Here is a 54,954-nt window from a genome sequence, read left to right as displayed (position 1 = left end):
CGACGCTTCAGCCTCATTGTCGCCCACATTTCGCGTAGTCTCACAACTCTGACCCACGACCTGTTCTCCGAGAACTCGGATGTCAGCCGCGGCAACAAGGGGTGACGATACGACATGACGAATGTGGCTCTAGCCGAAGACCTGGCGCCGATCCGTGCATGTACCGTGTGCCGGGACATCCGGAACTTCGACCTTCTGATCGAGGACATGGAAACCACGTTCGGGGAATCATGGGGCGACTTGTCCTATGCCGACGCGACCATCTTCCTGGCACAGCCCGATGCACGATCGCTCGAGGTGCTCGTACTTGCCATCGACCCGGACGACGAACCCGAGGTGGATGCCATCGGGACGACGATCCGCACGGCCATCGCCCACGACGTCAAGGTGATCCTGATCGCCGAGGAGGTCTCCCCCCTCGTCCTGCACCAGCTTCTGAAGCTCGGCGCGACCGAGTTCGTCCCGTACCCCCTACCCGACGGCGCGTTGGCCGACGCCATAGCGCGTACGCGGTCCGCCCCCGCTCTCGAACCGATCACCGCCGCAAGCGAGATCGTCCGCGCCAAACCGGGCAAGGGCGACCGCAACGGCGTCGTCCTGCCGGTCCATGGTCTGGCCGGTGGCGTCGGCGCGTCGACCTTCGCCGTCAACCTGGCAAACGAGCTCAGCCTGCTGAGTGGGAAGCAGAAGCTGCGCGTCTGCATCCTGGATTTCGACCTGCAGTTCGGCGCGGTCGCGAGCTATCTCGACCTGCCGCAACGCGAGGCAGTGGTCGAGTTGCTGTCGGACACCGAAGCGATGGATGCCGACCAGCTGTTCCAGGCCATGGTGTCCCATGACGACCGGCTGCATGTCCTGACGTCTCCGGCCGAGTTGGTCCCCCTAGACCTCATCCTGCCCGAAGACGTGGAGCGCATCCTCGATCTCGCCTGCGCCCAGTTCGACTACGTGATCGTCGACATGCCGAGCACGGTTGTGCAGTGGACCGAAACCGTGCTGGCCCGCGCCCATGTCTATTTCGCGCTGCTGGAACGCGACATGCGCTCTGCTCAGAACACCCTGCGCCTCATCCGTGCGCTCAAGGCGGAAGAGCTGCCCTCCGAGAAGCTCCGCTTCGTCATGAACCGCGCACCCAAGTTCACTGACCTTGCCGGCCGCACTCGGATGAAGAAGCTGGCCGAAAGTCTGGGCGTGTCGATCGACGTGCAACTGCCCGATGGTGGCAAGGCCGTGACCGAAACGAACGATAGCGGCCTGCCGCTTGCCGCCGCCGCTCGGAAGAACCCCCTGCGGAAGGAGATCGCCAAGATCGCCGCATCGGCGCATGAGCTGAACCGCAACGTGGCCGAAAGCTGAGGATCAGATGTTCTCGCGTTACAAGAAGCCCGATCCCAAACCGATCGTCCCGCCAAGCGCTCCCGCCCCCGCGAGGGCCGAGCAGCCTAGACCGATGGAGCCAGCCCGCAGGCAAAGCACCGTCGCCGCGACGCCCCCCGCGGTTGACAAGGAGAAGCGTCGCAAGGAAAAACTCGGCGACATCAAGGTGAAGCTCCACCGCGAGCTTCTGGACAACCTGAACCTCGCCGCCCTCGAACAGGCGGCCGAACAGGACCTCAAGGCCGAGATCACGGCCATCGCCTCCGAAGCCCTGGCCGAAATGGGCGTCGTGCTGAACCGCGAGGAACGCAACACCCTCAACCAGGAGCTCTATGACGAGGTGAAGGGCCTCGGCCCGCTGGAAGCGCTTCTGAAGGATGACAGCGTCAACGACATCCTGGTGAACGGCCCGCACCGCATCTTCGTCGAACGCGCGGGCAAGCTGCAACTCACGGACATCACCTTCAAGGACGAGCGCCACCTTCTTCGCATCATCGACAAGATCGTCTCGGCCGTTGGTCGCCGGGTCGATGAATCGAACCCCTATGTCGACGCCCGCCTCGCCGATGGATCGCGCTTCAACGCCATGGTGCCGCCGATCGCGGTCGATGGCAGCCTCGTCTCGATCCGAAAGTTCAAGAAAGAGAAGCTGGGCATCCGCGACCTCGTGGATTTCGGCGCCTTCTCGGAAGAGATGGCGCTGTATCTCGAGGCCGCCGTCTCGACCCGGCTGAACGTGATCGTCTCGGGCGGCACGGGATCGGGCAAGACGACGACGCTGAACGCGCTGAGCTCGTTCATCGACAACTCCGAGCGCATCCTGACGATCGAGGATACCGCGGAACTCCAGCTACAGCAGACCCATGTCGGCCGGATGGAGAGCCGCCCCGCCAACGTCGAAGGCAAGGGCGCTGTCAGCCAGAGGGATTGCTTGAAGAACGCGCTGCGGATGCGTCCCGACCGCATCATCGTGGGCGAGACCCGCGGTGAAGAGGTCATCGACATGCTGCAGGCGATGAACACCGGCCATGACGGCTCGATGACGACGATCCACGCCAACTCGTCCCGCGACGCCGTATCGCGCCTTGAGAACATGATCGCGATGGCGGGGATCGAGATGCCGCTGAAGGCCGTGCGCTCGCAGATCGCAAGCGCCGTCCACCTGATCGTGCAGGCCACCCGCCTGCAGGACGGATCCCGCCGGATGGTCTCGATCACCGAAGTCACGGGGATGGAGGGCGACGTGATCTCGATGCAGGAAGTCTTCCGCTTCCAGCGGACCGGGCTGACGCCGGACAACAAGATCCTCGGTCACTTCACCGGGACCGGCGTGCGCTCGCACTTCGCCGAGCGGTTCCGCATGTGGGGTTTCGACCTGTCGCCCGAAATCTACGACGTCGTGAAAGGGTGAACGGATGCAGATCCCCGTCGAACTGATCGTCTACGGCGTCATCTTCGTGGCCGTCCTGCTGCTCGTCGAAGGCATCTACCTGACAGCCTTCGGCAAGTCGATCTCGCTCAACAGCCGGGTGAACCGCCGGATCGAGATGCTCGAGAAGGGCAAGGGGCGCGAACAGGTGCTCGACCAGCTCCGCAAGGAGATGACCCAGCACATGAACGGCCAGAAGCTGCCGATCTATGCGCTGCTGGCCACGAAGGCACAGAAGGCCAACATCGCCTTCACGCCGACACAGCTGATGATGATCATGGCGGTGCTGTCGATGGTCGCCTACGTGGCGCTGACCCTCGGGACCGGGGCGGATACGCCGATCAGGATCGTCTGCGCGGTCGCCATCGGCGTCGGCGGCGTCGTCGTCTGGGTCAACAACAAGGCCAAGAAGCGCATGGCGATGATCGAAGAGCAGCTTCCCGATGCGGTCGAGCTCATGGTGCGGTCGCTCCGGGTCGGGCATCCGTTCTCGTCGGCCCTCGGCGCCGTCGCGAAGGAGGTTCCCGATCCGCTGGGATCGGAGATGGGCGTGATCGCGGACGAGGCCGCCTATGGTCGCGACACCGGCGAGGCGCTGAAGGCGATGGCCGAGCGGCTGGACATGCAGGACCTGCGGTTCCTCGCCGTCGCCGTGACTATCCAGCAGCAATCGGGCGGCAATCTGGCCGAGGTGCTGGACGGCCTGGCCAAGGTGATCCGCTCGCGGTTCAAGTTGTTCCGCCGCGTGAAGGCCATCACCGCCGAGGCGAAATGGTCCGGCATGTTCCTGTCCGGCTTCCCGGTGGTCGCGATCATGGTCATCATGATGATCAAACCCGACTATTTCGACGACGTGAAGCAGACGGCATATTTCGTCCCCGCCTGCCTCGTCGTCGCAGGGTTCCTCGTGGTGAACCTGTTCGTCATGCGCTCGCTCGTGAACATCAAGGTCTGAGGCCCCCATGGATGCGATCACCACCCTTCTCACCGACCTGTTCGGCCCGCTGGGGCCCCTGATCGTTCCCGGATTTCTCGCCTTCGTCCTCCTGGCCCTCGGCGGCGTCCTCATGGTCAGCAGGCGCCCGGACCCGATGGACAAGTTCGCCCGCAGGGCGAAAGAGGCGCGCGCGCGCCCCGAAGGCCAGAGCCTCCGGCGCGATGGTGGAAAGGTGGACAAGCTCGAGCGCTATTCGACCTTCCTCGAGCCGCAGGACGCCGAGGAATTCTCGGCCATCAAGCTCAAGCTCGTGCGCGCCGGCTACCGTGGCCAGAAAGCGGTCCGCGTGTACCATTTCGCTCAGTTCTTCCTCGGGATCACGTTCCTTGCCCTTGGCCTTGCCTACACCCTGCTCGTCTCGGCAGATGGCGAGATGAGCATGAATTCCATGATCCTCTACACGCTCCTTCCGGGTGGGGCGGGGTACATGCTTCCGAAATACTGGGTTACCAAGCGCCTTCAGCAACGCCAGGAAGAGATCACCAACGGCTTCCCCGACTCGCTGGACATGATGCTGGTCTGCGTCGAGGCCGGGCAATCGATGGACCAGTCCATCGGGCGGGTCGCGCGCGAGATCCGGGCGGGATATCCCGCCCTGGCCGACGAGTACGAAACCGTCACGCAGGAGATCCGGGCGGGCAAGGACAAGGCGCAGGTTCTGAAGGACATGGGCGAGCGTGCGGGCGTGACCGACGTGTCGAACTTCGTGACCGTCCTGATCCAGTCGGCGGCCTTCGGTACTTCGATTGCCGAAGCCTTGCGGGTCTACGCGGCCGAGATGCGGGACAAGCGCGTGATGCGCGCCGAGGAGAAGGCGAACACCTTGCCTACGAAGATGACGCTGGCCACGATGATGCTGACGGTCCCGCCGCTGCTGATCATGCTGCTCGGCCCGTCGGTCTACAATATCATCGAGACTTTCGCCAAATTCGAGTGATGACCCGCCTCGCCCCCCTCCTCGTCGCTTTCGCGCTAGCCGCCTGTGGGGGCATGCCCGGAATGGACGGTGGCGCGGAAGCGGTGGACGAACTGACCGTCGGCAACCGTCTGATGAAGGCCGGTGAGTTCGAGCTCGCGCGCAAGGCCTATCTGCGCGAGGCGGCCGAAAGCGGCATGACGCCCGAGGTGCTGACCGCTCTCGGAACCTCGTCGCTTCGGATGGGCCGGCTGGGTCAGGCAGAGGATCTGTTCCGGCGCGCGATCGAGGCCGATCCCACCTTCGTTCCCGCCCTCAACAACCTTGGCGTCGTCCTGATGGAGACCGGTCGCGTGGCCGAGGCAGAGCTTCAGTTCAGGGCCGCCTTTGCCGCCGACAGTGGCCAAAGTGACGACATCCGCGCCAATCTCACTCGTGCGCTGTCCAAATTGGGGACCGATGCTTACACTGAACCCGAAAAAGAGAGCTTCGCCCTCGAAAGGCGCGGGAACGGCAGCTACCGGCTTGTCTCGCCCGGCTGAGGAAACGGAGTCGTTTTCGAGCAGCAAGGACGCACCCATGCGCCACACCCTCATACTCGCGCTCTGCCTCGGCGGAGTCATGACGCTGTCGGCCTGCGGCGGTAGGTCGGGCAACGCGGATGTCGATCGCGCCCTGAAGGACCTGAACGTCGTCGACTCGGCAAATCTGAACCAGGTCATGCTGGCGTCGTCGGATCCTCGCGAGGCGGTCCAGTATTTCCGCAAGGCCGTCGCCGACAATCCCGACCGGATCGACCTGCAACGCGGGCTCGCCCAAGCCTTGATCCGCGCCAAGCAGCCGGGACAGGCCGCCAGCGTCTGGGCCCGTGTGGCCGAAAGTCGCGGGGCCGAACCCGATGACCGTCTGGCGCTTGCGGACGCGCTGATACGCTCGGACGACTGGGCCTCGGCCTCGGCGCAACTCGCGCGTGTCCCGGACAGTCACCGAACGTTCCAGCGCTACCGGCTCGAGGCGATGATCGCCGACAGCCGGGGAGACTGGACCGCGGCGGACAGCCTCTATCAGACGGCCGTTGGCCTGACGACGCAGCCGGCCGGCACGCTGAACAACTGGGGCTTCTCCAAGCTTAGCCGGGGGCAGCCGACCGAGGCTGAGAGCCTGTTCGCCGAGGCGCTCAGCTACGAGCCCGGCCTGTTCACGGCCAAGAACAACCTCGCCCTGGCCCGCGGGTCCCAGCGCAACTACGAGCTGCCGGTCGTTCAGATGTCGCAAGTCGAACGTGCGCAGCTTCTGCACACCCTCGCGTTGTCCGCGATCAAGCAGGGCGACGTCTCGGTTGGCGAGGGTCTTCTGCGCGACGCGATCGACACCCATCCGCAACATTTCGACGCCGCGCAGGTGGCGCTCGACGCGCTCGGCTCCAACGTGACGAACTGATGCCGCTGCCGGTCGATTTCGCCCTGCCTGACCGCGCGGCAGCGATCTTCTTCATCCTCACGCTTCCGGCCTGCGGCTGGGTGGCGCTGTCGGACCTGCGCCACATGAAGATCCGGAATGCTGCTGTCCTGACGCTGGCGGCAATCTTCCTCGTCATCGGTCCGCTCGTCCTGCCGCTCGACCTGTACTTGTGGCAGATCGTGCAGGGGCTCGTCATGCTGGCGGTCGGGTTTGCCCTGAACCTGGCCCGCGCGATGGGGGCGGGCGACGCCAAGTTCCTTGCGGCCGCGGCTCCCTTCGTCCTCCTTCCGGACGCCTATGCTGTTCTGGTTCTGCTGTCGGTGATGTTGCTCATGGCGGTCGCGCTGCACCGTAGCGCCCGGCGCATCCCGCAGGTGACGCGCCTCGCGCCCCGTTGGAAAAGCTGGGGCGCACGGAAGTTCCCGATGGGCCTTGGGCTCGGGCCGACCCTGTCGCTGTATTTGGCGGTAGCTGCCTTCGGCTGATCGCCATTCGGCCACATTCCGGGCACAGGCATTGCGCAACATCCGCTTGGAAGACACGGGGGATGATCCGATGAACATTCCGACGCCGCCTCCGGTAGAGCCGCCTGCGCCGCGCACGCTCGACGCCGTCGGCCTGCCGATCGTCATGATGCGCGACATCCTTCTCAAGACGGTATTCCGCACAAACGCCGCAACCACGAGCGAGATCGCCCGCACAATCGCCCTGCCGCTGGGCACCACGCAGGCCCTCATCGACCTGGTGCGCGAGCAGAACCTGTTGGAAGCGCTCGGCACGCTCCGCGCCACCTCGACCGGCGAGATGGAGTTCCAGCTGTCCGACACGGGCAAGGCGCGCGCCCTCGATGCCCTCGGCCAGTCCGAGTATTTCGGCGCGATGCCCGTCCCCATGGCCACCTATGCCGAGCAGGTGGAACGACAGTCCATCCGCAACATCACGATGACGCGCGAGCGGCTGACCCAGGCGATGGGTCACCTCGTCCTGCCGCCGACGCTTCTCGACCAGCTTGGCCCGGCAGTCGGTTCCGGCCGGTCGATCCTGATGTACGGCCCTCCCGGCAACGGCAAATCCTCGATCTCGAACGGAATTCGCGACGCCCTAGGCGATTCGATCTACGTCCCCCGGGCGATCGAATACGCGGGGCAGGTCATCACCGTGTACGATCCGATCGTCCATACCAGCGTCGAGCAGGACATCCACGCCGACACCTCGCTCCGACTGCGCAAGCGGCATGACGCGCGCTATGTCCTGTGCACGCGGCCGACCGTCATCACCGGGGGCGAATTGAAGCTCGACATGCTGAACCTCGTCTACAACCCGGTCGCGCGGACCTACCAGGCGCCGTTGCAGCTGAAATCCACCGGGGGCGTCTTCATCGTCGACGATCTCGGCCGTCAGGAAGAGCCGCCGCAGGCCCTCATCAACCGGTGGATCGTGCCGCTCGAGGAATCGAAGGACATCCTGTCCCTGCAATCGGGCGAGAAGTTCGAGGTCCCGTTCGACACGCTCGTGATCTTCTCGACGAACTTTCACCCGAACAAGATCTTCGACAAGGCCGCGCTGCGCCGGATCTTCTACAAGATCAAGGTCGACGGGCCCAGCCAGCAGGACTTCCTGAGGATCTTCGCCATGGTCGCCAAGAAGAAGGGGATGCCGCTGGACGAGCCGTCGCTCGTTCACCTCGTGCGAAACCGCTTCCCCGAGATCGGCAACGCATATGCAAATTACATGCCGGTCTTCCTGATCGACCAGATCCTTTCGATCTGCGCGTTCGAGGGGATTCCAAACCAGATGACGCCCGCACTGATCGACCGCGCCTGGGCCAACCTCTTCGTCGAGGACGGCGAGGTCGAACACTAGCGCCGGAACGTGTCCAGCGCATCGCCGACCGGGACATCCCCGTCGGTTAGCTCGACAGCTTCCCATCGGAGCCACGGCCGCTCGAGCACGGCCGCGATGGCGGCTGCCACGTCGCCGCGGGCGACGTCACCATAGGGCGCCACGCGCGCCGCCGTGACGGCTCCGTCGCCGTCCTCGCTGATCAATGTGCCCGGCCGCAGGATCACCCAGTCGAGGCCGGAGCGCGCGACCGCAACATCGGCGCGTTTCTTGCAGGCCATGTAGTGCTCGAACGTGTCCGAGACCTGACGGGCCCGTCCCGCCTCGGGGAATACCGAGACCACCACCAGGCGCCCCACCCCCTCGGCCTGCATTGCCTGCACCATAACCTCGGGTGCGTCGCCATCGATCCTGGAGGCCTGCGCCTCGCCAGCACCGCCGGCCCCGGCTGAGAACACCACCGCGTCCATCCCCCGGACCGCCGCCCGGTAGTCCGCGACCTGCATCTCCATCAGGTCGCCCGCATGGGGCGTCGCGCCCTGCCGCTGCAGCGCCTTGGCCTGCTCGGGGTGGCGGTGCAGCCCGTGCACCTCGTGGCCGCTCTCGACCAGCATGGGCACGAGGCGCGATCCGACGCCGCCCGTCGCACCGATCACGAGAACCTTCATGGGCCAATCCTCCTCTGTCGCATGGCGAATGGTCGGGCACGCCCCTAGGTTCCGGATCATGAGCGCCCTGCCCCCCCGATTCCACGACTGGTTCGCCACCCGCGGCTGGACCGTGCACCCCCACCAGCAGGACATGCTGGATCGCGCCGACGAGCCATCGCTGCTGCTGATCGCGCCGACCGGCGGGGGCAAGACGCTCGCTGGCTTCCTGCCCAGCCTCGTGGATCTGGCCGATGGCGAGCGCACGGGGCTGCATACGCTCTACGTTTCGCCGCTGAAGGCGCTCGCCACCGACATAAGGCGCAACCTGACCCGCCCGGTCGAGGATATGCGCCTGCCCATCCGGATCGAGGACCGCACCGGCGACACCAGCTACACCCAGAAACGCCGCCAGCGCGCCGACCCGCCGCATATCCTGCTGACCACGCCCGAGAGCCTCGCCCTGCTGCTGTCCTACGAGGACGCGCCGAAGATCTTCGCGGGCCTGCGTCGCGTGGTGGTGGACGAGATCCACGCCCTCGCCGAGTCGAAGCGCGGCGATCAGCTGATGCTGGCCCTGTCCCGCCTGCAGGCCCTGGTCCCCGATCTGAAGCGCGTCGGCCTTTCGGCCACGGTCGAGGATCCGGCCGCCATCGCCAGCTTCCTCGCCCGCCATCCCGATCCCTGCCCGATCCTTTACGCCGATCCCGGCCCCGACCCCGACATCGCGATGCTGGAGACCGAGACCCCCGCCCCTTGGGCCGGCGGCGGCGGGCGCTACGCCATGCCCGAGGTGCTTGAGCAGGTGCGCCGCCACCGCACCACGCTGATCTTCCACAACACCCGCGCCCAGGCCGAGTTGTTCTTCCACGACCTCTGGCTGCAGAACGAGGACGCGCTGCCCATCGGCATCCACCATGGCTCTCTCTCGCGCGAGCAGCGCACGAAGACCGAGGCCGCCATGGTGAACGGAGACCTGCGCGCCATCGTCTGCACCGGCTCTCTGGACCTCGGGATCGACTGGGGCAACGTCGACCTCGTGATCCAGATCGGCGCGCCGAAGAACGTCAAGCGGCTGGTCCAGCGGATTGGCCGGGCGAACCACCGCTACAACGCGCCTTCCAAGGCGCTGCTGGTCCCCGCGAACCGGTTCGAGATCGTGGAATGTGTGGCCGCGCTCGAGGCCGTGAAGGCCCGCGACCTCGACGGCGACCCGCGCGGACCGGGTCCCCGCGACGTGCTCTGCCAGCACATCCTGATCCGCGCCGCCTCGGGTTCATTCACGGACATCGACCTCTTCCGCGAGGTAAAGACGGCCGGGGCATACGCCAGTCTCACGCGCGCGGATTTCGACCGTTGCCTCGATTTTGTCGCCACGGGCGGCTACGCCCTGCGCAGCTACGACCAGTGGCAGCGGCTGGTCGAACGCGACGGGCTCTGGCAGCTCCGCGACCCCCGTGGGGCGCTGCGGATCAGGCAGAATATCGGCACGATCATGGACAGCGACCTCTTGAAGGTGCGTCTGCGCGGCCGCCGCGGCACAGGCGGCACACCCCTGGGTGAGGTCGAGGAAGGCTTCGCGGCCACCCTCACGCCCGGCGACACGTTCCTGATGGGGGGCGAGGTGGTGCGCTACGAGGGCCTGCGTGAGATGACGGTCGAGGTCTCGCGCCGTCCCGAAAAGCCGCCCAGGATCGCGACCTTCATGGGCACCAAATTCGCCACCTCCACCCAGCTCAGCCACCGCATCCTGCGCATGTTCGCCCAGGACGACTGGCCCGAACTGCCACCAAGCACGCGCGACTGGCTCCACCTGCAACGCGAGCGCTCTCGCCTGCCCGAGGCCGACCGCCTGCTGGTTGAAAGCTTCCCCTTCTTCGGCCGCGCCTACACCTGCGTCTACGGCTTCGCCGGGCGCAACGCGATGCAGACGCTCGGCCTTTTAGTCACCGCCCGCATGGAGGCCGCCGGCCTGCACCCCCTTGGTTTCGTCTCGACCGACTACGCCACGTTGATCTGGGGCCTCGACCGCGTAACCGACCCCGCCCCCCTGTTCGACAGCGACGACTTGCGCGCCGCGTTCGAAACCTGGCTCGGCGGCAACGCCGTGATGAAGCGGACCTTCAAGCAGTCGGCCGTCATCGCCGGGCTGATCGACCGCCAACTCCAGGGGCAGCGCAAGAGCGGCAAGCAAGCGGCGTTCTCCTCCGACATCCTCTACGATACGCTGCGCCGCTACGACCCCGAGCACCTGCTGCTCGACATCACGCGCGAAGAGGCGCTGAAGGGACTCGTCGATTTCGGTCGGATCGAAGAGATGCTGGCCCGCACCGCCAGCCGCATCGACCATGTGACGACCGATCGCCCCACGCCACTGGCCGCGCCGCTGTTCCTCGAGGCCGGCCGGGTTCCGGTCGAGGGCGCGGGGACCGAGCGCCTTCTGGCCGAGGAAGCCGCCCGCCTGATGGAGGGCGCGGGCCTCCAGATCACGCGGGAGGACGAGCGGCGCTGGCGCGTCCCGTTCTGACCCTTGCTCCGGTTCCGGCGACCGGTTATCCGCTCGGTCCGCCTTGCGACGGGGATCGGGATGCCTATAGAACGCAACATGAACTTCTGCGATTTCCAGCTATCCGGCGAAACGCTGCGTATCCTGTCGACGGGCGCCCTCTGGTGGCCGGCAGAGGCGACGCTGGTCGTCTCGGACCTGCACCTGTGCAAGTCCGAACGTGTCGCCCGCCGCTCCGGCCAGATGCTTCCCCCCTACGAGACGCGCGATACGCTCGCCCGGCTCGACTCGGACGTGCTGGCGACGAAGCCCGCGCGCGTGATCTGCCTTGGCGACAGCTTCGACGACGACGCGGCCCGCGAGGGGCTGGGCGATGCCGAAACGCTGTGGATTTCGCGAATGCAGGCCGGGCGCGAATGGGTCTGGATCGCGGGCAACCACGATCCGGCGCCCGTCGATCTGGGCGGAACCGCCAAATCCGAGCTTCTGGCCGGCCCCCTCACGTTCCGCCACATCGCGACCCCTGAACAGGGCGAGATCAGCGGGCATTATCATCCGAAGGCGCGCCTTGCGCTTGGCGGCAAGATGGTCTCGCGCCCCTGCTGCCTGCATGACGGGCGTCACGCGATCTTGCCGGCCTATGGGACCTATACCGGCGGCTTAGATTGGACGTCGCCGGCGCTGGCGTCGCTCTTGGCGCCGGGGGCGTGCGCGATCCTCACCGGCCGCCAGCCTTGCGCCGTCCCCGTTCCGCAGCGGGCGCGTGCATGATCCGGAAATGAGAAACGCCGCGCTGCAGGTGCAGGCGGCGTTGCTTCTGACTGCGACTGGCGCGTGGGTTATCAGATAAGGACCAAGGCGGCCAAGGCGATTCCCGTCAGCAGGCCGGCGTGGATGGCAACGATTGCACTCGTCATGTCAAGACTCCATTGCGTTTGACTGCTCAATGAAGCGGAGTCTCGCCCGGTTCCCTCACCAATCCGTTATCGCGAACAGGAAGGGCGGAATTCGTGGAAGAGCGCGTATCCTGCACCGGCCTTGCAAAAGTAAAGGGCCGCTTGCGCGGCCCTTCGATATTCAGGTCGGTTCAGGCTCCAGCCCGCTATCGGGCTTGGGCCGGGTTTTCGTCTTCGGGATCGACGCGATGGACGAGGTGTTGCCCTGGTCCGGCGTGTCGTCGTCATCACCACGGTTCAGAGGCTCACCGTTGATCACCTTCTGGATCTCCGGACCGGTCAGCGTCTCGTATTCCAGCAGTCCCTGCGCCAGACGCTCCCACCCGTCGCGCTGCTCCGTCAGGATGCGCTTGGCGGTCTCGTAGCCTTCGTCGATGATTTCCTTGACCTTGTCGTCGATCAGCTTCTGCGTATCGGCCGAATGGTTCGTCCCGCCCGAATAACCGCCGAGGTAGGACTGCTGCTCGTTCGCGTAGTCGACGTAGCCGAGCTCTTCCGTGAAGCCGAACTGCGTGACCATGGCGCGGGCGATCTTCGACACCTGTTGGATGTCTGAGGATGCGCCGCTGGTGACGTTGTCGCGACCGAATTTCAACTCTTCGGCGACCCGGCCCCCCATCGCCATGGCGATCTTGGACTTGTACTTCGTCAGCGTCACCGAAAGCTGGTCACGCTCGGGCAGCGACAGGACAAGGCCAAGGGCGCGGCCGCGCGGAATGATCGTCGCCTTGTGGACGGGATCGTGCTGCGGGACGTTGAGGCCGACGATGGCGTGGCCCGCCTCGTGGTAGGCCGTCAGCATCTTCTCGTCCTCGGTCATGACCATGGATCGGCGCTCGGCGCCCATCATGACCTTGTCCTTGGCGTTCTCGAAGTCTTCCATGGTGACGAAGCGACGGCCCACGCGCGCGGCCATCAGCGCCGCCTCGTTCACGAGGTTGGCCAGATCCGCACCCGAGAAACCGGGCGTGCCGCGGGCTATGATGCGCAAGTCCACGTTGGGACCGAGCGGCACCTTGCGCGAGTGCACGCCAAGGATCTTGTCGCGCCCCTTGATGTCGGGGTTCGGCACCTGGACCTGGCGGTCGAAGCGGCCGGGACGCAGAAGCGCGGGGTCGAGCACGTCGGGGCGGTTGGTCGCCGCGACGATGATGATGCCCTCGTTCGCCTCGAAACCGTCCATCTCGACCAGAAGCTGGTTCAGCGTCTGCTCGCGCTCGTCATTGCCGCCGCCATAACCCACGCCACGCGAGCGACCAACCGCGTCGATCTCGTCGATGAAGACGATGCAGGGCGCGTTCTTCTTGGCCTGCTCGAACATGTCGCGCACGCGGCTGGCACCGACGCCCACGAACATCTCGACGAAATCCGACCCCGAGATGGTGAAGAACGGAACGCCGGCCTCACCCGCGACGGCGCGGGCCAGCAGCGTCTTACCGGTGCCCGGAGGACCTACCAGCAGTGCACCCTTGGGGATCTTGCCGCCGAGGCGCGAGAATTTCTGCGGGTTGCGCAGGAATTCGACGATCTCTTCCAAGTCTTCCTTTGCCTCGTCGATGCCAGCGACGTCGTCGAAGGTGACGCGGCCATGCTTCTCGGTCAGCAGCTTGGCCTTCGACTTGCCGAAGCCCATGGCCCCGCCTTTGCCACCGCCCTGCATCCGGTTCATGAAGTAAATCCAGACGCCGATCAGCAACAGGAACGGCAGGAAGGTCATCAGGATCGTCGTGAAACCCGACTGCTCCTGAGGCTTGGCGTTTACGGTGACGTCGTTGGCGATCAGCCGATCCGTCAGCTCGCCGCCCTGGTCGGGGCGAACCGTCGAATAATCCTGCCCGTCCGCACCGCGGAAGAGGACGCGTTCGCCGTCGAGCGTCACGCTGTTGACCGCGCCGCTATCGACCTGCTCGACGAACTCGGAATAGCTCACCGACCGGGCGTTCAGAGAGGACTGGCCACCGGAAAAAAGATTGAACAGGGCCAAGACCAACAGGAAAAGAACGACCCAGAAAGCGATGTTACGCGCGTTGCCCAAGAATACCTCCTGAGGTGGGACTTGCAGGGCCGCCGGATCCGGCACCCTAGGCTGAGGCACTAAATAGACATTGCGCCCAGTGATTCAATTGCCTCGTGAGAGTGAGGCCATTTGGTCGCGGAATACCGCTACGTCAACCACCCAACCATTGCCGAGCCCCGCCTCGGGTGCGGCGACCAGCTCGGTGCCGGCCCAGACCCCCGGCGTGGACAGCAGGGCAGCCCGCGGACGCCCCGTCGCGCGCCAGTCCGGACAGGCCGCAAGCCCCTCGGACCCGAGCGCCCTCACGGTCAACCCCGCCGCGTGCGGACCGTCGAGGCGCCAGCGTCCGTCCCAGAGAGCCGTGGTCGCTGTCACAACGCCTTGGACGGCGGAGAATTCGCGGGTCAGAAGCGCCCCCTCGGGCTGGGGAAGCAGGTGCACTCCGGCCAGAGTCGCCGGACGCCCCGCCCGGGCAGCCGTCATGACACGCGCCAGATCGGCACGGCGCGGTGGATACGGCAGCCGACCCATCCATCGGAATGCCGCCGCGTGAAGCCGCCTGACCAGCTCTTGCGGGGCGTCGAAGGCGGCGGCCGAGACCAGCAGATCCCCGCGCACCTGCCGCACCGTCCGGTTGACGAGCTCCAGGAGGCCCGCGTCCAGCGCCGCTCGCGCCTCGCCCATCTGCGCCGCGACATCTGACAAGCAACCGGCGTCGATCCCCAGGGGCCCCAGCGCGGCCAGCGCCTGCCGGGCGCGGGTGCGCTCGAACGCGCGGTCGTCATTGGTGGGGTCGTCGATCCATGCGATGCCCCTATCCCGCAGGAAGTCCCTCAGACCGGCACGGGATTGGTCCAGTAGTGGCCGGAGGAAGGTCACGCCGCCGTGCCGGAACGCGGGTTCCATGGCCGATAGCCCGTCCACCCCGGCCCGTCGCGACAGGCGCATCAGGAAGGTCTCGGCCACGTCATCCTGCGTATGCCCCAGAAGGACTGCCGACAGACCTTGCGCTTCGGCCCAGGCGGCGAGTGCGTTCAGCCGGCCCTGCCGCGCCATCGCCGGCAGGTTCCCCGCCCCGTCCCAGCGCCAAGCCAGCGTCTCGTGCCCTACCCCTCGTGCCGCGCAGAACCGGGCGACCTCTGCCGCTTCGGCCGCGCTTTCGGGGCGCAGTCCGTGGTCGACCGTGGCGACCCGCAAATCAGCCCCGGCCTCGATCGAGGCAACCAGCAACGCCATGCTGTCGCCGCCCCCGGACACCGCAACCCCGACGAGGCCGGGGGTGCTGTCCAGCGCGGCCGCAACCGCGCTGGCGGGTGTCACGAACAGGCGAGCCGAGACCTGGCGGCCGTCGCCTCCGCCGCTGCCGTGCTTCCGGGGAAACGCTCGGGCACTTCGCCAAGGGTCGCGCAGGCATCGGCCCGCTGCCCCAGCTCGTCGAGCTTCAGCCCCAGTTGCAGCAGCGCCTCGGCCGCGCGCGCGCCTTCCGGCTGGCCCGAGAACGACTCGAGATACGCCCGCGCCGCGCCGGCGTTGTCGCCCAGCTCGCTCAGCGCGCGACCACGCAGGAAGTGCGCCTCACCGGTCAGCGGGCCGCCCGTGTAGTTCTGGGTAAAGGTCTCAAACTGGTCTGCGGCGCTGCGAAAGCTACCGGAGTCGAGGGCCTCCTTCGCCCGGTCGAACGCCGCCTGTTCACCGATGGCCATCTGCGCGCCGTCCGTCACCGGCTCGGCCGGTGCGGGCGTGGCGGGGGCGTCGCCGCCAAGGGGCGGGGTCTCGCCAAGGGACGCGAAATCGCAGCCCTCCTCGATCTCGCAGAGCCGGAAGCGCAGGTCGCCGATCCGGTTGGTGCCATCGGACACCACCCGGTCGATCCGGTTCTCGATCTCTTCGGTGCGGCCGGTCAGGCGCCGCAGTTCAGCCTCCATCGCGTCGATCCGTTCGAGCGCGCCGGTCCCCTCGAGGTTGAGGTTGGGCGCCCCCGTGGTGGACAGCTCGCGCTTGAGGGATTGGACCTCGGTGAACAGTACCGAGATCTGCTGCTTGAGGTCGGCAAGCGTCTGAGCGTCCTGCGCCATGGCGGCGCCGGGGATCAGAGCGGCCGAGAGGATCAGCGCACGCAGCATGGGATCAGCTCGTCAGCCCGCCGGCCGCGATCACGGTCACGGCGCGGCGGTTCTTGGCGTAGCAATCCTCGGACGAGCACACCTCGAGCGGCCGCTCCTTGCCGTAGGTCACGGTGCGCAGGCGGTTGGCCGAGATGCCCTGGCTGACCAGGAACGCCCGCGCGGATTCGGCGCGGCGCGCGCCGAGGGCGAGGTTGTATTCACGCGTGCCCTGCTCGTCGGCGTGGCCTTCGATGATGGCGGTGTAGGACGGGTTCTGCGTCAGCCAGCGGGCCTGGCCGATCAGCGTCTGGCGGGCGCTGTCGGACAGGGTCGAGGTGTCGACGGCGAACAGGACGCGGTCGCCGACGGTCTCGTTGAAATAGGCCGGCGAGGACGGGTCAAGCGCCCCTTGCGTCACGCCGCCCGCACCCGGAAGACCGGCCCCGGCGCCACCATCGACGCCCATGCCGGCACCGCCCGCGAAGCGGTCGGGGTTCGAACACGCGGCCAATCCGACCATGCACAGAACCAGTCCCAGCTTTCCCATCATACGCATCAATGCGCTCCCTCGTTATGTTTCATGTTCCCTAGCACCGTTTTGCAGCGCTGTTAACGGCTCAGGGCAACAGCGGCGACCACGCCGGGTCCGACGCGCCCGCCGGCGTCTCGATCCGGCGCAGGTTCCGCCCCGACACGTCCACGGAATAGAGCGCCGAGGCACCCCCCGCACCGGACGTCTCGCGCGTGAACATCAGCACCCGGCCATTGGGCGCCCAGGTCGGGCCCTCGTCGAGGAAGCTCGCCGTCAGCAGGCGCTCTTCGCTGCCATCGGTGCGCATCACGCCGATATGGAACCGGCCCTCGTTCTGCTTGGTGAAGGCGATCAGGTCGCCGCGCGGGGACCAGACGGGCGTGCCGTAGCGGCCCGCGCCAAAGCTGATCCGCTGCGCCTCGCCACCATTCGCCGGCATGATGTAAAGCTGCGGGGTGCCCGAGCGGTCGCTTTCAAAGACGATCTGGCTGCCATCGGGGCTGAACGAGGGCGCCGTCTCGATCGAGGGGGCGTTCGTCAGCCGCTCAGGCGCGCCGCCGGGGCGCACGCGGTAGAGGTCCGTGTTCCCCCCGGTCGAGGCCGAGAAGATCACCGTGCTGCCGTCCGGCGCATAGCGGGGCGAAAAGGTCATCGACTCCGCCGGAACCTGCAGCGCCGATCGGCTGACCGACCCCACGTTCATCTCGTAGATCTGCGGGAAGCCGCTTTCGTAGCTGGTGTAGAGCACCCGGTCGCCCTGCGGCGAGAAGCGCGGCGCGAGCACCAGCGAGCCGCCGTCGGTCAGGTACTGCACGTTCGCGCCGTCGTAATCCATGACGGCAAGACGCTTCTGGCGGTCGTCCTTCGGCCCCTGCTCGGACACGAAGACCACGCGGCTGTCGAAATAGCCCGACTCGCCCGTGATTCGGCTGTAGACCGCGTCGGCCACCCGGTGCGCCAGGCGGCGCCAATTGCTTTCGTTGCCCTGAAGCTGAAGCCCCTCGCCCAGCGGCGCCTCGGAGAAGACGTCGAACAGCCGGAACTTCACCGACAGCGACCCATCCGCGCCGGTGCTGACGGCACCGGTGATCAGCGCCTGCGCGTTGATCGCCTGCCAGTTCGCATAGGTGACCGACGGCGTGAACTCGGTCAGCTGGCTGACGAAAGCGTCTTGCGAGATCCGGCGGAACAGCCCCGTGCCCGTCAGGTCGTCGGCGATGACCTGCGTGATGCGGTCGGCCCATTGCTGCGCCTCGGGCGTTTCGGCGATGAAGGTCGGGATCGCGAAGGGCAGCGGTTCGACCACCCCCTCGGTGATCTCGATCCTCAGCGGTCCGTCCTGCGCCTGTGCGCCATGTGCCACGGGCAGGATCGCCAGCGCCGCCGCGAAAAGCGTCGTCATCAGTTTCATGGGTATGTTCCCCCTCGTCTGTCCGTTCCGGTCCGGCATCCCTGCCTCACCTGACCCGCATCTCGGCGGGATTGAAAGTCACTTCGACTTGTTGCCATTGAGCATATTTCTCGGGCGGCAGATCGTATCCGCTGCCCTCGACGGCGCAGCGCAGGATCGCGCGGCGCCCCGAATCGTAGGCCGCCCGCTGCGCCATCTCGGATCCCCCGGTCGCGGAAAGCTGCGTGATCGAGCTCGAGACCGGCATCCCGTCCGGCGTCATGTCGAAGCGGATCGTCACGTTCACATCCGCCGCCTCCGAGCCGACATCCACGTTCCAGCACCGGCGTATCGCCAGGATGAAGTTCTGCCGCTCGCCTTCCGTGATCGGCGGGCCCGCGGGCATCCCCGGCGCGGCGCCTTCCTCGACCATCTGCTCCAGCCCGGCGATCGTCTCTTCGACGGCCGTCTGCACGTTGTCCGAGTTCGCCTCGACCACCTGCCCCTCGGTCTGGGGGGCAGGCTCGGGCTCTACCGGTTCCGGTTCTGGCTCGGGCTCGACCGCGACGACCTGCTCGGGCCGGCCGCGCGGGCGGGCGGTCTGCGACGGGGCGGCGTCGGCAAGCGTGGTCGACGGGTCCTCGGCCTCGGTCACGATCTCGGTCGTGGTTTCCTCGGGCGCGGCGGGGGCCTCTTCCTCGACGGGCTCGAGCTGGGGCTCCGGCTCGGGGGCCGTCGCCTCCTGCTGCTCGGGTGCGGTCTCGGCCTCCAGCGGCGGCGCGGGCGTCACCTCGTCGGCCACGCGCGGCGCGGCCTGCGGCGTGTCGGTGTCGTCCTGCGGCACGTCGGGCCGCTCGGGGCGCGGGGCGGGATCCAGATCGGGGGCCGGTATGGGCTCCACCACCGGCTCGGGCTGCGGTTCGGGTTCGGGCGCTGGTTCGGGCTCGGGCTCGGGCTCCGGTTCGGGCACCGCTTCGGCGGCGGGTTCGGCCACGCGCGGCTCTTCGGGCGGAGACTCTTCCTCGGGCGCCGCAGGGTCCACCGCCGCCGTGGGCTCTTCGGCCGACTCCATCGGTACCGGCTCGGGCTCTTCGACAGTTTCGGGCCGGGTCAGCACCGCGAATTCCTCTTCGCTCAGCACGGTCACTTCCGTCGACTCCACGGGCGGCAGCGGCTCGGACTCGAACCACCCCCCGAAAAGGAGAAAGAGGATCAGCGCACCATGCGCACTCCCGGATATGATGAGCGGCGTGTCCATGCCCCTGACGGGCCCCCTCGCCTACTGGTCCGACCCGTCGAGCCGCGGCCCGCCCGCATCCGTCACAAGGCCGATCTGGTTGAACCCACCCGAGTTCAGCGCCCCCATCACCTCGGCCACGCGGGAATACGGGATGCCACCATCCGCACGCAGGAACACCTTGCGGCTTTCGCGCTCGGCCGCGATGGAGCGCAGTTGGCCGATGAGGTTCCCGCTCTCGGTTTCGTTGTCCATCAGCAGGACCTGCCCCTCGGCGGTCAGCGTGATCGTCAGCGGCTCTTCCTGCTCGGTCGGCAGCGCCTCGGCCGATGTCTCGGGCAGTTCGATCGGCACGCCCACCGTCAGCAGCGGGGCCGAAACCATGAAGATGATCAGAAGCACCAGCATGACGTCCACGAAGGGCGTCACGTTGATTTCCGACATCGGCCGCACGCGGCTGCGACGCCGCCGTCGGCTGCCGCCCGCCTCCTTCGAGATGACGCCGGCGCCCATGTCAGCTATCCAGTTGCCGGGAAAGGATGGTCGAGAATTCGTCCGCGAAAGCCTCGTAGTCGCCCACGATCCGGCCCTGATCGGCCGACAGCTTGTTGTAGAAGATCACCGCGGGAATGGCCGCAAGAAGGCCGAGGCCGGTGGCCAGCAGCGCCTCGGCGATGCCGGGTGCCACGACGGCAAGGTTGGTGTTCTGCTGCTCGGCGATGTCGATGAAGGCGGTCATGATGCCCCAGACGGTGCCGAAGAGGCCGATGAACGGCGCGACCGAGCCGATGGTCGCCAGGATCGGCAACCCGCGCTCCAGATCGTCGGCCTCGCGCGCGATGGTGACGTCCATCGACCGCTCGATCCGCGCCTGCGCGCCGGGGATCATCCGCCCGTCGTTTCTGTGCGACCGCTGCCATTCGGCCATGCCGGCGGCAAAGACGCTGGCGGCGCGGCCCGACGGTTCGGGGCCGAGCTTGCGGTAGAGGTCGTCAAGCGGCTCGCCCGACCAGAACGCCGCATCGAAGCTCGACGCTTCTGAGCGGACGTTGCGAAAGGTCAGCATCTTGCGGATCGCGATCGCCCAGGACCAGACGCTGGCCGCGATCAGCATCAGCATGACCAGCTTCACCAGCAAAGAGGCGCGGGCGAACAATCCCAGCATGGAAAAATCCAGCTCTGACGCGGCCGCGAGTGCTTCCGTTTCCATATGTCCTGCTCTTTTACCTGCCATCCGGATCCGTTTTCGGACCTCGTTGCGCTCTTACCTACAGCGTCCGCGCGGAAAAAGCCACATATTGCGCACGATGGGGTGAGGCGGGAGGATGCACCGCCCTTCGGCGAGAACTTGCCGCAGCCGCACGGGCATCTGAGGCCGGCCGCGGGCTGGCATGGGGACGCCAGCGGGCCTATCTGCCCCCGAGGCAGGACCAGGGGGACGGGCATGATCGGAGAGGCCATCGACGGCGTTACCACGCGGGCGGAAGCCCTGACGCGGGGGCTGGCCGAGCGCTTTCAGGGCAACACGATCCGCCTCGGTGTCACCGGGCTCAGCCGCGCGGGCAAGACGGTGTTCATCACCTCGCTCGTGGCGAACCTGCTGAACCGGGGGCGGATGCCGGGGCTGACCGGCGTGTCGACCGGCGCGATCAGGGCGGCCTACCTGCAGCCGCAGCCCGACGACACCCTGCCCCGCTTCGACTACGAGACGCATCTCGACGCCATGACCGGCACCGATCCCCGCTGGCCCGAAAGCACCCGCGCCACCAGCGAGCTGCGCCTGTCGCTCAAGGTGCAGCCCGGCGGCTTGCTGGGCGGGGTGCGGGGTCCGCGCACCCTGCATCTCGACATCGTGGACTACCCCGGCGAGTGGCTTCTCGACCTCGGCCTGCTCGAGAAGAGCTTCGCCGAATGGTCCGAGGGTGCGCTTGCCCGCGCCGCCCAGCGCGGCGCGGGGGCCGAGTTCCTCTCGACCCTTGCGGACGTCGACCCCGCTGCCACCTTCACCGACCACGACGCGGCGCGCCTGGCCGAGCTCTGGCGCGGCTACCTGACCGAGGCGAAGGAGGCCGGCTTCTCGGACTGCTCGCCCGGCCGCTTCCTTCTGCCGGGCGAAATGGCGGGCTCCCCCGCCCTGACCTTCGCGCCGCTGCCCCCGTCCGAGGCCCCCAAAGGCTCGATGGCCAAGGAGTTCGAGCGTCGGTTCGAGGCCTACAAGCGCGAGGTGGTCAAGCCGTTCTTCCGCGCCCATTTCTCTCGGATCGACCGGCAGGTGGTGCTGGTCGATGCGCTCGGCGCGATCCATGCGGGGCCGCAGGCGGTGGACGATCTGCGCGTCGCGATGGCCGACATCCTGACCGCCTTCCGCCCCGGCCGAAACGCCTTCCTGTCCGAGATCTTCCGCGGCAAGCGGGTGGAGAAGATCCTGTTCGCCGCCACCAAGGCCGACCACCTGCACCACTCTCAGCACGGCCGCCTGACCCGGATCATGGAGGCGCTGACCGACGACGCCCGCCGCCGCGCGGACTATGCCGGCGCACGCACGGCCTCGATGGCGCTGGCCAGTTTGCGCACGACGACCGAGGACACCGTTCCGCACGAGGGCGAGACCCTCGACGTGGTGCGCGGCCGGCTGGCGGACGGCCGCCGCGCCGCCTTCTGGCCGGGTGAGCTGCCAGAGGATCCGCAGGCCCTCCTGTCGCAGGGGCGGCGGGGCGAGGCGGCGTGGCTCGACGGAGATTATGCCGTGATGAATTTCGTCCCGCAGACCGGCAAGATGAAGCCGGGCGAGGGGCCGCCCCATATCCGGCTGGACCGGGCGGCAGAGTTCCTGATCGGCGATCGGCTATGAGCCGGCGGAAAGCGAGGGTTACATGGCACGCCGCCCCATCCTGATAGAAGACGAGACGGCGGAGCACGCCGGACCGCACGAGGCACCGCCCGTCCCCGACGACCTGCCCACGACGGGCGAGGCCCCCTCGGGCCAGGCGATGCGCACCATGGCCGCCCTTGCCTCGCGACCGCGATCCGCCCTCGGCGCATGGTTCTGGCGGATGCTCGGCGCGACGCTGATCTTCATGCTGTCGGTCGCCACCTGGGCCGCCATCGACGCGATGCTGGCAAGGTCGGTCATCCTCGGCTGGGTCGCCACGGTGCTGGTGGGCGGGCTGATCCTCACCTCGCTCGGCCTCGCCGCGCGCGAGTTGCGCGCGCTTGCCCGGCTCAAGCGCGTCGGCTCGATCCAGCTCGAGGCCGCCGAGGCCGCGCGGTCGAACGACCTCAAGACCGCGCGCGACGTCGCCCGCCGCCTCGTCGCCCTCTACGCGCACCGCCCCGAACTCGACTGGCACCGCACCCGCTTCGAAGAGCGCGCCCCCGACCTGTTCGACGCCGACGCGCTTCTGGGCCTTGCCGAACACGAGCTGCTCGGCCCCCTCGACATGGCCGCGCGGATCGAAGTCGAGGGCGCGGCCCGCCAGGTCGCCGCCGTCACCGCCGTGGTGCCGCTGGCGCTGGCCGACGTCGCCGCCGCCTTCGTGTCGAACCTGCGCATGATCCGCCGCATTGCCGAAATCTACGGCGGCCGCGCCGGAACGCTCGGCGCGTGGCGCCTGACCCGCGCCGTCTTCACGCACCTCGTGGCCACCGGCGCCGTGGCCGTGGGCGACGACCTGATCGGATCGGTCGCGGGTGGCTCGGTCCTTGCCCGCGTCTCGCGCCGCTTCGGCGAGGGGATCGTGAACGGCGCCCTCACCGCCCGCGTCGGCGTCGCCGCGATGGAGGTCTGCCGCCCCCTACCCTTCGCCGCCGTCGAGAAGCCACAGGTCCACCGGATCATTGGCCGCAGCCTCTCGGGCCTCTTCCCGCAGAGTCGCACGGAGAGCCGCGCCGACTGACCGCGGGGAACCCGGCCGCACCGGCCGGGCTTTACCGTCCATCCCCCAGCACGGGCCCATCATGTCCAACGAGACCGTCTCCGCCGATCCCATCGACCCCGACACCCTAGAAGTGGATCTTGCGCGGGCCGCCACCGTGCGCGAGCTGCAGCGCATCCGCGGGCTCCTGACCATCGCGGTGCTGATCGGCCTCACCGTCGCCTGCTTCTTCGCGCGGGACGTCCTGCTGCCGGTGATCCTGGGCCTCATGGTCGCGCTCACCCTGTCGCCGGTGGTCCGCTGGGCAAGCCGCCGCGGCGTCGCCCCGCCGCTGACCGCCGTGGCACTGGTCCTGTCGCTCGCCGGGGTGATCGGCGCCGCCGGCTACGCGATGAGCGAACCCGTTTCGAACTGGGTCGAAACCGCGCCCCAGATGGGCCAGGAGGTGCAACGCAAGCTCGCCGGCATCTTCGAATCGGTCGAGAAGGTCCAGGAAGCGTCGGACCAGGTCGAAGAGATGGCGACGGACGAGGATGCCGGCGTCCAGAAGGTCGTGCTGGATCAGCCCGGCCTGCTGAACTCGGCCGCCAGCTACGCTGCTTCGATCGGGGCGACCCTGTCCGTGGCGCTGGTCCTGGCGCTGTTCATCCTGGCCTCGGGCGACCTGTTCTACGTCAAGATCGTTGAGGCCTATCCCCTCCTGAGCGAGAAGAAGCGAGCCCTGCGCATCGTCTACGGGGTCGAGCGTGCGATCTCTCGCTACCTCTTGACCATCACCGCGATCAATGCGGCCCTCGGCGTCGTCGTCTTCGGAGCGCTATGGGCGCTGGGGCTGCCGAACGCGTTCATCTGGGGTTTCGTCGCCTTCGTGTTCAACTTCCTGCCCTTTATCGGGGCGCTCGCCGGCACCGTCCTCGTAGGGTTCTACGCGCTCGTCACGCTCGACACGGTCGGCCACGCCCTACTGATGCCGGCTGCCTACATGGCCGCCACCAGCCTCGAAGGGCAGTTCTTCACGCCTTCGATCCTCGGGCGGCGGCTGAACATGAACACGGTGTCGGTTTTCCTGACCGTGGTGTTCTGGGGCTGGCTCTGGGGCATCCCCGGGGCGTTGATGGCGGTGCCGTTCCTCGTGATCGTCAAGGTGATCTGCGACAACGTCAAAAGCCTGCGAACGCTGGGCAGCTTCCTTGGCGGGGCGGACACCGCAGTCGCCGAGCCCGAAAGCGCCCGGGCCTGACTCAGATCTCGTCGCGCCAGCTGTGGACGGGGTTGAACCCGACGAGCCGCCGGGCCTTCCCGATCGAATACATCGTCTCGTCGGGGGCCATTTCGTGCTTGTACGGGACGCCCTGGTAGAACCGCTCGGCGATCTGGTCGCTGGTCAGGTCCACGCTGGCATCGGGGTTCGCGACGTTGAACACCTCGTAGCCCAACCCGTCGGTCTTCAGGCAGCAATCCACCATCCGGCCCAGGTCGCGCGCGTCGATATAGGCGAAGATGTTGCGGCGGCGCAGATCGGGGTCCTTCACGAAGGCCGGGAACATCTTGGCATATTCATGCGGCTCGATCACGTTGTTGATCCGCAGCCCGTAGATGTCCGCCTTTGACCGTTGCTGGAAGCTGCGCGCCGTGGCCTCGTTGCAAACTTTCGACATGGCATAGCTGTCGCCCGGGATGGTGGGATGCTCTTCGTCGACGGGGATGTATTCGGGCTTGCGCTCGCCATCCGCGAAACAGATGCCGTAGGTCGTCTCCGACGAGGCAAAGATGATCTTGCGCACGCCGAGCCCCACGGCCGCCTCGATCACGTTGTAGGTGCTCATCGTGTTGGTGCGGAACGTCTCGTTGTCAGAGGTGATCATGATCCGCGGGATCGCCGCGAAATGGACCACCGCATCGTAGGGCCGCACCCCGTTCCCGCCCTCCAGTTCGTCGAAATCCGCTGGTTGCGTCAGCGCGTTCCACACCGTCACCGGCTCGATCAGATCACCGGTCAAGTTCTTCACCCCCGCCACGTCCAGAGGCACCAGGTCTAGATTCGTGACCTCGTGCCCCTGCTCGATCAGATAGGGAACCACGTGCCGGCCGGCCTTGCCGCTGCCGCCGGTGAACAGGATGCGCATGGGTAACCTCCGTTCCGAATAGACGCAGAAGCTAGCCGTACGCGCGGCAAGGTAAAGCAGCGCCTTGCCCGGCCCTTCGCTTCCTGCGAGACTGCCACGGCCCAAACCAAGAACATTGCGAGCAGCACCATGGCCGACGACCTTCTCAAAGGCGGGGAACCGCAGACCTACGACGCCTCCTCGATCGAGGTGCTCGAAGGGCTCGAACCCGTCCGCAAACGTCCCGGCATGTATATCGGCGGCACCGACGAACGCGCGCTGCACCACCTCGTCGCCGAAGTCCTCGACAACTCCATGGACGAGGCCGTCGCCGGCCACGCCAACCGCATCGAGGTCGAGATGCACGAGGACGGCTCCTGCACCATCCGCGACAACGGCCGCGGCATCCCGACCGACCCGCACCCCAAGTTCCCGGGCAAGAGCGCGCTCGAGGTCATCCTCTGCACCCTCCACGCGGGCGGCAAGTTCTCGGGCAAGGCTTACCAGACGAGCGGTGGCCTGCACGGCGTCGGCATCTCGGTCGTCAACGCCCTGTCGGACCACGTGCGGGTCGAGGTCGCCCGCGACCGCCAGCTCATGGCGCAGGAGTTCAGCCGCGGCAAACCCACCGGCCCCATCGCCCCCGCCGGCGCCGCCCCCAACCGCAAGGGCACGTCCGTCACCTTCCACCCGGACGCCGAGATCTTCGGCAACCTCAAGCTCAAGCCCGCGCGTCTCTTCAAGATGATCCGCTCCAAGGCCTACCTCTTCTCGGGCGTGAAGATCCTCTGGAAGTCGCACATCGACGACGGTGAAACCCCGACCGAGGCGACTTTCCACTTCCCCGGCGGCCTCTCCGACTACCTCAAGGAAACGCTCGGCGCTGCGGCCACCTACGCCGACACCCCCTTCGCCGGCTCGGTCGACTTCAAGGACGCGCCGGGCAAGGTCGAATGGGCGATCAACTGGACCCCCTCGCGCGACGGCTTCATCCAGTCCTACTGCAACACGGTCCCCACCCCCGAAGGCGGCACGCACGAGGCCGGCTTCTGGGCCGCGATCCTCAAGGGCATCCGCTCCCATGGCGAGCGTGTGGGCAACAAGAAGGCCGCCAACATCACGCGCGAGGATCTGACGGCCGGCGGCTGCGCCCTCGTCTCCTGCTTCATCGCCGAGCCCGAATTCGTCGGCCAGACCAAGGACCGCCTCGCCACCAACGCCGCGCAGCGCCTTGTCGAAACCGCGATCCGCGACCGCTTCGACACCTGGCTTGCCGCCGACACCAAGGCCGCCACCGCGATCCTCGACTACCTTGTCCTGCGGGCCGAGGAACGCCTCCGCCGCCGGGCCGAGAAGGAAACCCAGCGCAAGTCCGCCACGAAAAAGCTCCGCCTCCCCGGCAAGCTGGTCGACTGCACCGCCAAGAACCGCAAGGGCACCGAGCTTTTCATCGTCGAGGGCGACAGCGCCGGCGGCTCGGCCAAGATGGCCCGCATCCGCGAGATGCAGGCCCTCCTGCCCCTGCGCGGCAAGATCCTGAACGTGCTCGGCGCCGCCTCCTCCAAGCTCGGCTCCAACCAGGAGATCAGCGACCTCTGCCAGGCGCTGGGCGTCAACATGGGCTCGAAATTCGTCCTCGACGACCTGCGCTACGACCGCATCATCATCATGACCGACGCCGACGTGGACGGGGCGCACATCGCCTCGCTTTTGATGACGTTCTTCTTCACCCAGATGAAACCGATGATCGACGCGGGCCACCTCTACCTCGCCTGCCCGCCGCTCTACCGCCTGACCCAAGGGGCGCGCCGCGAATACGCGCTGGACGAGGCCGAGAAGGACGCGTGGTTCAAGAAGGGCCTTGGCGGCAAGGGCAAGATCGACGTCTCCCGCTTCAAGGGCCTGGGCGAGATGGACGCCAAGGACCTCAAGGAAACCACGATGAACCCCAAGACCCGCAAGCTGATCCGCGTGAGGATCGACGAGCAGACCGAGACCAGCGATCTGGTCGAACGCCTCATGGGCAAGAAGCCCGAGCTTCGCTTCGAGTACATCTCGCAGAACGCGAAGTTCGTGGAGGAGTTGGATGTTTGAGACGAGTCTCAGCAGCCCCTTTCTGGGCGGCGCTGCGAGTGCGACAACCCTAATACTGGCGCTGATCGCGTTTATCTCATGGGTGAAAAAGAGAAAAGCGTTAGTCTATTATTCGTTATATCGCCACGACTACCTGCGCGGCGAACCCGATACTTCAGTTTCCATAAGATTTGAAGGTGAAGGCTTCTCGTCGGAAAAGCTGTATACAGATTTTGTTCTTATATCGAATTATACTGATGAGGCGATCGACGAAACTAGCTTTATGGAACCGTTGCGATTTAATGCCCCTATTGGGAGTGTGGCCTCGCTCGATATCTCATGGGATCCGTTAAAAAAAACCATAGCCCGACAAGAAGGAGAAGAGCTGCAATTAGTTCAAACAGCGGTTCCGCCTCGCGATGGCCTTGTCATAAGGTGCACCCACGATGGCAGATTTTCATTCTTACAAACCTGCCACACTCGACGTTTTGGGACTTTACGAAGGTACGACCCGCGCCAAGTGTGGACTGACCTCGCTCCATATCTCTCCGGGTTTCTCTTCGCCATTAGTGGAGTTTTCGCGCTGCCTGCAACGGGGATGGAAATAATTGGCAGTTCGCTTCTACTAATCGGCGCTGTCATTCTGTTTTACGCAGAAAAAATCGCGTTCAGAATAACTAGCTACAACCGGACTTCGGCAGAAAAATTTTTCATTGCTTGTACGTCAAATTATCTAAGATAGATCGCTTATGCGCATTCTTGCTCGCCGAAGCAAACCATTCGAAAGAATGCACACACGTGCTCGTCATACCTCTCCCCTTTAAGCCGCCCCCAAGCATCTCCTCCAGAAGGTCGACGCCGATAAAGCGGCCCTACCAGACGGCCTCTAGAAAGAGGCGCGGCATAGGTCCACGCATCTGCCAACGGGAAGCCCGCCCTCGCCTCGTCGTAAAGCTCGGGCAGTCAGACCTCTATCGGCTCCACCGCAGAGACGCCCAAGGACAGGTGCGCTGCCTCGCCCCCAACCAGCCCCCGCCTCACACGAACGCCAGCACCGCCAGACACACCGCAGGGATCGCCATCTGAACCGGCCGCAACCGCGCGAACCAGCGCGGAGCGTCGCCCCGCCGCGCCGCCAGCGTGTCCAGCACCGTCAGCGCCGCGAAGGCCCCCGCCAGCACCAGCGCCCCCAAGGGTGGCACCAGCACCAGCCCTAGGAAGGCCGCCGAGAACAGGCCGAGCATCTCTGCCAGCACATGCGGCCGCGGCCCCTCGGGCTGAGCGAACGAGAATCCCCGCCGCACCCCCGACACGAAGATCACGATGCTCGCCCCCCACAACACCGCCAGCCGCAGCGCCAGCTCGTCCAGCCACGGCGGCCCCACCCACACCCCGAACAGGGCCACAAGGAACGGCACCATCGGCCCCCATCCAAAGACATGGGCATCCCACGGGATGCTCTTCCGGTCGGGTCTGTTCGCGTGTTCATCCATGCTGCCCCAGCGCAGAGGCGTTAACACCGGTTCCCCAGACCGCGCAAACCCCACGAATCGACCCCTCCCGGCCGAGACTCACGCTCACGCGCCCCCTCTCACGGATCTCTCACGCTGTTCCTACGCGACTCTCACACGATTCATACGTTTCTCCGACACCCGAGAGGCAGGACGAACCCGCTTAACGCCCCCCTCCCGCACCCGCCCGGGCGGTGCCGATCTGCAACACAACCTCACGTTGAGAACGCATTTCAACACGCGCTCTTTGCCGGTCCCCCGATCCATGCCTAGCTTGATCCGTCGTCGGGCGCGGTGGCTCGGCGATTCCTCCCTGAAGGACTGGCCACGCCCCTCCGGCGTGGCCCTTTTCAGTCCCGGGGCTCCTTCAGCGCCCGCAGCGCCGCCGGCATCCGCCGGACCGCCCCGCTCCGCCAGTCGATCGCGACCAGCTCGACCTGCGCCCGAAACAGCGCCTGCCCGCCCCGCTGCACCACCTGCTCCAGCCGCACCCGAACCCCGCTCGCATCCACCAGCGCGGTCGTCACATCCAGCACATCGTCCAGCCGCGCCGAAGCCAGAAACTCCGCCTCCACCCGTCGCACGGCGAACACGGTCCCCTCGTCCCGCAGCGCCACCTGGTCGATCCCCAGCGTCCGAACCCAGTGCGACCGTGCTCTTTCTATGTATTTCAGGTAGTTGGCGTGATAGACGATCCCGCCCATGTCGGTATCTTCGTAATAGACCGTCACCCGAAACCCCATCGCCTCACCCCCCGATCCGGGCCGACAGGCGGTAGGCATGCGCCCCATCCGTCGTCGCCCGCGGCATCACCGGATCATAGGCGGCGCGGATCAGCCGCCCGATCTCGGGGCGCAGGATCACCGTTCCATCGGGCGCCTCGGCCAGCGCCGAACGCTCCGAAAACGCGGTGTCGGACCACAAGAGGATCGTCTGCACCACCTGCGACAGGGCCACGATTTCAGCCGGAAGGGCAGACATCTCGTCGTCCATCCGAACGAACACGAACGCCGCCCGGATCGCCCCGTCCTCCTCGAAGCGAAAAGCGCGGTACTGGTTCGCCCCCGCCTCTTCGAGGCGCGGAAGCAGCGACTCAAGGTCCGGGATCAGCCGCCCGAGGTCCGGGACATGGCGCAGTTCATCCCACTCGCGCAGGAAGAAGACCATGAAGTTCACGCCAAGTTCCGGGTCCGTCTCGACCACCGGGTGCCGCGCCAAATCCGCCACCGCCTGAAGCGCGCCCTTCATGACCGAGAGCGTCTGATCCTCGACTCCGAAAACCACCGGCGCGATAGGCCGCCCCCACCTCGCAAACACGTAACTGCCGTCCGAGCGGGTGAATTGCCGGGCAACGTCGTCGGGCGTCATGGAGCCTCCGATTTCCATATCGTCGGGCCTGTTCCTAGCCCAGCCTTCACGTGTCGAACAGATCGCCGTCCGACACCTTCGGCGGACGCAGCCCAAGATGCGACCACGCGCGGGGCGCCAGCATCCGGCCGCGCGGCGTGCGCTGCACGAGGCCCTGCTGCAGGAGGAACGGCTCGATCACTTCCTCCAGCGCGTCGCGGCTTTCCGACAGGGCGGCGGCCAGCGTCTCGATGCCCACGGGGCCGCCGTAGTAGTGCTCCGCGATCAGCCCGAGGTAACGCCTGTCGGCCCCGTCGAGGCCGATCTCGTCCACGCCAAGCCGCGTCAGCGCCCGGTCCGCAAGGTCCCGCGTCAGTCGCCCGTCCCCCTCGACCAGCGCGAAATCCACCACGCGGCGCAGCAGGCGGCCGGCGATCCGGGGGGTGCCGCGGGCCCGGGCCGCGATCTCGCGCGTGCCCTCCGGCTCCGCTTCGACGCCAAGAAGCCGCGCACCGCGCGCGACGATGTCCTGCAGTTCGTCGACGGTGTAGAATTGGAGGCGAACAGGGATGCCGAACCGATCCCTCAGGGGCGTCGTAAGAAGGCCCAGCCGGGTCGTGGCGCCGACCAGGGTGAAGGGCTGCAGCTCGATCCGGACGGTTCTGGCGGCGGGACCCTCGCCGATCACGAGGTCGAGCTCGAAATCCTCGAGCGCGGGATAGAGCACCTCCTCGACCACGGGATTCAGGCGGTGGATCTCGTCGATGAACAGGACGTCCCGCGCCTCGAGATTGGTCAGGATCGCAGCCAGATCGCCCGCCTTGGCCAAGACCGGGCCCGAGGTCATCCGGAAGTTGACGCCAAGTTCCCGCGCCATGATCTGCGCCAGCGTCGTCTTCCCGAGGCCGGGAGGCCCATGGAACAACGCGTGATCCATCGCCTTGCCGCGCATACGGGCGCTTTCGATGAAGACGCGCAGGTTGGCACGGGCCTCGGCCTGCCCGGTGAACGCGTCGAGCGTCTGCGGGCGCAGGGCGGGGCCGTCATCCTCGGGCAGCGGCTCGGGGCGGAGGGTCGGGTCGGCGCCGGTCATGCTGCACTCATGCCGGCGCCAGTCGCTTCAGCGCGCCCCGGATCAGCGCGGCGGTATCGGCATCGGGTGCTTCGGCCGCAGCCTCGGACGTGGCGCGGGCTGCCTCTGCGGGCGTGTAGCCAAGGTTCGCGAGCGCCGACATCGCCTCGGCCTGCGCCGAAGCGCTTTCCGTGCGGCGGGGCGCCTTGGGAGCCGCAGACGGCGCTTCGCCCGTCACTGGCGTCGCATCCTCGTCGAAGATCGCACCGCCCTGCGCACCCAGAGCCATGACCGCGGGCGCCTTGTCCTTCAGCTCGTTCACCACCCGGGCGGCGATTTTCGGGCCGACACCCGGTGCCGCCCGGATCGCCGCGCTATCGGCCAGCGCGATCGCCCGGCTGACACCCTCGGGACCCAAAGCGCCCAGGATGGCGAGAGATGCGCGCGCGCCGATGCCCTGGACGCTCATCAACAGGCGGTGCCACTCCTTCTCGAGCAGCGTCGCGAAGCCGAAAAGCTGCAGCAAATCCTCGCGCACCAGAAGGTCGGTGAACAGCGAGACCGGCTCGCCCGCTCTCGGCAGCGACAGGCGCGTGCGTTCCGAGACATACACGACGTAGCCCACCCCGCCGACGTCGATCAGGACGTGATCGTCGCCCAGATACCCGACCCGGCCCGACAACCGCCCGATCATGCGCGCACTGCGTCCCAGGCGCGGGCGGTGGACAGGTGCACGGCATGGCACAGCGCGATGGCCAGCGCATCGGCCGCGTCCGGGCCGGCGGGCTCGGCGCCGGGAAGTTGCATGCGGATCATGTGGTCGACCTGAGGCTTGGCAGCATGGCCGACGCCCACCACCGTCTTCTTCACCTTGTTCGGTGCATATTCCCCGATGGTGAGGCCCGCCTGGGCCAAAGCCAGAAGTGCCACCCCCCGCGCCTGCCCCAGCTTCAACGAACCCGCCCCGTCCGCGTTGACGAAGGTCTGCTCGATGGCCGCCGCTTCGGGGGCATGGGCGGCGATCACGTCGCACAACTGCCGGTGCAGAGATACGAGCCGCAGCGCAAGCTCCTGCTTTCCGTCCGAACAGCACAATCCGTTCGCAATGTGCCGCATCCGGCTGCCATCTGATTCGATCACGCCCCACCCCATGGTGCGGAGACCCGGATCCACCCCGAGAACTCGCATGCTGCCTGCCCCTTTATTCGTTATTTCCTGCTCACTAGCACGAATGGGGAACACGCGCCAAGCGGTCGGTTTCCGACTTGCCGCTCACCAGTCGCGACAAAGCCGGCAAATAGCGACATGGGTCGGTCGAAAAACGACATGTCGAGCGCGACAATCTTTCACGTTTTCAGTGGGTTATGGGGATTGATTTCGCGGCACGGTCGAAGCACATGAAGGCCCGGCGCAACCGTCATCAATGCAAGGATACCAAGATGGCGCTTTATGATCTTCACCGTTCCTACGACACGCCTCGCACGGCCGTTCTGACCTACCGTGCCGCATCCGCCCTGTTCGACCTGGTCGGCCGGCTCACCGCGCGCCGCAGCCGCCGTGCGTCCCGGACGCTGTTGAAGCTGAGCGACTGGCAACTCGCCGACCTCGGGTTGAGCCGAACGGATCTGAGCCGCCTGTGACGTCCAAGCCACCTGCCGACGGCGTAGTCACGGCAGGTGGCGAGACGAGGCTGGCCCCGCGTCAGGTCCGCCGCATCGTCAGCGTCGTCCAGTCGCCGATCACGTCGCGCTCGACCAGCTCATAGCCGTTCCGCTGGTACACCGACACGACCTCATCCGCCTGCGGGTTGAGGATGCCGGAGAGGATCAGGTGCCCTCCCGTGCGGGAATGGGCCGCCATCTCGGGCGCGAGGGCGATCAGGGGGCCCTTCAGGATGTTCGCGAAGATCAGGTCGTAGGGGCCGGCACCCTCGATCCGGGGGTGGTCGAAGCCCGTCGCCTCGAGGCAGATCACCCGCCCCGCCAATCCGTTCAGGGCGACGTTCGCCTCGGCCACGTCCACGGCGACGCGGTCTATATCCGACGCGATCGGCACCACCGGCAACGCCTTTGCCGCGGCCATCGCCAGGACGGCCGTGCCGCAGCCGATATCTGCCACCGTCGCGGGCGCGACGCCGGCGGCAAGCAGGCGGTCGAAGGCAACCAGGCACCCCTTGGTCGTGCCATGGTGCCCGGTGCCGAAGGCCATCGCCGCATCGACGAGCAGCGGAATGCAGCCTTCGGGCACCCTGTCCGCGTCGTGCGAGCCGTACAGGAAGAACCGCCCGGCCTCGACCGGCGACAGCTCGCGACGGACCTTCGCGACCCAGTCGATCTCGGGCAGCTCGGACACGGCGAACGCGCGGGCCGAGAATGTGACCGCCAGCAGCGCCAGCCCCGCTTCGTCCGGGGTTTCGGTGAAGTAGCCGCCGACCTCCCACAGGCCCGAGCCGTCCTCCATCTCGAACACGCCCACACCGGTCGGCTCGGGATCGAGCCGTTCCATCGCGTCGCCCAGGGCCTTGGCGTTCGACTCGTCCGGCACCAGCGTCAGGGCGGTATAGGTGGGCATGTGGAACAACCTTTCGGTGCGTGTGCTTCTGGGCGGCATCTGTTCGGGGGGATTAGCCATGTAAGCGCAAGGCTCGCAAGACTTGTCGGTGGTGAACCAGCCGCCTCGTCCTACCTGCGAGCAGAGCAAAGCACAGGTGGGACCATGGCGATCGAACTTCATTGCTTCGGAGAAAGCGGCAACGCATACAAGGCCGCGCTGCCGATGGAACTGGCGGGGCTCGACTGGCGGCCGGTCTTCGTGGACTTCTTCAACGGCGCCACACGCACCGAGGCGTATCGCCGCGACATCAACGCCATGGGCGAGGCCCCGGTGATGGTCGATGGTGACGTCACGCTCACGCAGTCGGGCGTGATCCAGCAGTATATCGTGGAAAAGACCGGTCGCTTCGGCGGAGCGGACGCCGCCGAGGCGCGAGAGGTGCTGCGGTGGCAGTTCTGGGACAACCACAAGCTGTCGGGCCAAGCGGGAACGGTGCGCTTCCTGATGAACTTCGTGCCCGAGGAGAAACGTCCGCAGCCGGTCATCGAATTCATGCAAGCCCGGCTTCGGAGCGTCTATGATATCCTCGAAACGCATCTGACGGGACGGGACTGGATCGTGGGACGGGACGTCACAGTCGCGGACTTCTCGTGCTGCTCTTATCTCTACTATCCGGAACCCTTCGGTTTCGACCGGGCCGACTGGCCTGGGATCGACCGGTGGCTCGGGAACATCCAGTCGCTCGACGGCTGGAAGCACCCCTACGATCTGATGCCCCGCGGGGGTTGAGAGGAGGACACGATGACTGAGGCCTATATCTTCGATGCCGTGCGCACGCCGCGTGGCAAGGGCCGCAAGGATGGCAGCCTGCACGAGGTCACCTCGGCCCGGCTGTCCGCGGTGACGCTGAACGCCCTGAAAGAGCGCAATGGCCTCGAAGGTCACGCGGTCGAGGACGTGATCTGGGGCAACGCCACGCAGGTCAAGGAACAGGGCGGCTGCCTTGCCCGGACCGCCGTGCTGGCCAGCGACCTCGACCAGTCGATTCCCGGCCTGTCGATCAACCGCTTCTGCGCCTCCGGACTCGAGGCCGTGAACCTCGCAGCCAACCAGGTCCGTGCCGGCGCGGGCGAGGGCTACATCGCCGGCGGCGTGGAATGCATGAGCCGCGTTGCCATGGGCTCGGACGGGGCGGCGATCGCGGTCGATCCCTCCATCGCGATGAACAGCTACTTCGTGCCCCAGGGCATCGCGGCGGACATCATCGCGACCGAGTACGGCTTCAGCCGCGACGATGCCGACGCCTTTGCCGTCGAAAGCCAGAAGCGCGCCGCCAAGGCGTGGGAGGAAGGCCGCTTCGACAAGTCCGTCATCGAGGTGAAGGACATCAACGGCCTGACCATACTCGACCGCGACGAGTACATGCGCCCTGGCACCGACATGCAGTCGCTGGGCGGCCTGAACCCCGCCTTCAAGGAGATGGGCGAGACCATGCCCGGCTTCGACCAGATCGCGCTGATGAAATACCCGCACCTGGAAGCGATCAATCACATCCACCATGCCGGCAACTCGTCGGGCATCGTCGACGGTGCGGCCGGCATCCTGATCGGCTCGAAGGAGTTCGGCGAGGCCCGCGGCCTGAAGCCTCGCGCCCGCATCCGCCACACCGCCAAGATCGGCACCGACCCAACCATCATGCTGACCGGCCCCGTTCCCGTGACCGAGAAGATCCTGCGCGACAGCGGAATGGAGATCGGCGACATCGACCTCTTCGAGGTGAACGAGGCGTTCTCGGCGGTCGTCCTGCGGTTCCTGCAGCGGTTCGAGATCGACCCCGAGCGGCTGAACCCGAACGGCGGTGCCATCGCCATGGGCCACCCGCTGGGCGCCACGGGCGCGATCATCCTCGGCATCCTGCTCGACGAGATGGAGCGGACGGACAAGGAAACCGGCCTCGCCACGCTCTGCGTCGCCTCGGGCATGGGTGCTGCGACGATCATCGAGCGAGTGTGATCCGATGCCCGAGATCGACTTCCAGAGCTGGATCGATGCGCGCTCGAAGAGCTTCTTCGACTACGACTTCGACAAGCATCTGACGTTGGTGCACCTGCCCTTCGCGATAGCGACACGGACAGCGGTGTTCGTCGTGGAAGACGAGGACAAACTGCGCGTCGGTTTCAACGCATGGAGCGACATGCTGAAATCGCAAAGGGCGACCGACATGATCTGCACGGCGCGCAAGGTGGACCCCATCGGCGACGACATGATCGCCGGCACCTTCGACACCGAGATCCTGAGGGGCGCCGTAAGGGTCTGCAATCCTTACCGGAGCACCGCAACGCTGCGGAAGGTCGACGGCACCTGGAAGGCGATCTCGATCGCGAACGGATTGATGAATTCGACCTGGCCCTTCGTCCTGCCGAATGTGGATCGGGACTCGGGCGGTCAGGAACTGATTTGGACGGGCGACACCGACCCGACAGGAGAGAACGATGGCTGATTTCAAGCTTGAGAAGCACGAGGACGGCGTGGCCGTCATCACCTGGGACGCCGAAGGCCGCTCGATGAACGTGATGACGCGCGAGGCCTTCGCCGATGTCGAGGCGATGATCGACGACGTGCTGTCGGACGATGCTGTGAAGGGCATCGTCATCACCTCCGGCAAGAAGGACTTCGCCGGCGGCATGGATCTGAACGTGTTGGCGAAGATACGCGAAGAAGCCGGCGACCAGCCCGCCAAGGCGCTGTTCGACTTCACGATGGAAGGCCACCGGATCCTGCGCAAGCTCGAGCGTGCGGGCCTCGACGACAAGAACAAGGGCGGCAAGCCTGTCGCGGTCGCCCTGCCCGGCACCTCCGCCGGCATCGGGACCGAGATCGCGCTGGCCTGTCACCGTCGCTTCATGGCCGACAACCCGAAGGCAAAGATCGGCCTGCCCGAGATCATGGTCGGCCTCTTCCCAGGCGCCGGCGGCACCACGCGCTATTCGCGCATGGTCGGCGCGATGGCGGCCTCTCCGGTGCTGCTCGAAGGCAAGATGCTCGACCCGAAGAAGGCCAAGAGCGCGTCGCTGATCGACGAGATCGTCCCGGCCGACGAACTGCTCGACCGCGCTAAGGCCTGGGTGCTCGAGGCCAAAGACGCCGACATCGTGAAACCCTGGGATCAGAAGGGCTGGAAGATGCCGGGCGGCGAGCCCTACCACCCCGCCGGCTTCATGACTTTCGTCGGTGCCAGCGCGATGGTGAACGGCAAGACCAAGGGCGTCTTCCCCGCGGCCAAGGCGCTGCTGTCGGCCGTCTACGAAGGCGCCATGGTGCCCTTCGACACGGCCCTGAAGATCGAGGCGCGCTACTTCGTCAACGTGCTGATGAACCCGTCCTCCACCGCGATGATCCGGTCTCTGTTCCTCAACAAGCAGGCGCTCGAGAAGGGTGCGAACCGACCCGACGCGCCCGACCAGACCGTCAAGAAGGTCGGGATCATGGGCGCGGGCATGATGGGCGCCGGCATCGCCTATGTCTCGGCGCTGGCGGGGATCGAGGTCGTGCTGATCGACCAGGAGCAGGCCAATGCCGACAAGGGCAAGGCCCATGCCGAGGGTATCCTCGACAAGGGTATCCAGCGCAAGAAGGTCACCGAGGACAAGAAGGCCGAGGTTCTGGGCCGCATCAACGCGACCACCGAATACGAGGCGCTGTCGGACTGCGACCTGATCGTCGAGGCGGTGTTCGAGGATACCGGCATCAAGGCCGAGGTCACGAAAAGGGTCGAGGCCGTCGTCGGCGAGGACTGCATCTTCGCCACCAACACCTCGACCCTGCCGATCACCGAACTGGCCGAGGCCAGCACGCGCCCAGAGCAGTTCATCGGCATCCACTTCTTCAGCCCCGTCGACAAGATGATGCTGGTCGAGATCATCAAGGGCCAGAAGACCGGCGACCGGGCCGTGGCCAAGGCGCTCGATTTCGTGCGCCAGATCCGAAAGACGCCGATCGTGGTGAACGACGCCCGCTTCTTCTACGCCAACCGGTGCATCATCCCCTACATCAACGAAGGGGTCCGCATGGTGAAGGAGGGAGTCGAGCCCGCCCTGATCGAGAACGCGGCCAAGCTGCTGGGCTTCCCGCTGGGCCCGCTTCAGCTTACCGACGAGACCTCCATCGACCTCGGCGTGAAGATCGCCAAGGCCACCAAGGCGGCCATGGGCGACGCCTATCCGAATGCGGAAGTGGACGAGGTCCTGTTCTGGCTCGCCGACGAGGGCCGCATGGGCCGCAAGGCCAGCGCGGGCTTCTACGCCTATGACGACAGCGGCAAGCGCCAGGGTCTGTGGGAGGGCCTCGCGCAGAAGTTCCCGGTGGCCGACGACCAGCCCGATCTGACCCGCGTGCAGCATCGCCTGATGATGGCGCAGGTGCTCGAAGCGGTGCGGGCGTTCGAGGAAGGCGTGCTCGAGGATATCCGCGAGGGCGACGTGGGCGCGATCCTGGGCTGGGGCTTCGCGCCGTGGTCGGGCGGCCCGTTCTCGTGGCTCGACATCATCGGCGCCGCCAAGGGCGTGGAGATCTGCGAGACGCTGACCGCCAAATGCGGCGAGCGGTTCGAGACGCCGAAGCTCCTGCGCGAAATGGCCGAGAGCGGCGCGCGCTTCTACGCCCGCTACGGCGAGGGACAGGCCGCCGCCTGACCTGCCCAAGACCTTGAAACGCCGGGCCATTGGTCCGGCGTTTCTCTGGCACCGCCGCAACCGTTGCCGATCGGCGTCAACCGGAATAGGTGAAGAGCAAGCGACTTCCTGCCAGAGGACCCGATACAGCCCCGATGACCGCATTGACCGAGTTCGAACGGCTCGAGGCGCCGGCTCTCTGGCGTCCCGGTGCGGGCGAACAACGGCGGGACGTGGTGGTGTCGCTGGGCGAGGCCACCCTCGCCATCTACACCACGGGCGAGACGCCGCTGGCCCACTGGTCCCTGCCCGCTGTCGAGCGTCGCAATCCGGGCGAGATGCCCGCGATCTTCGCCCCCGGCCCCGAGGCCGGCGAAACGCTGGAAATCGACGACGACCTGATGATCGACGCGATCGCGCGGGTGGACCGGGCGATCCGGCGGCGGCGGCCACGGCCGGGGATCCTGCGCTCGGTCCTGTTCGCGGGGGCGCTTATGGGGATCGGCGCGCTCGGCGTGTTCTGGCTGCCCGGCGCGCTGATCCGGCACGCGGTCGCGGTCGCGCCGCCGGCCGTTCGTGCCGATACCGGCGCCCGCCTTCTCGACGAGATCACGCGCCTGACAGGTCCGGTGTGCAGCGATCCGGCCGCGCGCGGCGCGCTCGACACTCTGTCACGGCGCCTGATCGGCGAAGGCCGCGGCCGGGTCGTGATCCTCCGCACCGAACGGGACGACGCGCTCGCGCTTCCGGGCGGCATCGTCGCCGTCGGGCAGCACCTGATTGAAGACAACGATGAACCGGGCGTCGTCGCCGGTCACATCCTGTCGGCGATCGAACAGGCCCGGCAAAGCGACCCGATCGCGCGGCTGCTCGAAGTCTCTGGACCCGACGCAGCTCTGCGGCTGATGACCACCGGCGAGGTCTCGGATCGTGATCTCAGCACCTATGCCGAGCACCTCATGACGCAGCCGACCGAACCGACGCCCACCGACGGACTGGCGGCGCGATTCCAAGCCGCCGGCGTCAGCCCCCGCGCCTATGCCGCGACGCTGGACGGGGATGCGGCCACGGCCTTGGCCGAGGGCGCCGAGGCCGACGCGCGGCCCATCCTGTCTGACGGGGCTTGGGTGGCGCTTCAGGCGATCTGCACTCAATAGCGCGGAACGATCTCGCGCCCGGCCGTGGTCTCGATGATGATGTAGTTACCCGAACCAAGCGCCGCGCGCTGCTTGGCGTAGTCGGTGTAGGGATAGACGAGGAAGTTGTAGCGGCTCGTCACATCCTCGCCGGACGCGGACTTCAGCCGGCGCGGCACCGTCTGCGTCCAGACCAGCGCCTGCTGCAGCGCCCCCGACAAAAGCTGCTTGCCGGCATAGGGATTCAGCCGACCGTCCTCCCACGCTGGGCGATAGCCGTCCGGCGTCTCGAGCCGCGGCGGCGCCGGGACGGCGATCACGGTGCCGGCGTCGAGCATTCCGGCGACCGCACGCCTCGCGGCCTGATCGACCGAGATCACCCCGGGCGCGGCGATCACGGGCAAGGTCGGCCTCAGCCCGCAGATCACCCGCCGGTCCGACGTCACCCGCGGCACCCAGATCGACGTCGCCCCCGTTCCGCCGCGGACATACAGGCACCCCGCGCTGTCCACGTATTCCGCGCCCTGGAAAGATGCCGGCGGGAACTCGGCCGGGGGCGGTGCCTCGGCCAGGCGGGTGCCGGCCGTCTGTGCGAAAGCGGCCCCGGAAAGGCCGAGCGCCAACACGAGAGCCCTGCCCAATGCGCGTGCATGTCTCATCTTGTCCCCTCGCGTTGCCCCCGAAAAGGTGGGGGAACAGCCGGCGGTGGCAAGGGCCGACTTATTTCGTGCCGAACATCCGGTCGCCTGCGTCACCCAAGCCGGGCACGATATAGCCCTTCTCGTTCAGCCGCTCGTCCAGCGCGGCGGTCACGACGGGCACATCCGGGTGCGCCTCCTTCATCCGCGCGACACCCTCGGGGGCGGCCAGCAGGCACAGGAACCGGATGTCTTTCGCGCCCGCGTCCTTCAGCATCTGGATCGCCGCGACAGAGGAGTTGCCGGTCGCCAGCATCGGGTCCACCGCGATCACCACCCGCTTGTCGAGCTGGGCGGGCACCTTGAAGTAGTATTTCACCGGCTCCAGCGTTTCCTCGTCGCGATAGAGCCCCACGAACCCCACCCGCGCCGAGGGGATCAGGTCGAGCATCCCATCCAGCAAACCGTTCCCCGCGCGCAGGATCGATACCAGCGCCAGCTTGCGACCGGCCAGCGTGGGCGCCTCCATCTCGGTCACGGGGGTCTCGATGGTGGTGGTCGTCAGCGGCAGGTCGCGCGTCATCTCGTAGGCCAGAAGCTGGCTGATCTCGCGCAGAAGCTGGCGGAACACGGCCGTCGAGGTGTCGCGGCGGCGCATGATGGTCAGCTTGTGCTGGATGAGGGGGTGCTCGACCACGGTGAGGTGCTGGGTCATTCGCCGATCCTTTCGAGAAGCGCCTGTCGCGTCGTCTCGTCGCAGAAGGCGGCGCGCGCGGCAACCCGGGCGGCCTCGCGGAACGCATCCTCGTCCCAGCCGTGGACATGGGCGATGTGTTCGTAATCGCCGGTCATCGTGGTGTGAAAGAACGGCGGGTCGTCGGTCGAGATCGTCACCGGCACCCCGGCCGCACGCAGCTTCTCGATCGGGTTCGCCTTCCACTGGTACAGGCCCAGCGCCGCATTCGACCCCGGGCACACCTCGAGTACGATCCCCTCCCGCGCCAGCCGTTCGACCAGCGCCGGGTCCTCGATCGCGCGGACGCCGTGGCCGATCCGCTCGACCTTCAGATCGTCGAGCGCGTCGCGCACGCTGCCCGGCCCGCCCCATTCGCCCGCGTGGGTGGTCAACCGCAGCCCGGCTTCGCGCGCGCAGTCGAAGGCCCAGACGAAGTCGCCCTGCCGCCCCTTGCCCTCGTCGCCGCCCATGCCGAAGCCGGTGATGAAATCGGCCGCCGTCTCGGCCGCGCAGGTGGCGGTTTCGCGCGCGAGGTCGGGGCCGAAATGGCGGATGCAGGTGACGATGCCGCGCATCTCGGGGGCGCCGTCGCGCTTGGCACCTTCGGCGGCTTCACGGATGGCGTGCAGATATTCCTGCCAAGCGCCCACGTCGCGCCCACCGCAGAAGTCGGGGGACAGGAACATCTCGGTATAGATCACCCCGTGCTCGGCCTGGCGCATCAGCACCTCGCGCGTCAGGCGGGCGTAGTCCTCGGGGGACTTCAGGACTGACGTCGCCTCTTCGTAGACGCTGAGGAACTCGAGGAAGCCATCGTAGCGATAGCTGCCATCCTCGGCAAAGATGCGGCTGAGGTCGTGGTTCTTCTCGGACGCGAGATCGCGAACGAAGGACGGCGGGGCAGCCCCTTCGATGTGCAGATGCAGCTCGATCTTTGGCAGGTCTTTCAAAGGAAGCTCCTTCCCGGTCCGCGGTTCGGAACGTCCAGATGGTGGGCGACGGTTGCGGCGATGTCGGCGAACGCCACCTGCCCGACCGCCTTGGCGCCCGCGCCGACGCCAAGCACCGGCACCCGCTCGCGCGTGTGGTCGGTCCCGCGCCAGGTGGGGTCGTTGCCGTGGTCGGCGGTGATGAGCAGCAGGTCGTCCGGCTTCATGCGCGCCAGCAGGTCCGGAAGCGCGGTGTCGAACCATTCGAGGTGCCGCGCATAGCCCGCAACGTCGCGGCGGTGGCCGTAGGCGCTGTCGAACTCCACGAGGTTGGCGAAGGTCAGCGAGCCCGGCTCGGCCTCGGCCAGCCGCTCCTTCAGCGCCTCGAGCAGATCCGCATCGCTGCCCTTCACCTTCGTGTCGATTCCCTGCATCGAGAAGATGTCGCCGATCTTGCCGACCGAGTGGACCCGGCGCCCCGCCCCCTGCACCCAGTCGCACAGGGTCGGCGAGGGCGGGGCGATCGCGAAGTCCTGCCGGTTCTTTGTACGGGTCCAGCCGGTACCCTGCGCGCCGACGAAGGGCCGTGCGATGACGCGGCCGACCTTGCGCGCGTGCAATTCCGGCGCGAGGTCTGCGCAGAGCTTCAACAGCCGATCGAGGCCGAACGCCTCTTCATGCGCCGCGATCTGGAAGACGCTGTCGGTCGAGGTGTAGCAGATCGGCCAGCCGGTGTTCAGATGCGACTCGCCCTCTTCCTCGATGATGTTGGTCCCCGAGGCGTGGCGATTGCCGAGGATGCCGTCGGTGCCTGCCAACTCGCAGACGCGGGCGACGAGATCCTCGTCGAAGCAAGGATCGGTCGGCGGAAAGAACGTCCACTCCCACGGCACCGGCAGGCCCCCGATCTCCCAGTGGCCCGAGGGCGTGTCCTTGCCTTGCGAGACTTCAGTCGCCGCGCCCCAAAGCCCCTCGGGCTCGGCCCCGAGGCCCGGAGGTGTGGCGCCGCTGGCCAGCGCCACGGCGCGGCCGAGCCCCAGGCGGTCGAGGTTGGGCAGGCGCAGGGGCCGGTCGCTTCCGGCCAGCGCCTCGGCGATGTGGCCCAGCGTGTTAGCGCCCGCGTCGCCGAACGCCTCGGCATCCGGCGCCCCGCCGATCCCGACGGAATCGAGCACCACGAGGAACGCGCGCCCGGTCATCCGATGCGTCCGAGGATCAGAGGCTTCGGTTCGGCGGCCTCGCCCAGGGACATGGCGGCGCGCAGGCTTTCTTCGGCCATGTCGGCGGCGTCTTCGTCAGCCGCGTGGATGCGGGCGAAGACATCACCGGGAGCCAAGCGCGTGCCGATGCGCGCGATCCGATCGAGGCCCACGCTGCGATCGATCGCGTCGCCCTCGCGCTGGCGACCGCCGCCCAGCCCGACCACGGTCAGCCCAAGCGCGGTGCCGTCGATCCGGGCGAGCGTTCCGCCCTCGGTCGCGGTGACGTCGCGGATGACGGGTGCGGTCGCGAGGCGCCTCTGCCATGTCTCGACAAAGTCACCAGGTCCGCCCTGCGCGGCGACCATCCGGGCGAAGGCCTCGGCCGCGCGCCCGTCCTCCAGCGTCTGGGCCAGCCGCGCGGCACCAGCCTCGGCATCCTCCGCTTGCCCCGCGCGGGCCAGAAGCGCGCCACCGAGGGCCAGCGACACCTCGCGCAGGCGGCCGTCTGAGGCGGTGCCGGTCAGCACCTCCACCACCGCCACGATCTCGAGCGCGTTGCCGCAGGCGGGGGCGAGCGGTTCGTCCATCGCCGTCACCAGCGCGGCAGTCGGGCATCCGGCCTCGGTCGCGGTCTGGACCAACGCCTCGGCCAGTTCGCGGGCGTCCTCGGCGTCGCGCATGAACGCGCCCGAGCCCGCCTTCACGTCGAGAACGAGCGCCTGCAACCCCGCCGCCAGCTTCTTCGACAGGATCGACGCGGTGATCAGGTCGATCTGGTCCACCGTCGCGGTCACGTCGCGGATGGCATAGAGCCTTCGGTCGGCCGGGGCGATGTCGGCGCTGGCGGCGACGATGGCCGCCCCGACCTCCGCGACCACGGCGCGAAACCGATCCTCGGACAGTTCGACCTGCATCCCCGGGATCGCTTCCAGCTTGTCGAGCGTCCCGCCGGTATGCCCCAGCCCACGACCCGAGATCATCGGGACATACGCCCAGATCGAGGCCAGCATCGGCGCCAGCACGAGGCTGACCGGGTCGCCTACTCCGCCGGTGGAGTGCTTGTCGATCACCGGTCCCGGCAGGCCCCAGGACAGTCGCTGGCCGCTATCGGCCATGCCGCGGGTCAGCGCGACGCGCCCCTCTGGACCAAGGCCCGGACCGCGGCACACGGCCATGGCGAAGGCACCGGCCTGCGCGTCGCTGACCGCGCCGCTGGCAAGGCCGGTCGCGAAGGCGATCAGGCCCGCGGGATCGGGCCTCTGGCCGGCCCGAAGCTGCGAGAGGAGGGCGCGGAAGCTCACGCTCCCTCCATGTGCCCGGCCGCGAAGGCGCCGGGCAGCAGGTCGGCCACCGTCACCTCCTGCCGTCCGCCGGCCGTGGTGGCCATGACCACCGGAACGTCCGACGCGGCGAACTCGGCCAGCTTCTGACGGCATCCGCCGCAGGGGGGCACGGGGGACGGGCTGTCGGCGATCACGGCGACCGCGGCGATGCGCGTCTGCCCGGCGGCGACCATGGCCGCGATCGCGCCCGCTTCGGCACAGGTGCCTTCGGGGTAGGCCACGTTCTCCACGTTGCATCCCGCAAAGACCTGCCCGTCGGGCGTGCGGATCGCCGCACCGACCTTGAAGCGGGAATAGGGGGCGTGGGCGTTCTCGCGGACGGTGGCCGCGGCGGCAATGAGATCATCCATGACGCGAAACTGGTACGCCGCCCCCCGATTGGCAAGCGGGAACAAGGCGGGGCCGCCGCTCGTTTTCCGGCGGAAGGGAGATACACCATGTCAGACGATACCATCCCGGGTGACAAGGGCACCGGAACCGCCAGCTTCCCCATTGCCGGAGCGGTCGTGGGCACCGACGAGGTGCGCGGCGACGACGAGCAGATGACGGAAGAGCAAGCCGCCCATCTGCGCCAGCTGTGCGAAAAGCACGACGAGCCGTTCGACGCCAACCTGACCCGCCGCCAGGCAAATGAGCGCATCGACGCGTTGGAGAAGATGTAGAGGGATCCGCGGGGACCCTCCGGCGTTCGCCTCGAAAGGAACACAAGGGGAACGCCCATGAGCGACGATCCGATGGAACATCCCAAGCGAGAGACGCCTTCGAACGCCGACAAGCCGGTCGAGCAATGGACCACGGGCGACGAGGCGATGACCGGCGCACAGGCAAGCTATCTCAAGACGATGTGCGAAGAGGCCGGCGAAGAGTTCAATCCCGACCTCACCAAGGCCGAGGCTTCGAAACTGATCGACACCTTGCAGGAACGGACTGGCCGCGGCTGACCTCTGCCGTTATCTCACCGGAGCCGGGATAGACCGAACCAGCCGGGGGACAGGCACATGGCCGACGACAAGCAGACGAACCTGCGCGATGCGGCGCTCGCGTATCACCGCGAGCCACGGCCGGGGAAGCTCGAGGTTCGGGCGACGAAGCCCCTGGCGAACGGGCGCGACCTGGCGCTCGCCTACTCTCCGGGCGTCGCCGAAGCCTGCCTCGAGATCAAGGCCGACCCGACGGCCGCCCGCGACTATACCGCCCGCGGTAACCTCGTCGCCGTAGTCAGCAACGGCACGGCGGTGCTGGGCCTTGGCGACATCGGGGCGCTCGCCTCGAAGCCGGTGATGGAGGGCAAGGCGGTCCTCTTCAAGAAGTTCGCCAATATCGACTGCTTCGACATCGAGCTGTCCGAGCGAGACCCCGAGAAGCTGGCCGAGATCGTCTGCGCGCTGGAACCCACCTTCGGCGCGATCAACCTCGAGGACATCAAGGCCCCCGATTGCTTCGTGGTCGAGAAGATCTGCCGCGAGCGCATGAACATCCCGGTATTCCACGACGACCAGCACGGCACCGCCATCGTCGTCGGGGCCGCCGCCACCAATGCGCTGCGCGTCGCCGAAAAGCGGTTCGAGGACATCAAGGTCGTCTCGACCGGCGGCGGGGCGGCCGGGATCGCCTGCCTCGACATGCTGCTGAAGCTGGGCGTCAAGCGCGAGAACGTGTGGCTCTGCGACCTCGACGGGCTGGTCCACGAGGGGCGCGAGACCTCGATGACCGAGCAGAAGGCGGCCTATGCCCAACCGGGCGGGCCGCGTGGTCTGGGCGACGTGATCGACGGGGCGGACCTGTTCCTGGGCCTGTCGGGACCCGGCGTGCTGAAGCCCGAGATGGTCGAGCGCATGGCCGAGCGGCCGATCATCTTCGCCCTCGCCAATCCCACGCCCGAGATCGACCCGGACGAGGCCCGCAAGGTCGCGCCGAACGCTCTGATCGCCACGGGGCGGTCGGACTTCCCGAACCAGGTCAACAACGTCCTCTGCTTCCCCTTCATCTTCCGCGGCGCGCTGGATGTGGGCGCCCGCACGATCAACGACGAGATGAAGATCGCCTGCGTCGAAGGCATCGCCGAGCTGGCCCGCAAGACGACCAGCGCCGAGGCCGCCGCCGCCTACCAGGGCGAGCAGCTGTCCTTCGGCGCCGATTACCTGATCCCCAAGCCCTTCGATCCGCGCCTGATGGGCGTGGTCGCCTCGGCCGTCGCACGCGCGGCGATGGAGACGGGCGTGGCCGAGCGCCCGCTGGACGATCTTGCCGCATACAAGCGCCGCCTCGACGCCAGCGTCTTCCGCTCGGCCTTCCTGATGCGACCCGTGTTCGAGGCCGCCGCCACCGCCCGCCGCCGGATCGTCTTCGCCGAGGGCGAGGACGAGCGCGTCCTGCGCGCCGCCCACGCGATGCTCGAGGAAACGACTGACCGCCCCATCCTGATCGGCCGCCCCGACGTCATCGCCCTGCGCGCCGAGCGTGCCGGCCTGACCATCCGGCCCGAGCGCGACTTCGACCTCGTGAACCCCGAGGGCGATCCGCGTTACCGCGACTACTGGACGACCTACCACGAGATCATGCAGCGGCGCGGTGTGACCCCCGACATCGCCAAGGCGATCATGCGCACCAACACAACGGCGATCGCCGCCGTCATGGTCCACCGGGACGAGGCTGACAGCATGATCTGCGGCACGTTCGGCCAATACCTGTGGCACCTGAACTACATCACGCAGGTCCTCGCCACCGAGGGGCGCCGCGCCATCGGCGCACTGTCGCTGATGATCCTCGAGGACGGGCCGCTCTTCATCGCCGACACGCATGTGAACCCCGAGCCGTCGCCCGAGCAGATCGCCGACACGGTCATGGGCGCCGCGCGCCACGTGCGCCGGTTCGGGATCGCGCCCAAGGTGGCGCTGTGCTCGCATTCGCAGTTCGGCAACCTCGAATGCGACACCGGAACGCGGATGCGCGCGGCCCTGGAGATCCTCGACAGCAAGCCCCGCGACTTCGCCTACGAGGGCGAGATGCATGCCGACGCCGCGCTCGACGCGGCGACGCGCGAGCGCATCTTCCCGAACTCGCGCCTCGAGGGTTCGGCCAACGTGCTGGTCTTCGCGAATACCGACGCGGCTTCGGGCGTGCGCAACATCCTGAAGATGAAGGCCGGCGGCCTGGAAGTCGGCCCGATCCTCATGGGGTTCGGCAACCGGGCGCATATCGTGACCACCTCGATCACCGCCCGCGGGCTCTTGAACATGAGCGCCATCGCCGGCACCCCGGTCGCGCATTACGGGTAGACCGCCGCGCCTAGTTGGGACGGGCGCGGCGGTCGGTCGTCTAGCGCTTGCCGCCTTTCACCGGCTTCAGGGGCGCCGTGGGCTCGATCTCGACCTTGGGCGCCGGCTTCGGGGATTTCGGCTTCTTCTTGGGGTTCTTGTCGCCCATGGGACGGGCCTTTCCGCAGTACGACGGGCGAAATGCACGTCATGGGCGAGAGCATGCGCGCGCGCGACCGCACGGTCTGATCCGTTTTCGACAGCGGCGATGTCGGATTCAGACCGCGCGCGACAACCGGCCCATCAGCCTCTCGCGCGCCACCGGCAGCGGGCGGTCGCCCAAGGACGGGGCGAGGCGCTTTTCCAGAAAGTGGCCGGTAATGCGCAGGCCCTGCACGATTTCGGACGTGGTCGCAGGCCCCTGTCCCATCATGCACAGCGGCAGCGGCAGAAGGCGTTCGGCCCAATCCCCCGCCGCATCCCGCCCCACGGCACGGCCGGATTTCGGGGACACGTAGGCCAGATCGTCCCGCGTCCCCGTCATCGCGCAGCGCGTGAGGTCGAGGCCGAAGCCGAGCCTGTCGAGCAGCCCCATCTCCCACCGCAGATAGGCGAGCGGCCAGGGATTGCCCTCCGCCATCAGCTCGACCACGGCCATCGTCGCCTCGTAGAGGCCGTGCTGCGCCTCGCGTTCAGGCAGCACGAAGCCCAGGAGGGCGGTCAGCGAAGTCAGCCCCGACAGCGCCAGCGGATCGGCCATGAGGCCGGCGCGGCTTTTCACCGGCTCGACTGCGAAGTGGCCCAGGTGATCCTCGAGCCGGGCGCGCCACGTCAGCGCAAGCTGTGCGCCTGGCTGCATCAAGGGCGCCAGCCGCCGCCCGCCGCCGCCGCGCACGATACCGGCGTGGCGGCCGTGGTCCCGGGTCAGCGCCTCGACAATGGCGTCGTTCTCGCCGTGGCGGCGGACCGAGAGGACCATCCCCTCTTCCCGCCACTCGATCACGCGAGGCCCTCTTCATCCAGCAGGGTGCGGCCCTCGCGGCTTTCGACCTCGATCACCCAGAGGTCGCGGTCGCGGCCTCGTTCGGACCGGATTGCCGCGTCGACCTCGGATTCGGGGCCGGCGCTCCACTCGGTCCAAACCCGCGCGTCGGCCTCAAAGTCGTAGGCGCGCGACCAGACCCGCGCTTGCCCGTCCAGCGTCGCACATTTGACGAAGATCGCGCCCGCCGTCTCGTCGCCCCGTGCGGTCACGTAGGCGGGAATGTTCGCCTGCCCGAGGCGCATGAGGTAGGCCGAGACCCAGATGCCGCTGGCCAGCCTCGCCATCAGCCGCCTCAGGCCCCGTCCTTGAAGTCGAGGCCGATCTCTGAATAGCGCGCGGCCTCTTCCAGCCAGCCCGGCCGAACCTTGACCTGAAGGAACAGGTGGACGGGGCGGCCAAGGAATTCGACCATCTCTTCGCGCGCAGCCTGGCTGACACCCTTGATCGTCTCGCCGCCCTTGCCCAGCACGATCCCCTTGTGACCGTCGCGGATGACATAGATCACCTGGTCGATCCGTGCCGAGCCGTCCTCGCGCTCTTCCCAGTTCTCGGTCTCGACGGTCAATTGGTAAGGCAGTTCCTGGTGCAGGCGCAGGGTCAGCTTCTCCCGCGTGATCTCGGCGGCGATCATGCGGGTGGGCAGGTCCGCGATCTGGTCCTCGGGATAGAGCCACGGCCCCTCGGGCAGTTCGGCGGCGAGGTACTTGCGCAGCGCCTCGACCCCATGCCCCTTCTCGGCCGAGATCATGAACGTCTCGGCGAAGGGGAAGCGGTCGTTCAGCTTCTGGGTCAGGCCCAGCAGCTTCGGGGCCTCGACCCGGTCGATCTTGTTGATGGCCAGGATCACGCCCTTGGCTTCGCGGTCTTCCAGCGTTGACAGAATGCGCTCCACGCCTTCCGTCAGGCCGCGATGCGCTTCGATCAGCAGGACCACGAGGTCTGCATCGGATGCGCCGCCCCAGGCGGCGGCGATCATCGCCCGGTCGAGCCTGCGGCGCGGCGTGAACAGGCCCGGAGTGTCCACGAAGACGAGCTGGCTTTCGCCTTCCATCGCGATACCGCGGATGCGGGCGCGGGTCGTCTGCACCTTGTGCGTGACGATCGACACCTTCGCGCCAACCATTCGGTTCAGCAGCGTGGACTTGCCGGCGTTCGGCTCTCCGATCAGGGCGACGAAGCCCGCGCGGGTGGTCATGGACGGTCCTTTCCTTGCAGGCGCGGTGTCATAGGGCAGTCTGTCCCGGCTGACCAGAGGCACCTTCACCCGTCAATATAGGCGAGGCGCGTCGATCCGCGAAGGGGCCGCGCCCTACTCCAGCCGATCCAGAAGGGCCTTCGCCGCCGCCTGCTGCGCCTCGCGCTTGGATTTCGCCGTGGCCCGCGCCGACTCGCCGTTCGCCAGCCGCACCTCGACGGTGAAGACAGGCGCGTGATCGGGGCCGGTTCGGTTCAGCTCGGGGTATTCGGGCGGCGGCAGCTTGCGGGCCTGCGCCCATTCCTGCAGCGCCGTCTTGGGATCGCGCGAGTCCGCCTCGACCCTGTCGATCCGACTGCCCCAGAGGCGCATGATGCAGGCCCGCGCCGCCTCGAGCCCGCCATCGAGGTAGACCGCAGCGATCACCGCCTCCATCGCGTCGCCCAGCAGCGCCTCCTTGCGGCGGCCACCCGACATCATCTCGGACCGGCCCAGCCGCAGGACGTCGCCGAGGCCCGCATCGCTTGCGACCTCGGCGCAGGTCTCTTTCCGGACGAGCGCGTTGTAGCGGGGGGCAAGCGCGCCCTCGGCCGCATCGGGATCTGCCTGCAGCAGCGCCTCGGCCATCACGAGGCCAAGCACCCGGTCGCCCAGAAACTCCAGCCGCTGGTTGTCGGGGCGGGTCACGGTCGCGATGGAGCCGTGCGTCAGCGCCCGGATCAGAAGCTCCGGCCGGATGAAGTCATGGCCCAGCTCTTCGGCAAAGGCGCGCTGCTGAGCCGACAGCTTCACACGATCTCCTCGAAGAAGCGGTCGAGGCGCCATGTCCAGAAGAACAGCATGGACCGTCCGGCGGATGAAAAGATCACCCGGTCTGCCCGCCCCACGAGGTTCTCGAACGGCACGAAGCCCACGCCCATCGCGTTCTGGCTGACGCGGCTATCGGTCGAGTTGTCGCGGTTGTCGCCCATGAAGAAGAAATGCCCCTCGGGCACCGTGTAGACGGGCGTGTCGTCGAGGCGCGAGTCGCGCACGTTCAGGATGCTGTGGGTCGTGCCGCCGGGCAGCGTTTCCATGTAGCGCGACTTGAGGCAGTCCTGACCCAATGCCACGCCCGCGTTCTCGCATTGCGGCAGGTTGCCGACGGGGCCCTGCTTGTCGAAGGTCTCGACGAAGGTGCCCGCCTCTTCCTGCACGGCCTCTTCGTCGTTGATATAAAGAACCCCGTCGCGGACCTGAATCCGGTCGCCCGGCAGGCCGATCAGGCGCTTGATGAAGTCCGATCCGGTGACCGGGTGGCGGAACACCACGACATCGCCGCGGTCGGGCTCCGATCCGAACCAGCGACCGTCGATGAAGGTGCACATCGAGAACGGGCAGGAATACTGGGAATAGCCGTAAGCCATCTTGTTGACGAAGAGGAAGTCGCCGACCAGCAGCGTGTCCTTCATCGAGCCCGACGGAATCCAGAACGGCTGGAAGAACAGCGTGCGGAACAGCCCGGCGATCACCAGCGCATAGACTACCGTCTTGACGGTCTCGAGGATGCCGCCCTCCTTCTCGCGCTTCGCCATTCCCGCTCTCCCGCTGGTGCGGCGCCTAGATGAGCGAAGGCTCGGGCGGCGTCAATGCTCGCGATCGGGGTCGGCGTAGAGCCTGAGGACATCGGCCTCCATCAGCGGGCCGGCCCAGCCGAGGGACCCGCTGGCGGCTTTGGCGAAATCGTCGATTCCGAGGTCCGGATAGGCGAAATAGCCGCCGCGGACCGAGGCCTTGCCCGCGGCGAACACGACCCGCTCCACCCCGGCCATGCCCATGGCGCCAAGGCACATCTCGCAGGGTTGAAGCGACGTGACGACCGTGGCACCGGCAATCCCTTCGGGGCGATCGGCGCAAGCATTGGCGATGGCGACGATCTCGGCATGACGGGTGGGGTCGTTCGCCACATGCACCTCGTTGTCGCCCCAGGCGACGACCTCGTCGTCCAGAAGGACGGCGGCGACGATGGGCGCGCGGTCGTCGTGGCGGTTGGCGACTTCCAGCGCGCGGCGGATGGCGTGGCCAAGCGCGCCGAGCTCGGCCTCGGTCGGGTCTATCTCGTGTTTGCTCATGCGGCCAGAACGGAGGCCGGGCTTTGCCGGTTCCGCTCAGGCACCCGGTGTGGCGAGGGGCCGCGCCTCGATCACAACGAAGGCCTGCGCCCAGGGGTGATCGTCGGTCAGAGTGACGTGGATGATGGCTTCGTGACCGGCAGGCGTCATTGCCGCAAGACGGTCGGCGGCCCAGCCCGTCACCTCCATCACGGGCTGGCCGGTCGCCAGGTTCGACACCGCCATGTCCTTCCACGCGATCCCCATGCGAAGCCCCGTACCCAGCGCCTTCGAGCATGCCTCCTTCGCCGCCCACCGCTTGGCGTAGGTTCCGGCGACGTCCGAGCGGCGTTCGGCCTTCTGCTGTTCGGTCGCGGTGAAGACGCGGTTGCGGAAGCGATCGCCGAACCGGTCGAGCGTCCCGGCGATCCGGTCGATATTCGCAAGATCCGTGCCGATGCCGAGGATCATCCTGCGCCTCCCTGTTGCCGCCTTGGGGAATACCGGGGTTGGGCCGGTGGTGGAAGGGCGCCACGCCCCGCAGAAACGCAAACGGGCGCCCGAATGGCGCCCGTCCCTGTTCCGAGTTGAGGACGCGCCTTCAGGCGTTGTCGTCCTCGTCCTGCTCGTCGCTCGGCAGATTGAAGAAGCTTTCGGCGTCGCTGACGTCGCGGTCGTCATCCTCTTCCAGCTCTTCGCCGGTGTCGGACAGCTTGAACTGCTCCAGCCCGGAAATGGCCGAGGGCATCTTGGGCTCGGTCTCGCCCGCGAGGCTCTGCTCGGTCGAGACGAGCTTGCGACGCTCGTCATCGGACATCACCTGACCGTCCTGCGCCCGCTTGGAGGCGGCCTTCTGCACGGCAAGGTCCAGTTCCGACTGCTTGCAGAGGCCCAGCGCCACCGGGTCGACGGGTTCAAGCTGGTTGATGTTCCAATGCGTCCGCTCGCGGATCGACTGGATCGTCGGCTTGGTGGTGCCGACAAGCTTCGAGATCTGGCTGTCCGCAAGCTCGGGGTGGAACTTGACCAGCCACAGGATCGCGGCGGGGCGGTCCTGACGCTTCGACAGGGGCGTGTAGCGGGGGCCGCGACGCTTTTCCTCGCCGACCGAAGCGGGGTTGAACTTCAGCTTGAGACTGTAGGCCGGGTTCTTCTCGGCCTTGTCGATCTCGTCCTGGGTCAGCTGGTTGTTGGCGATCGGGTCGAAGCCCTTGACGCCCGTGGCCACGTCGCCATCGGCGATGCCCTGCACCTCGAGCTCGTGCAGGCCGCAGAAATCGGCCACCTGCTTGAAGGTCAGGGTCGTGTTGTCCACCAGCCAGACCGCGGTGGCCTTCGCCATGATCGGTTTGTCCGCCATCTCTCTCGTCTCCTTCGTCGCGCGCACATGGCTCGTCCGTGGCCCCGGGTGGGGCCGACCCGGGAAACGGGCCAAGTTCGCATTGTAGGGGAACTCGCGGAGGATATAGTCACCGTGGCGCAACATGGAAAGAGCCAAATGCTTCGCGTTCTTGCGGTTCTCATTGCCTTCGCCCTGCCCGCCCGCGCCGACGAAGCCGGCGCGTTCGACTACTATGTCCTGTCGCTCAGCTGGTCGCCGACGTGGTGCGCGCTGGAAGGCGACGCGCAGGGCTCGCCGCAATGCGACCGGCCGCTGGGATGGATCCTGCATGGCCTTTGGCCGCAACACGAGAACGGATATCCCGAATATTGCGCGACCAATGCGGCCGATCCGTCACGCGCCGAGACCGCCGCGATGGCCGACATCATGGGCACGGGCGGGCTGGCGTGGCACGAATGGCAGAAGCACGGGCGCTGCTCGGGGCTGACCTCCGACGGGTATTTTGAACGCTCGCGCGACGCCTATGCCGCGATCGAACGCCCCGAGGTGCTGCGCCAGCTGGAAGATCCCGTTCGTCTCCCCGCCCGCGTGGTGGAAGAGGCGTTCCTCAAGGCGAACCCCGGCCTCTTCCCCGACGCGATCACCATCACCTGCCGGTCGGGCCGGGTGCAGGAGGCGCGGATCTGCCTGACCCGCGACGACCTGACGCCCCGCCGCTGCGGTGCCGACGTCATCCGCGACTGCACCCTTGCGGACGCGCTGCTGGACCCCATCCGCTGAGGATCAGCCGCCCGCCACTTCCAGAGTGATCTTGCCGATATGCTCGGACGCTTCCATCCGCGCATGGGCCTTCGCGGCATCCTGCAGGGCGAAGCTTTCGTCCATCACGGGGCGCAGCTTGCCTGCCTCGACCAGCGGCCAGACATGTTTGGCCACGGCCTCGGCGATCGCAGCCTTCGCCGCGTCCGATTGCGGCCGCAAGGTCGAGCCGGTCAGCGTGAGCCGCTTGACCATGACCTGCGTAAAGTTCAGTTCGGCTTTCGGTCCGCCAAGGAAGGCGATCATCACCAGCCGCCCGTCGAGTTTCAGGGCCTTCACGTTGCGGGGGATGTAGTCGCCCCCGACCATGTCGAGGATCACGTCCGCGCCGCCGAACTCCTTCAGGACGGCGGCGAAATCCTCCTCGCGGTAGTTGATCGCGCGTTCGGCGCCCAGTTCCTCGCAGGCGCGGCACTTCTCGGGCGATCCGGCTGTCGCGATCACCCGTGCGCCGAAGGCCCGGGCAAGCTGGATCGCCGTCGTCCCGATGCCGGACGAGCCGCCGTGGATCAGGAACGTCTCGCCCGCCTCCAGCCCGCCCCGCTGGAACACGTTCGACCAGACGGTGAAGACCGTCTCGGGCAGCGCGGCGGCCTGCTGCAAC

57 protein-coding genes (1 of these 57 running past the window's edge) are annotated in these 54,954 nt (G+C 67.3%); 25 read left to right on the top strand and 32 right to left on the bottom strand.

Going from position 1 to position 54,954, the window contains the following annotated elements:
• Positions 1-114 precede the first annotated feature (114 nt).
• The 8 genes from PAM7066_RS12705 (at position 115) to PAM7066_RS12670 (ending at position 8,043) form a co-directional block, all read left to right on the top strand.
• Positions 115-1,356, top strand: a complete 1,242-nt coding sequence (locus PAM7066_RS12705) for a CpaE/TadZ family protein (RefSeq protein ID WP_085854589.1) — start codon at positions 115-117, stop codon at positions 1,354-1,356.
• Positions 1,357-1,363: 7 nt separating this feature from the next.
• Positions 1,364-2,788: a TadA family conjugal transfer-associated ATPase gene (locus PAM7066_RS12700; protein ID WP_085854588.1), complete on the top strand. Its 1,425-nt coding sequence runs from the start codon at positions 1,364-1,366 to the stop codon at positions 2,786-2,788.
• 4 nt (positions 2,789-2,792) lie between these two features.
• A complete protein-coding gene (locus tag PAM7066_RS12695) occupies positions 2,793-3,761 on the top strand; it encodes a type II secretion system F family protein (protein WP_085854587.1) in 969 nt (322 codons plus the stop codon).
• A 7-nt stretch (positions 3,762-3,768) separates the two neighbouring features.
• Positions 3,769-4,740, top strand: a complete 972-nt coding sequence (locus tag PAM7066_RS12690) for a type II secretion system F family protein (protein ID WP_085854586.1) — start codon at positions 3,769-3,771, stop codon at positions 4,738-4,740.
• Positions 4,740-5,261: a tetratricopeptide repeat protein gene (locus PAM7066_RS12685; protein WP_085854585.1), complete on the top strand. Its 522-nt coding sequence runs from the start codon at positions 4,740-4,742 to the stop codon at positions 5,259-5,261. The genes PAM7066_RS12690 and PAM7066_RS12685 overlap by 1 nt, the downstream gene beginning before the upstream one ends.
• 37 nt (positions 5,262-5,298) lie before the next feature.
• The gene (locus PAM7066_RS12680) at positions 5,299-6,159 is read left to right on the top strand and encodes a tetratricopeptide repeat protein (RefSeq protein WP_085854584.1); all 861 of its coding nucleotides are present in this window, start codon (positions 5,299-5,301) and stop codon (positions 6,157-6,159) included.
• A complete protein-coding gene (locus PAM7066_RS12675) occupies positions 6,159-6,665 on the top strand; it encodes a prepilin peptidase (protein WP_085854583.1) in 507 nt (168 codons plus the stop codon). The genes PAM7066_RS12680 and PAM7066_RS12675 overlap by 1 nt, the downstream gene beginning before the upstream one ends.
• Before the next feature lie 70 nt (positions 6,666-6,735).
• Complete coding sequence (locus tag PAM7066_RS12670; protein ID WP_085854582.1) at positions 6,736-8,043, top strand: DUF8689 domain-containing protein; 1,308 nt, start codon at positions 6,736-6,738, stop codon at positions 8,041-8,043.
• Here PAM7066_RS12670 and PAM7066_RS12665 read toward each other — a convergent pair.
• Positions 8,040-8,690, bottom strand: coding sequence for an SDR family oxidoreductase (locus tag PAM7066_RS12665; RefSeq protein ID WP_217639964.1), 651 nt, complete (start codon positions 8,688-8,690; stop codon positions 8,040-8,042). The genes PAM7066_RS12670 and PAM7066_RS12665 overlap by 4 nt on opposite strands.
• Positions 8,691-8,748: 58 nt before the next feature.
• On the opposite strand from PAM7066_RS12665, the gene PAM7066_RS12660 reads away from it, so the two are divergent.
• A complete protein-coding gene (locus PAM7066_RS12660) occupies positions 8,749-11,196 on the top strand; it encodes a ligase-associated DNA damage response DEXH box helicase (protein ID WP_085854580.1) in 2,448 nt (815 codons plus the stop codon).
• A gap of 78 nt (positions 11,197-11,274) precedes the next feature.
• Positions 11,275-11,946 carry a ligase-associated DNA damage response endonuclease PdeM gene (gene pdeM / locus PAM7066_RS12655; RefSeq protein WP_085854579.1) on the top strand — a complete coding sequence of 224 codons (672 nt, stop codon included), beginning with the start codon at positions 11,275-11,277 and terminating at the stop codon, positions 11,944-11,946.
• A 306-nt stretch (positions 11,947-12,252) separates the two neighbouring features.
• On the opposite strand, the gene ftsH is transcribed toward pdeM, so the two are convergent.
• From ftsH to tolQ, 8 genes are all read right to left on the bottom strand, one after another.
• On the bottom strand, positions 12,253-14,166 hold the full coding sequence (gene ftsH / locus PAM7066_RS12650; RefSeq protein ID WP_085854578.1) for an ATP-dependent zinc metalloprotease FtsH: 1,914 nt from the start codon (positions 14,164-14,166) through the stop codon (positions 12,253-12,255).
• Between the two features lie 84 nt (positions 14,167-14,250).
• Positions 14,251-15,468, bottom strand: a complete 1,218-nt coding sequence (gene tilS, locus PAM7066_RS12645; RefSeq protein ID WP_085854577.1) for a tRNA lysidine(34) synthetase TilS — start codon at positions 15,466-15,468, stop codon at positions 14,251-14,253.
• Entirely contained in the window at positions 15,465-16,271 is an 807-nt protein-coding gene (gene ybgF / locus PAM7066_RS12640; protein WP_085854576.1) for a tol-pal system protein YbgF, read from the bottom strand. The genes tilS and ybgF overlap by 4 nt, the downstream gene beginning before the upstream one ends.
• Before the next feature lie 4 nt (positions 16,272-16,275).
• Complete coding sequence (pal, locus tag PAM7066_RS12635; RefSeq protein ID WP_085854575.1) at positions 16,276-16,809, bottom strand: peptidoglycan-associated lipoprotein Pal; 534 nt, start codon at positions 16,807-16,809, stop codon at positions 16,276-16,278.
• A gap of 61 nt (positions 16,810-16,870) precedes the next feature.
• A complete protein-coding gene (gene tolB, locus PAM7066_RS12630) occupies positions 16,871-18,196 on the bottom strand; it encodes a Tol-Pal system beta propeller repeat protein TolB (protein WP_085854574.1) in 1,326 nt (441 codons plus the stop codon).
• Between the two features lie 46 nt (positions 18,197-18,242).
• Positions 18,243-19,433 carry a cell envelope integrity protein TolA gene (gene tolA / locus PAM7066_RS12625; protein ID WP_085854573.1) on the bottom strand — a complete coding sequence of 397 codons (1,191 nt, stop codon included), beginning with the start codon at positions 19,431-19,433 and terminating at the stop codon, positions 18,243-18,245.
• Positions 19,434-19,454: 21 nt separating this feature from the next.
• Entirely contained in the window at positions 19,455-19,925 is a 471-nt protein-coding gene (gene tolR / locus PAM7066_RS12620; protein ID WP_085854572.1) for a protein TolR, read from the bottom strand.
• A 1-nt stretch (position 19,926) separates the two neighbouring features.
• Positions 19,927-20,622 (bottom strand): protein TolQ, encoded by a 696-nt coding sequence (tolQ, locus tag PAM7066_RS12615; RefSeq protein ID WP_085854571.1) that lies wholly within the window; start codon positions 20,620-20,622, stop codon positions 19,927-19,929.
• A gap of 234 nt (positions 20,623-20,856) precedes the next feature.
• Here tolQ and PAM7066_RS12610 point away from each other — a divergent pair, with 234 nt between their 5' ends.
• From PAM7066_RS12610 to PAM7066_RS12600, 3 genes are all read left to right on the top strand, one after another.
• Positions 20,857-22,263: a YcjX family GTP-binding protein gene (locus PAM7066_RS12610; RefSeq protein ID WP_085854570.1), complete on the top strand. Its 1,407-nt coding sequence runs from the start codon at positions 20,857-20,859 to the stop codon at positions 22,261-22,263.
• 22 nt (positions 22,264-22,285) lie between these two features.
• Complete coding sequence (locus PAM7066_RS12605) at positions 22,286-23,308, top strand: YcjF family protein (RefSeq protein WP_085854569.1); 1,023 nt, start codon at positions 22,286-22,288, stop codon at positions 23,306-23,308.
• A gap of 61 nt (positions 23,309-23,369) precedes the next feature.
• A complete protein-coding gene (locus tag PAM7066_RS12600; RefSeq protein ID WP_085854568.1) occupies positions 23,370-24,527 on the top strand; it encodes an AI-2E family transporter in 1,158 nt (385 codons plus the stop codon).
• 1 nt (position 24,528) lies between these two features.
• Here PAM7066_RS12600 and PAM7066_RS12595 read toward each other — a convergent pair whose 3' ends face one another.
• Positions 24,529-25,413, bottom strand: coding sequence for an NAD-dependent epimerase/dehydratase family protein (locus tag PAM7066_RS12595; protein WP_085854567.1), 885 nt, complete (start codon positions 25,411-25,413; stop codon positions 24,529-24,531).
• Positions 25,414-25,542: 129 nt separating this feature from the next.
• On the opposite strand from PAM7066_RS12595, the gene parE reads away from it, so the two are divergent.
• Together parE and PAM7066_RS18665 are read left to right on the top strand one after the other, a co-directional pair.
• Positions 25,543-27,486 carry a DNA topoisomerase IV subunit B gene (parE, locus tag PAM7066_RS12590; RefSeq protein WP_085854566.1) on the top strand — a complete coding sequence of 648 codons (1,944 nt, stop codon included), beginning with the start codon at positions 25,543-25,545 and terminating at the stop codon, positions 27,484-27,486.
• Positions 27,479-28,207: a hypothetical protein gene (locus tag PAM7066_RS18665; protein ID WP_139215001.1), complete on the top strand. Its 729-nt coding sequence runs from the start codon at positions 27,479-27,481 to the stop codon at positions 28,205-28,207. Before parE ends, PAM7066_RS18665 begins: the two co-directional genes overlap by 8 nt.
• Before the next feature lie 295 nt (positions 28,208-28,502).
• Here PAM7066_RS18665 and PAM7066_RS12585 read toward each other — a convergent pair whose 3' ends face one another.
• The 6 genes from PAM7066_RS12585 to ruvC all read right to left on the bottom strand — a co-directional run bounded on the left by PAM7066_RS12585 (position 28,503) and on the right by ruvC (position 32,583).
• On the bottom strand, positions 28,503-28,958 hold the full coding sequence (locus tag PAM7066_RS12585) for a DUF3429 domain-containing protein (protein ID WP_085854565.1): 456 nt from the start codon (positions 28,956-28,958) through the stop codon (positions 28,503-28,505).
• Positions 28,959-29,326: 368 nt separating this feature from the next.
• Entirely contained in the window at positions 29,327-29,758 is a 432-nt protein-coding gene (ybgC, locus tag PAM7066_RS12580) for a tol-pal system-associated acyl-CoA thioesterase (protein WP_245749677.1), read from the bottom strand.
• Positions 29,724-30,344: a hypothetical protein gene (locus PAM7066_RS12575; protein ID WP_085854710.1), complete on the bottom strand. Its 621-nt coding sequence runs from the start codon at positions 30,342-30,344 to the stop codon at positions 29,724-29,726. Before PAM7066_RS12575 ends, ybgC begins: the two co-directional genes overlap by 35 nt.
• A 46-nt stretch (positions 30,345-30,390) precedes the next feature.
• Complete coding sequence (gene ruvB / locus PAM7066_RS12570; RefSeq protein WP_085854563.1) at positions 30,391-31,416, bottom strand: Holliday junction branch migration DNA helicase RuvB; 1,026 nt, start codon at positions 31,414-31,416, stop codon at positions 30,391-30,393.
• 7 nt (positions 31,417-31,423) lie between these two features.
• A complete protein-coding gene (gene ruvA / locus PAM7066_RS12565) occupies positions 31,424-32,089 on the bottom strand; it encodes a Holliday junction branch migration protein RuvA (protein WP_085854562.1) in 666 nt (221 codons plus the stop codon).
• Positions 32,086-32,583: a crossover junction endodeoxyribonuclease RuvC gene (gene ruvC / locus PAM7066_RS12560; protein ID WP_085854561.1), complete on the bottom strand. Its 498-nt coding sequence runs from the start codon at positions 32,581-32,583 to the stop codon at positions 32,086-32,088. The genes ruvA and ruvC overlap by 4 nt, the downstream gene beginning before the upstream one ends.
• 251 nt (positions 32,584-32,834) lie before the next feature.
• On the opposite strand from ruvC, the gene PAM7066_RS12555 reads away from it, so the two are divergent.
• Positions 32,835-33,035 carry a YjiS-like domain-containing protein gene (locus PAM7066_RS12555; RefSeq protein WP_175484643.1) on the top strand — a complete coding sequence of 67 codons (201 nt, stop codon included), beginning with the start codon at positions 32,835-32,837 and terminating at the stop codon, positions 33,033-33,035.
• 61 nt (positions 33,036-33,096) lie between these two features.
• On the opposite strand, the gene PAM7066_RS12550 is transcribed toward PAM7066_RS12555, so the two are convergent.
• Entirely contained in the window at positions 33,097-33,966 is an 870-nt protein-coding gene (locus PAM7066_RS12550) for a 50S ribosomal protein L11 methyltransferase (protein ID WP_085854559.1), read from the bottom strand.
• A gap of 144 nt (positions 33,967-34,110) precedes the next feature.
• Here PAM7066_RS12550 and PAM7066_RS12545 point away from each other — a divergent pair, with 144 nt between their 5' ends.
• From PAM7066_RS12545 to PAM7066_RS12525, 5 genes are all read left to right on the top strand, one after another.
• Entirely contained in the window at positions 34,111-34,737 is a 627-nt protein-coding gene (locus PAM7066_RS12545) for a glutathione S-transferase family protein (RefSeq protein WP_085854558.1), read from the top strand.
• A 12-nt stretch (positions 34,738-34,749) separates the two neighbouring features.
• A complete protein-coding gene (locus tag PAM7066_RS12540) occupies positions 34,750-35,961 on the top strand; it encodes an acetyl-CoA C-acetyltransferase (RefSeq protein ID WP_085854557.1) in 1,212 nt (403 codons plus the stop codon).
• 4 nt (positions 35,962-35,965) lie between these two features.
• Positions 35,966-36,448 carry a hypothetical protein gene (locus tag PAM7066_RS12535; protein ID WP_085854556.1) on the top strand — a complete coding sequence of 161 codons (483 nt, stop codon included), beginning with the start codon at positions 35,966-35,968 and terminating at the stop codon, positions 36,446-36,448.
• A complete protein-coding gene (locus PAM7066_RS12530; RefSeq protein WP_085854555.1) occupies positions 36,441-38,639 on the top strand; it encodes a 3-hydroxyacyl-CoA dehydrogenase NAD-binding domain-containing protein in 2,199 nt (732 codons plus the stop codon). Before PAM7066_RS12535 ends, PAM7066_RS12530 begins: the two co-directional genes overlap by 8 nt.
• A 134-nt stretch (positions 38,640-38,773) precedes the next feature.
• Positions 38,774-39,775 (top strand): hypothetical protein, encoded by a 1,002-nt coding sequence (locus tag PAM7066_RS12525; protein ID WP_085854554.1) that lies wholly within the window; start codon positions 38,774-38,776, stop codon positions 39,773-39,775.
• Here the strand turns inward: PAM7066_RS12525 and PAM7066_RS12520 are convergent.
• From PAM7066_RS12520 to PAM7066_RS12495, 6 genes are all read right to left on the bottom strand, one after another.
• Positions 39,769-40,413 carry a hypothetical protein gene (locus tag PAM7066_RS12520; protein ID WP_139215000.1) on the bottom strand — a complete coding sequence of 215 codons (645 nt, stop codon included), beginning with the start codon at positions 40,411-40,413 and terminating at the stop codon, positions 39,769-39,771. The two genes, PAM7066_RS12525 and PAM7066_RS12520, sit on opposite strands and share 7 nt — an antisense overlap.
• A 61-nt stretch (positions 40,414-40,474) precedes the next feature.
• The gene (upp, locus tag PAM7066_RS12515; RefSeq protein WP_085854552.1) at positions 40,475-41,107 is read right to left on the bottom strand and encodes a uracil phosphoribosyltransferase; all 633 of its coding nucleotides are present in this window, start codon (positions 41,105-41,107) and stop codon (positions 40,475-40,477) included.
• Positions 41,104-42,078 (bottom strand): adenosine deaminase, encoded by a 975-nt coding sequence (locus tag PAM7066_RS12510; protein WP_085854551.1) that lies wholly within the window; start codon positions 42,076-42,078, stop codon positions 41,104-41,106. Before PAM7066_RS12510 ends, upp begins: the two co-directional genes overlap by 4 nt.
• A complete protein-coding gene (locus PAM7066_RS12505) occupies positions 42,075-43,256 on the bottom strand; it encodes a phosphopentomutase (RefSeq protein ID WP_085854550.1) in 1,182 nt (393 codons plus the stop codon). The genes PAM7066_RS12510 and PAM7066_RS12505 overlap by 4 nt, the downstream gene beginning before the upstream one ends.
• Positions 43,253-44,560 (bottom strand): thymidine phosphorylase, encoded by a 1,308-nt coding sequence (locus PAM7066_RS12500; RefSeq protein ID WP_085854549.1) that lies wholly within the window; start codon positions 44,558-44,560, stop codon positions 43,253-43,255. Before PAM7066_RS12500 ends, PAM7066_RS12505 begins: the two co-directional genes overlap by 4 nt.
• Positions 44,557-44,952 carry a cytidine deaminase gene (locus tag PAM7066_RS12495; RefSeq protein WP_085854709.1) on the bottom strand — a complete coding sequence of 132 codons (396 nt, stop codon included), beginning with the start codon at positions 44,950-44,952 and terminating at the stop codon, positions 44,557-44,559. Before PAM7066_RS12495 ends, PAM7066_RS12500 begins: the two co-directional genes overlap by 4 nt.
• Positions 44,953-45,039: 87 nt before the next feature.
• On the opposite strand from PAM7066_RS12495, the gene PAM7066_RS12490 reads away from it, so the two are divergent.
• Genes PAM7066_RS12490 through PAM7066_RS12480 form a run of 3 tightly spaced genes read left to right on the top strand, consistent with a single transcriptional unit; the run spans position 45,040 to position 47,880 of the window.
• Complete coding sequence (locus tag PAM7066_RS12490; RefSeq protein ID WP_085854548.1) at positions 45,040-45,264, top strand: DUF3072 domain-containing protein; 225 nt, start codon at positions 45,040-45,042, stop codon at positions 45,262-45,264.
• Positions 45,265-45,321: 57 nt separating this feature from the next.
• The gene (locus PAM7066_RS12485) at positions 45,322-45,543 is read left to right on the top strand and encodes a DUF3072 domain-containing protein (RefSeq protein ID WP_085854547.1); all 222 of its coding nucleotides are present in this window, start codon (positions 45,322-45,324) and stop codon (positions 45,541-45,543) included.
• Positions 45,544-45,600: 57 nt separating this feature from the next.
• Positions 45,601-47,880 carry an NADP-dependent malic enzyme gene (locus PAM7066_RS12480; protein WP_085854546.1) on the top strand — a complete coding sequence of 760 codons (2,280 nt, stop codon included), beginning with the start codon at positions 45,601-45,603 and terminating at the stop codon, positions 47,878-47,880.
• A gap of 256 nt (positions 47,881-48,136) precedes the next feature.
• Here PAM7066_RS12480 and recO read toward each other — a convergent pair whose 3' ends face one another.
• The 8 genes from recO to PAM7066_RS12440 all read right to left on the bottom strand — a co-directional run bounded on the left by recO (position 48,137) and on the right by PAM7066_RS12440 (position 53,549).
• On the bottom strand, positions 48,137-48,862 hold the full coding sequence (gene recO / locus PAM7066_RS12475) for a DNA repair protein RecO (RefSeq protein WP_175484642.1): 726 nt from the start codon (positions 48,860-48,862) through the stop codon (positions 48,137-48,139).
• Positions 48,859-49,188, bottom strand: coding sequence for a DUF1491 family protein (locus PAM7066_RS12470; protein ID WP_090928990.1), 330 nt, complete (start codon positions 49,186-49,188; stop codon positions 48,859-48,861). Before PAM7066_RS12470 ends, recO begins: the two co-directional genes overlap by 4 nt.
• A gap of 8 nt (positions 49,189-49,196) precedes the next feature.
• The gene (era, locus tag PAM7066_RS12465; protein WP_085854545.1) at positions 49,197-50,099 is read right to left on the bottom strand and encodes a GTPase Era; all 903 of its coding nucleotides are present in this window, start codon (positions 50,097-50,099) and stop codon (positions 49,197-49,199) included.
• Positions 50,100-50,213: 114 nt separating this feature from the next.
• Complete coding sequence (gene rnc / locus PAM7066_RS12460) at positions 50,214-50,891, bottom strand: ribonuclease III (RefSeq protein ID WP_085854544.1); 678 nt, start codon at positions 50,889-50,891, stop codon at positions 50,214-50,216.
• A complete protein-coding gene (lepB, locus tag PAM7066_RS12455) occupies positions 50,888-51,673 on the bottom strand; it encodes a signal peptidase I (protein ID WP_085854543.1) in 786 nt (261 codons plus the stop codon). Before lepB ends, rnc begins: the two co-directional genes overlap by 4 nt.
• 51 nt (positions 51,674-51,724) lie before the next feature.
• A complete protein-coding gene (locus PAM7066_RS12450; RefSeq protein WP_085854542.1) occupies positions 51,725-52,210 on the bottom strand; it encodes a nucleoside deaminase in 486 nt (161 codons plus the stop codon).
• A gap of 36 nt (positions 52,211-52,246) precedes the next feature.
• The gene (gene acpS, locus PAM7066_RS12445) at positions 52,247-52,660 is read right to left on the bottom strand and encodes a holo-ACP synthase (RefSeq protein WP_085854541.1); all 414 of its coding nucleotides are present in this window, start codon (positions 52,658-52,660) and stop codon (positions 52,247-52,249) included.
• Positions 52,661-52,790: 130 nt separating this feature from the next.
• Positions 52,791-53,549, bottom strand: coding sequence for a DUF1013 domain-containing protein (locus tag PAM7066_RS12440; RefSeq protein WP_085854540.1), 759 nt, complete (start codon positions 53,547-53,549; stop codon positions 52,791-52,793).
• 138 nt (positions 53,550-53,687) lie between these two features.
• Between PAM7066_RS12440 and PAM7066_RS12435 the strand changes: the two genes are divergently transcribed.
• Positions 53,688-54,311 carry a ribonuclease T2 family protein gene (locus tag PAM7066_RS12435; RefSeq protein WP_085854539.1) on the top strand — a complete coding sequence of 208 codons (624 nt, stop codon included), beginning with the start codon at positions 53,688-53,690 and terminating at the stop codon, positions 54,309-54,311.
• 3 nt (positions 54,312-54,314) lie between these two features.
• On the opposite strand, the gene PAM7066_RS12430 is transcribed toward PAM7066_RS12435, so the two are convergent.
• Positions 54,315-54,954 carry the 3' portion of an NAD(P)H-quinone oxidoreductase gene (locus PAM7066_RS12430; protein ID WP_370738093.1) on the bottom strand. 353 nt of this gene lie beyond the right edge of the window, so only the last 640 of its 993 coding nucleotides appear in the window; its start codon lies off the right edge, out of view; it ends in the stop codon at positions 54,315-54,317.

Origin of the sequence: Palleronia marisminoris (genome assembly GCF_900172315.1) — a bacterium.
Taxonomy (GTDB): domain Bacteria; phylum Pseudomonadota; class Alphaproteobacteria; order Rhodobacterales; family Rhodobacteraceae; genus Palleronia; species Palleronia marisminoris.
Note: the sequence above shows the minus strand (reverse complement) of the source record. Positions and strands in the feature narration are given on the sequence as shown.

Excerpts from the sequence above, each read along its gene's own strand:
- PAM7066_RS12520 (WP_139215000.1), bottom strand. The coding sequence starts at position 40,413 with ATGAGACATGCACGCGCATTGGGCAGGGCTCTCGTGTTGGCGCTCGGC.
- PAM7066_RS12595 (WP_085854567.1), bottom strand. The coding sequence starts at position 25,413 with ATGCGCATCCTGTTCACCGGCGGCAGCGGCAAGGCCGGCCGGCACGTG.
- PAM7066_RS12480 (WP_085854546.1), top strand. The coding sequence starts at position 45,601 with ATGGCCGACGACAAGCAGACGAACCTGCGCGATGCGGCGCTCGCGTAT.
- PAM7066_RS12450 (WP_085854542.1), bottom strand. The coding sequence starts at position 52,210 with ATGAGCAAACACGAGATAGACCCGACCGAGGCCGAGCTCGGCGCGCTT.
- PAM7066_RS18665 (WP_139215001.1), top strand. The coding sequence starts at position 27,479 with ATGTTTGAGACGAGTCTCAGCAGCCCCTTTCTGGGCGGCGCTGCGAGT.
- PAM7066_RS12550 (WP_085854559.1), bottom strand. The coding sequence starts at position 33,966 with ATGCCCACCTATACCGCCCTGACGCTGGTGCCGGACGAGTCGAACGCC.
- PAM7066_RS12545 (WP_085854558.1), top strand. The coding sequence starts at position 34,111 with ATGGCGATCGAACTTCATTGCTTCGGAGAAAGCGGCAACGCATACAAG.
- PAM7066_RS12540 (WP_085854557.1), top strand. The coding sequence starts at position 34,750 with ATGACTGAGGCCTATATCTTCGATGCCGTGCGCACGCCGCGTGGCAAG.
- PAM7066_RS12530 (WP_085854555.1), top strand. The coding sequence starts at position 36,441 with ATGGCTGATTTCAAGCTTGAGAAGCACGAGGACGGCGTGGCCGTCATC.
- ruvA (WP_085854562.1), bottom strand. The coding sequence starts at position 32,089 with ATGATCGGGCGGTTGTCGGGCCGGGTCGGGTATCTGGGCGACGATCAC.
- PAM7066_RS12490 (WP_085854548.1), top strand. The coding sequence starts at position 45,040 with ATGTCAGACGATACCATCCCGGGTGACAAGGGCACCGGAACCGCCAGC.
- PAM7066_RS12525 (WP_085854554.1), top strand. The coding sequence starts at position 38,774 with ATGACCGCATTGACCGAGTTCGAACGGCTCGAGGCGCCGGCTCTCTGG.
- ruvB (WP_085854563.1), bottom strand. The coding sequence starts at position 31,416 with ATGACCGGCGCCGACCCGACCCTCCGCCCCGAGCCGCTGCCCGAGGAT.
- upp (WP_085854552.1), bottom strand. The coding sequence starts at position 41,107 with ATGACCCAGCACCTCACCGTGGTCGAGCACCCCCTCATCCAGCACAAG.
- PAM7066_RS12555 (WP_175484643.1), top strand. The coding sequence starts at position 32,835 with ATGGCGCTTTATGATCTTCACCGTTCCTACGACACGCCTCGCACGGCC.
- PAM7066_RS12685 (WP_085854585.1), top strand. The coding sequence starts at position 4,740 with ATGACCCGCCTCGCCCCCCTCCTCGTCGCTTTCGCGCTAGCCGCCTGT.
- tolB (WP_085854574.1), bottom strand. The coding sequence starts at position 18,196 with ATGAAACTGATGACGACGCTTTTCGCGGCGGCGCTGGCGATCCTGCCC.
- parE (WP_085854566.1), top strand. The coding sequence starts at position 25,543 with ATGGCCGACGACCTTCTCAAAGGCGGGGAACCGCAGACCTACGACGCC.
- pal (WP_085854575.1), bottom strand. The coding sequence starts at position 16,809 with ATGCGTATGATGGGAAAGCTGGGACTGGTTCTGTGCATGGTCGGATTG.
- PAM7066_RS12470 (WP_090928990.1), bottom strand. The coding sequence starts at position 49,188 with ATGGCGAGGCTGGCCAGCGGCATCTGGGTCTCGGCCTACCTCATGCGC.
- pdeM (WP_085854579.1), top strand. The coding sequence starts at position 11,275 with ATGAACTTCTGCGATTTCCAGCTATCCGGCGAAACGCTGCGTATCCTG.
- ruvC (WP_085854561.1), bottom strand. The coding sequence starts at position 32,583 with ATGCGAGTTCTCGGGGTGGATCCGGGTCTCCGCACCATGGGGTGGGGC.
- PAM7066_RS12690 (WP_085854586.1), top strand. The coding sequence starts at position 3,769 with ATGGATGCGATCACCACCCTTCTCACCGACCTGTTCGGCCCGCTGGGG.
- PAM7066_RS12575 (WP_085854710.1), bottom strand. The coding sequence starts at position 30,344 with ATGACGCCCGACGACGTTGCCCGGCAATTCACCCGCTCGGACGGCAGT.
- tolQ (WP_085854571.1), bottom strand. The coding sequence starts at position 20,622 with ATGGAAACGGAAGCACTCGCGGCCGCGTCAGAGCTGGATTTTTCCATG.
- ybgC (WP_245749677.1), bottom strand. The coding sequence starts at position 29,758 with ATGCCTACCGCCTGTCGGCCCGGATCGGGGGGTGAGGCGATGGGGTTT.
- PAM7066_RS12440 (WP_085854540.1), bottom strand. The coding sequence starts at position 53,549 with ATGGCGGACAAACCGATCATGGCGAAGGCCACCGCGGTCTGGCTGGTG.
- ybgF (WP_085854576.1), bottom strand. The coding sequence starts at position 16,271 with ATGCTGCGTGCGCTGATCCTCTCGGCCGCTCTGATCCCCGGCGCCGCC.
- tolA (WP_085854573.1), bottom strand. The coding sequence starts at position 19,433 with ATGGACACGCCGCTCATCATATCCGGGAGTGCGCATGGTGCGCTGATC.
- PAM7066_RS12585 (WP_085854565.1), bottom strand. The coding sequence starts at position 28,958 with ATGGATGAACACGCGAACAGACCCGACCGGAAGAGCATCCCGTGGGAT.
- PAM7066_RS12485 (WP_085854547.1), top strand. The coding sequence starts at position 45,322 with ATGAGCGACGATCCGATGGAACATCCCAAGCGAGAGACGCCTTCGAAC.
- PAM7066_RS12665 (WP_217639964.1), bottom strand. The coding sequence starts at position 8,690 with ATGAAGGTTCTCGTGATCGGTGCGACGGGCGGCGTCGGATCGCGCCTC.
- lepB (WP_085854543.1), bottom strand. The coding sequence starts at position 51,673 with ATGGCGAAGCGCGAGAAGGAGGGCGGCATCCTCGAGACCGTCAAGACG.
- PAM7066_RS12435 (WP_085854539.1), top strand. The coding sequence starts at position 53,688 with ATGCTTCGCGTTCTTGCGGTTCTCATTGCCTTCGCCCTGCCCGCCCGC.
- PAM7066_RS12505 (WP_085854550.1), bottom strand. The coding sequence starts at position 43,256 with ATGACCGGGCGCGCGTTCCTCGTGGTGCTCGATTCCGTCGGGATCGGC.
- PAM7066_RS12600 (WP_085854568.1), top strand. The coding sequence starts at position 23,370 with ATGTCCAACGAGACCGTCTCCGCCGATCCCATCGACCCCGACACCCTA.
- PAM7066_RS12705 (WP_085854589.1), top strand. The coding sequence starts at position 115 with ATGACGAATGTGGCTCTAGCCGAAGACCTGGCGCCGATCCGTGCATGT.
- PAM7066_RS12675 (WP_085854583.1), top strand. The coding sequence starts at position 6,159 with ATGCCGCTGCCGGTCGATTTCGCCCTGCCTGACCGCGCGGCAGCGATC.
- era (WP_085854545.1), bottom strand. The coding sequence starts at position 50,099 with ATGACCACCCGCGCGGGCTTCGTCGCCCTGATCGGAGAGCCGAACGCC.
- PAM7066_RS12680 (WP_085854584.1), top strand. The coding sequence starts at position 5,299 with ATGCGCCACACCCTCATACTCGCGCTCTGCCTCGGCGGAGTCATGACG.
- PAM7066_RS12670 (WP_085854582.1), top strand. The coding sequence starts at position 6,736 with ATGAACATTCCGACGCCGCCTCCGGTAGAGCCGCCTGCGCCGCGCACG.
- PAM7066_RS12535 (WP_085854556.1), top strand. The coding sequence starts at position 35,966 with ATGCCCGAGATCGACTTCCAGAGCTGGATCGATGCGCGCTCGAAGAGC.
- PAM7066_RS12695 (WP_085854587.1), top strand. The coding sequence starts at position 2,793 with ATGCAGATCCCCGTCGAACTGATCGTCTACGGCGTCATCTTCGTGGCC.
- PAM7066_RS12605 (WP_085854569.1), top strand. The coding sequence starts at position 22,286 with ATGGCACGCCGCCCCATCCTGATAGAAGACGAGACGGCGGAGCACGCC.
- acpS (WP_085854541.1), bottom strand. The coding sequence starts at position 52,660 with ATGATCCTCGGCATCGGCACGGATCTTGCGAATATCGACCGGATCGCC.
- PAM7066_RS12700 (WP_085854588.1), top strand. The coding sequence starts at position 1,364 with ATGTTCTCGCGTTACAAGAAGCCCGATCCCAAACCGATCGTCCCGCCA.
- PAM7066_RS12495 (WP_085854709.1), bottom strand. The coding sequence starts at position 44,952 with ATGGATGATCTCATTGCCGCCGCGGCCACCGTCCGCGAGAACGCCCAC.
- PAM7066_RS12660 (WP_085854580.1), top strand. The coding sequence starts at position 8,749 with ATGAGCGCCCTGCCCCCCCGATTCCACGACTGGTTCGCCACCCGCGGC.
- PAM7066_RS12610 (WP_085854570.1), top strand. The coding sequence starts at position 20,857 with ATGATCGGAGAGGCCATCGACGGCGTTACCACGCGGGCGGAAGCCCTG.
- tolR (WP_085854572.1), bottom strand. The coding sequence starts at position 19,925 with ATGGGCGCCGGCGTCATCTCGAAGGAGGCGGGCGGCAGCCGACGGCGG.